This is a genomic window from Nocardia yamanashiensis NBRC 100130 (assembly GCF_001613325.1).
Taxonomy (GTDB): Bacteria; Actinomycetota; Actinomycetes; order Mycobacteriales; family Mycobacteriaceae; genus Nocardia; species Nocardia yamanashiensis.
Window position 1 is genome coordinate 172,668 of record NZ_BDCD01000017.1, and the last position, 55,244, is coordinate 227,911.

A 55,244-nucleotide genomic window follows, 5' to 3' on the forward strand; every position below is an offset into this window, starting at 1 on the left:
GCGGAATCCGGTCTGCAGCAGCGAATCCACTGGGCTCACAATGGCATTGGTGATGGCGCTGAGGAACGGCGTGTTCTGCAGGGCGACCGGATCGGAGGAGACCATGGAATCCTGTGCGGCGAAGGCGGCGCACTGATCCGCGCCGGGTCGCCCGTCGAACTCCCAATCGGAGAAGAACCCGGTCACCAAGCCGCCCAGGGAGATTCCGGTGCACACGAACTTGCGCTGCCGCACCGCCTGCTCCGGAATCTCGTGCAGCATCACCTCGTACTGGTCGCGCACCACACGCTCGAGGCCCATGTAATCCAGCACGCCCAGCTCGTTCGAGGCTTTGAACCCGGCGAAGCGCACCCCGTCGATGGGCATGCCGTTGAAGTAGTAGTCGACGGCGTCGAGGTAGTTGCCGGTCCGCAGTGCGTAATCGAAGCCGAGCGTCTCGTCCAGGCAGGTGCTGCGCCGGGCCAGCGCCCAGTACTCGATGTGCTGCCCCATGGCCAGCGCCGAGTGCACGGTATTGAAGGCCACGCTGTCGGAGTTGACCGAGCCGCCGTGCAGGCCCTGTTGCTGGATCACGACCCGGTCGGCGTCGGCGGACGCGGCCGGCCCGTCGACGGCCCGGTAGCGCAGGAACCCGACCCGGTCGCAGCTCGCAGGATGCGCGGGCGCACCGGCGGGCAACGGCAGCGCCAGGCTCACATACGATACGGCGATGCCGTCCCGGGCCGAGAGCTGCTCCTCCTGCCGATCGCTCGCCGCGCTCACCGGTTCGGGCTCGGCGGCCGCCGGCGCGGCCTGCGCGATGGTCGCGGCGGCCACGGCGGCGACCAGCCACGCGGCCGAATTCCGCGTGCGCGCAATATTTTTCGTCCCACCCGTGCGAGCGGCACGCCGCCCCGCCCGAACCACCCTGTTCATGCCCTGCACGCTGCCAGCGCAACCCGATCCCGAACAGGTGACATGGCACGAAAATCACCGGGCCCGCCGCAGCACACTGCCCAAAACGCGACCCGGCGGCGACCGGGCAGCGGGTCCGCTCGCCGTAAGCTGGAGGCGTGGGTCGACTGTTGTTCCTCGTGCTCGTGCTGGCCGCGCTGGCCGTGGCCGCGTGGTGGATCTCCCGGGAATGGACCGGCGACGTGGAACGGGTCGCCGACGCCAAGACCGAGGTCCGCGGCTATCTGGACCGGATGGGCAGTGAACTGGTGCTGCTCGATCCGGAGGACGCCGAGGCCCTGGACGCGCTCGGCGAAGCCGCCGATCGCATGAATGTCGCCCGGACCCAGCTGGCCGCCGCGACCACCCTCGGTCAGGTCCGGGTGGCGCGCGAAACCGCGCGCGGCGGGCTGTATTTCATTCGCAAGGCCCGCGAGGCCATGGGCCTGGACCCGGGCCCGCCGATCCCCAAGTAGACCAGCCGCCCTGGTTACGACACCCAGGTCAGCAATTCCGCGACCGGCTTACGACCCCGCGGAATAGCGTTCGGCGCAGTCGGTTTCGCCGGGTCGGGATAGCCGATCGCAATGGCGTGGCGCGGTAACCAGTCCGATGCCAGCCCGACCGTCTCGCTCGCCCGGGTGACATTCCCGGCCGGATGGAAGGTCGTCAGGCAGCTGCCCAGCCCGAACCCGGCGGCGGCCAGGCACACCGACTGCGCGATCCGGCCCATATCGAATTCGGTATCGCTGAAACCATTGTCGTGCGCCGCCAGCACCAGCACCAGCGGCGCGTCGGCGAGATGCACGGCGTACCCGCCCAGCCCCGCCAGCTCCCGCCGGATCTCCGGCCGGGTCACCGCCACGAACCGCCACGGCTGCCGATTGCGCGCCGACCCGGTCCACCGCGCCGCCTCGATGATTTGCTCGACGGTCGCCCTCGGCACCGGATCGGGCCGGAAGTGCCGCACCGAGCGCAGTCCCCGGATCGCCTCGTTCACCGCGCCGACCCTACCGGGCGGGGGCGCGGCGCTGCCGGGCCCCAGCCCGTACGGCCGTATGGTTGGACCTGGACGCACGCTCTATGTCACTCGCCGAAGGAGATGTAGATGACGGACCACGACCAGAGCGCTTCGGAACAGATCGACCAGCGGATCCGGGATCTCGACGATTGGCGCGGGCGCACCCTGGCCCAGGTGCGCAAGGTCATCCACGCGGCCGATCCCGAGGTGGTCGAGGAGTGGAAATGGGCGAAGGCCAGCAATCCCGGCACGCCCGTCTGGTCGCACGACGGCATCATCTGCACCGGCGAGGTCTACAAGAGCGCGGTCAAACTGACCTTCATGAAGGGTGCGGCGCTGGATGATCCGGGGCGGCTGTTCAATGCCAGTCTGGACGGGAACGCCCGGCGCGCCATCGATATCACCGAGCAGGACGTCATCGACGAGCGGGCGCTGGGCGAACTCATCCGGGAAGCCGTGGACCTCAATGTGCACGGTAAGCGGCATTGAGGTCCCGGCGGCCACCGCGTCAGTTGATGGTGAACACCCAGGAGCCGGTGCAGCCCCAGCGCGAATTGTTGAGCTCCGGCTCGTAGCGCCAGGAGCCGGACGGGCCGTTCAGGTTCCAGTCGCCGTCGGAGGTCGCGATGGCCCGGTCGCCACTGGTCAGAATGGTGTTGTCCCACGGCTTCACATCCCAGCGCGAGCCCTGGAACGAGCGATTGTGCAGGGTGATGGTGGCGACCCGCGGCGTATTGTTCTCGATCACCAGGCAGGCGTTCGGATGCGGTTCGGCCTGCGCGGGCGCGGCCAGCAGCACCGGCGTGACGACGGCAGCGCAGACGAGACCGATCCGGGCGGCGACTGACGACTTCATGATGTGTTCCCCCTCTGCATCACAGGCTGCGTGATGCGGATACCTTTGGGCGGCTGTGCGTTCCAGGCCTTACGCCCATATGTTTACGGGCCTGGACTTTCAAGATTCTGACAGAAACCTTGTGCCGCTTAAAGTCCGAGACCGCGCGCCAGCACCGGCCAGGATTCGGCGAGCTCGTCCTCCCAGTAGCCCCACGAATGCGTGCCGTAGGAACGCAGCACCACGGTTGCGGGAATTCCCAAGTCCGCCAAGCGATCCGCCATGCTGCGCGTGCACTGTTCGGTGGCGGCCTCGATGATGCCGCCGACCAGCACCTGATTGGCGAGCGCGACCGCACCGCCGCCGGCCAGCCGGTGATCGCCGGTGCGATCGTAGGGGCCGGGAATGCCATTGCCGCTGGAGAGGAACAGTTCCACCCCGCGCAGTCCGGCCGCGTTCAGGTAGGGATCATTGGCGGCCCACAGGGGATCGCCCGGCGGCCCGTACATATTGCCCGCGTCGCCGGCGCTGTAGGCCACGGTGAGCCGCACATACGCCTGCCCGATCGGATCGGCGATCCGCGCGCACCCGCTGTAGGCCGCCACCGCCCGGTACAGCCCAGGTTTGGCGATCGCCAGTTGCAGCACCGAGGTGCCCGACATCGACACTCCCGCAATGGCGTTCACGCCGCTGGTGTGCAGCGCCGCGTCGATGAGCGGCGGCAGTTCTTCGGTCAGATAGGTCTTCCACTTCACGATGCCCAGCCGCGGGTCCGGCGATCGCCAATCGGTGTAGTACGAGGCCGCCCCGCCGATCGGCTGCACCACGTGCACGTTCTTCCCGGCCAGGAACTCCCCGGCGCGGGTCTGCTGATCCCACGACCCCGGGCCCTTGCCGCCGCTGCCGCCGCTGAGCAGGTACAGCACCGGCCGCGGTACGGAGGTGTCGGCCGCGCGCTGTACGTGCACGGTGAATTCGCTTTTCATCGCGGCGGAGAACACGGTCAGCGTCAGGTACCGGCCGTCACCGTGCATATCCACGATGCGCGAACCGTCCGCCGAAACCGCCGCGGCCCCCGGCCCGGTCGCGTTCGTCCCCGGTTCGCCCGCGGCCACCGGCAGCGCCGCGAGGGCGGCGGCGAGCATGCCCGCGACGGTCAGTACTGCCGCGCCGCGTCCGGCCGAGCGAACCCGCACGTTCGAAACCCACTTCTCTCGCATCGCCCAGCGGCGATGCCGACCTGCGACCGAATCCGGCCGCGGCGAGCGTGCCACCCGGTGGCGAACAGGAGGTTTCGAGTTCCTGTCGCGCAGCGGGCGCTCATGCGGCGGGATTTCGCCACCGCCTCCCGATCCCCGGCGGCTCAGTCGTCACCGCTGTCGAGATCGACCGGATCACGGTCGGCCCAGTCCAGCAGGGGGTCGATATCGAAGACCGCCGCGTCGATGCCGGCGTGCAGATCGCCGAGTTCGGCGTAGCGGGCGGGCACGGTGGTCATGGTGAAGTCGCGCGGATCCACCTCGGGGATCTCGTCCCAGCGCACCGGCGTGGACACGGTCGCCGCGGGTACCCCGCGCACCGAATACGCGGCGGCGATGGTGTGATCGCGCGCGTTCTGGTTGTAGTCCACGAACACCAGCCGCGGATCGCGGTCCTTGCGCCACCAGGTGGTGGTGACGTCCGCCGGCGCGCGCCGCTCCACCTCGCGCGCGAACGCCAGCGCGGCCCGGCGCACCTCCTGGAATCCGAAGTTGGGCGCGATGCGCACGTAGATGTGCAAACCCTTGCCGCCGGAGGTTTTCGGCCAGCCCACCGCGCCCAGTTCGTCGAGCACCTCGTGCACCACCCCGGCCACCCGCTGCACCCGCGACCACGGGCAGTCCAGCATCGGGTCCAGATCGATGCGCCATTCGTCGGGCAGTTCGGTGTCGGAGCGCCGGGAGTTCCAGGGATGGAACTCGACCGTCGACATCTGCACCGCCCAGATCACGTCGGCGAGTTTCTCCACGCACAGTTCGTCGGCGGTGCGGCCGTAGCGCGGGAAGTAGAGCTGCACGGTCGGAATCCAGTCCGGGGCGCCGCCGGGTAGCCGCTTCTGGTGAACCTTGCCGCCGGGCAAGCCTTTCGGGAAGCGGTGCAGCATGCAGGGCCGGTCGCGCAGGGCGTTGACGATGCCGTCGCCGACGCTCAGGTAGTACCGCGCCAGGTCGAGTTTGGTCGCTCCGGTGTCGGGGAAGTACACCCGATCCGGATTCGACACCCGTACCGTGTGCGCGCCGACCGTCAATTCCACGGCGGGCGGCACCGACTTACTGGCCACCCGTCCGACCATAACGGGCATTCGGTCCGTACGCGCGGCGCAACACCCGGGCCGGATCGAGATCAGCGCACGCGATCGCGCCAGCCCGGCAGCGCGTCCGGATTCGCCCGCAGGTACTTGAGGCCCTGTTTCATGTACACCCGCGGATTGGTGTCCAGATGCCCGGCCCACACCGGTTTCGAATCCCCGCGCATGAAGCTCCAGCAGGCCAGCGCATAGCCGAACATGGGCTGCGGCAGATAGCCCAGCCGCTGCGACTGCCACCCGCGCTGATTCTGGGAGAACTGAAATGCCGCATTGGCATTGAAGACCCCCAGCCCCAGGAAAACCGTCAGCAGATCGGTGAGCTGTTCCCCGTCGTGCCGATCGGGCTCGATGCGCCCCTCCCCCAGCAGCCGCTCGTGCGCCAGCTCGTGCGCGACGGTCGCCACCAGCGTCACCGGCGCCCGCAGCTGCGACATCTCCAGTGAGACCACCGCCCGCCCGTGCTCGAGCCGGTAATGCCCGGCCTCCCCGCGCGCCGACCCCTCCGGATAACCGAGCGCCTCCGGCAGCGAAAGACCATCCGGATGCACCTCGACCACAATGCGATCGCGTTCCACCCCCATGTATCCCGCCACCCGCTCGACCAGCGATCGCACCTGCGATTCGGTCCCCGAATAGTCCCCCGGAAAGAAGTCGCCGGTCGGCAGGATGACCGGGGTGCGCAGCGTCCGGTCACCGAATTGCGCCGCGCACCAGCTCATCATCTCCTCGATCCAGAGCCGCTCCAATTCCCCGACCGGGCAGCGCGGACTGAAAACTCCCATGCCGCATTATGTCCGGGGTTTCGCGCGCGGTCGCGCCGGAATTTCCCGTGGGTCAGAGGTCGGCGACGAGGACCGAGATGGGGCTGTGCATCGGCTTGCCGTGGCCGGGGACGAGAATTTCGGCGTCGTAGTCGGCCAGGGCGCGTGCCGAGGCCAGGGCGGCGGGTTCGTCGTGCTGGAAGACCGAGGGGATGAGCTGGGGGCCTTCGGTGCGGGCGATGCGGTGGCCGGTGACCAGGGCGTCGCCGGTGAACAGGACTTTCTCCGCGGGCATCAGATATGCGGTGTGGCCGGTGGTGTGGCCGGGCGTCGCGATGGCCACCAGGCCGCCGGGGAGTTCGCGCAGGACTTCCGGCTCGGCGGCGACGGCGGACGGAATCTTGGTGCCCAGGCCGCCTTTCAGCGGATCGATGGCGCGGGCGGTCTGCAATACCCAGCGCAGGCCGCCGGGTACGAAGAGTTGCGCGGCGACTTCGAGCGGAGTGATCTGCTGCAGGTATTCGCGTTTCAGGTGCGGGACCTCGTCCGCGCCGGTGTACACCGGCACGCCGAGTTTCGCGACCAGCGGCGGAATTCCGCCGATGTGATCGAGATGCGCGTGGGTGACCAGCACCGCGGCGAGATCGGCGATGTCGTGGCCGATTTCGCGAATCGAGGCCTGCACGTCCGCGGCATCGGCGGGATATCCGGCATCGACGAGGGTGACCCCGGAATCGTCACTGATCAGCGCCCAGTTGACGTTCGTTCCGGTGACCACGTGCACCGAGTCGGATACCTGTTCGATCTGCATTGACACTCTCCGTTTCGAAATCGCCCGGCGATCGGCGACATTCATCATCCGGGTGCCGCGACGGCTCCGCAGCGCGAGGGCGGGCAATCGGATAACTCGTTCGAAAGGTGGTTCAGGTGCTGGTTGCAGTGGGAAGATAGCCACCATGGAGCAAGCCGTTACGGGCTCTGTCGAGGTGTCCTCGTCCTCGACGGTTTCGCCACGTCAGGCTTTCGAGCAGTGGGAAGCCCTGATGGCGGACGCGATAATCCCGACCGCGATCGAACCACTGTCCCACGGGCATTGGCAGGGCCGGGTGGTCAGCACCCAGTTCGACGGTTTCGCGGTATCGCAGATGCACTCCGACGGGCAGCGGGCGCTGCGCAACAAGCGCATGATCGCCCAGTCCACCGGTGAGTTCCTGCTGGTGAACATCGTGGTGGAGGGCACCAACTGGTCCGAACAGGGCGGGCGCACCGCGGTGTCCAAGCCCGGCACCATCGCCTTCTTCGATTCCGGCCAGCCGTTCGAGAGCCGCTGCACCGATCACGCGGTGTCCACGCTGGTCCGCGCGCCGCTGCAACTGGTGCTCGACCACGCCGGCCTGACCCGGGACCAGCTCCCGGTGGCCACCGCCATGCCGGCCGACGGCGCACTGGGCCTGGTCGCCGGATTCTTCCGGGGCCTGGGCGAATTGCCGCCGGCCGAGGTGAATCGCGCGGTCACCGCCTTCCGCGGCGACGCCGCCATGATGCTGTCCTCGGCGGTGCTGCTGGCCACCGGGAACAGCTCGCCCGCCCCGCCGGATTCGCTCTACACCCGCCGGCAGGTGCTGAGCTATATCCGCAGCCATTTCACCGAACCGAATCTGACGGTCGACGAGATCGCGCGCGCCTGCCTCATCTCCCGCCGCACGCTGTACCGGGTGTGCGAGGGCTTCGGGGAACCGGGAACGATCATGCGGCGCATGCGGATCGAGCACGCCCGCCGCCTGATCCGGGCCGATTCCACGCGCTCCATGACCTCCATCGCCTCGGCCTCCGGGTTCGCCACCGACCGGCACTTCTTCCGGGCCTTCCGGGACGAGACCGGTCTGACTCCCGGGCAGTTCCGGGACAAGGTGCGCAACGGCGGGCAGTGACCGCCGTTCAGGACTCGAGCAGAAAGTCCCTGTCGTAGTCCAGATCTCGATGCTGCGCGGCCGACGCGGCGAACCGGACCGTATCGGTCCGGTCCCAGAGTTCCATCCCGGCAATTGCCGATCGGCCGTCGCGCAGGCAGCGCCGGACACCATTGCGCAAATTCGCCGGCAGCCCGAGCGCATCCATCTCCGCGACGATGCCGTCGGTCGCGGCCTGATGCTCGGCGATCCGCTCGTCGATCATCCGGCGCACCTCGGCCACCGCCTGCGGCAGATCCAGTCCCGCGGTGCGGCGCAGCACGATCACCAGATTCATCGGGTCGCCGGCCTCGACCTCGGCCGCGAGCGAATGCAGATCGTTGATCCAGCACATGATGTCGGTGGTGGCGGCGACGATCAGCTGATAGCTCGGCCCGTAGTAGAGCGGGTCGGGAATCTCGGTGTGCTCCACCAGTTCCATCAGATCCAGGATGGGCTGCATGGTGCTGGCGTCCCGGCGCACCCGCACGAACTCCGCCGCGGTCGGGGTGGCGCCGGAGTGCCGGAAGGCGTTCTCGCGCGCGTGGCCGGTGAGCCAGATGTGCAGGTTCAGCTCGAAACGCCGGGCCCAATCCTGGGAATTGCGATCGAAAGTGCGCTTGCACAGGTTCGACAGCGCCGCCAGCACCGGTTCGGCGGGTTCGGCCAGGCCGCGCTGATGCACCACGCCGAGCGCCGCGTGCCGCAGGTCGTCGTATTCGTCCAGCCGCCCGGCGGTGACGGCCTTGCCTTGCAGATCGTCGAAAACGAAGAACAGCGCGATCCATTCGGTCAGCAGCACCAGATCGGTGAAATTGGCCGTCGGGGAGCAGTAGGCGGCGAAGCGGCCGTAACCGAGGTCGTCGAACTTGCGGGCGGCGGATGCGTCGCGGAGCAGTTCGAAACGGCTCGCCCAGGTGCGGGCGGCCTGCTGGGCCTGGTGTGCCTGCGGATGCTGTTCGAACTGGAAGGGAAGCGGGATCTCCAGTTGCCGTAGATCGTTCTCGTTCATGAGTATCCGTTCAGCTGTGTGCGAACCAGAATAAGCGACATTTCGGGCGGCAGACCGCTGTACGACCACCAACTCGCAACGGCCACAGCGGTATTGACGCCCGGCAACGAACCCGTGCCGTTGCACCCGGCGCGCCCGGCATTGCAAACGAGAACACGTTATAGTTTTGCCGGATTCGGCAAAGTGGGCCGGTGGCAATCGGGAAGGTGTGTCGCAATGGTGCGGACCTGGGACTCTTCGGCCGACGTCGTGGTCGTCGGCTACGGCGGCGCGGGCGTCGCGGCGGCACTCGCCGCCCGTGAAGCCGGGGCCGACGTACTGGCCCTCGATCGATTCCTGGGCGGCGGCGCGACCGCGCTCTCCGGCGGCATCGTGTACGCGGGCGGCGGCACCTGGGTGCAGCGGGCCGCGGGCGTCGAGGACGATGTCGAGAACATGCTGGCATATCTGCGCGCCGAGGTCGGCGACGCGGTCAGCGAGCAGACGCTGCGGCGGTTCTGCGAGGGGTCGGCCGAGCTGATCGAGTGGCTGAGCCGGCACGGGGTGCCGTTCCAGCCGTCGCTGTGCCCGTACAAGACCTCCTACCCGACCGATGACCACTACCTGTACTACTCGGGCAGCGAAAACTCCGGCGGCTTCCGGGAATTGGCGAAACCGGCGCAGCGCGGGCATCGCGCGCACGGGCGCGGGGTGTCGGGCAAGAAGGTGTTCGGGCCGCTGGCCGAATCGGCGGCGCACCGCGGGGTGCGGGTGCAAACCGGCACGCGCGCAACGCGACTGGTGGTCGAGGACGGCCGGGTCGTCGGGGTGGAGGCGACGACGCTGAGCGGCGCGCCCGCCGGGGTGCGGCGGCGGTTCGCGGCGCTGGCCAAGATCTCGGCCAAACCCGGTGTGTACCACCAGGGTCTGCGGCAGGCGGTGCAGGTGCTGATGGACCGCATCGAGCGCAAGCACGGGCGGCCGGTGCGGATCCGGGCCAAGTCCGGGGTGGTGCTGACCACCGGCGGGTTCATCGCCGATGGCGCCATGGTGGCGCGGCACGCGCCGGATTACCCCTGGGCCGAAGGACTTCCGCTGGGCACGGCCGGCGACGACGGCAGCGGCATCCGGATGGCCGAGGCGCTGGGCGCGGCCACCGGCAAGATGGACGCCATCTCCACCTGGCGGTTCATCGCGCCGCCGAGCGCGCTGTTCGCGTCGCTGGCGGTGGACGCCGACGGCCGCCGCATGGTCGACGAATCCCGGTACGGCGCGGCGCTGGGCGCGGCCATCGCCGCCAGTCCGGGCAATCGGGCCTGGCTGCTGATCGACGCGCCGCTGGCCGCCGAGGCGCAACGGCAGCTCGGGCCGCAGTCGGTGTGGTTCCAGCGCATGCAGGGCGAGCGGCTGCTACGGCTCGGCATCACCGGCGCGACCGTCGAGGACGTGGCGGCGCGCGCCGGGATCGAACCGGCGGCGCTGCGCAAGACCGTGGACGCGCACAATGCCGCCATCGACGCGGGCCGCCCCGACCCGATGGGCAAACCGGACGACATCCGCAAGCCCATCCGCACCGGACCCTTCGCGCTGCTGGACATTTCGTTCAAGGAGCGCCTCACCTACCCGACGCCGATGCTCACCCTGGGCGGCCTGCTGGTGGACGAGGACACCGGCGCGGTGCGCACCACCGACGGCGGCACCATCCCCGGCCTGTTCGCCGCGGGCCGGGCGGCGGTCGGCGTCTGCTCGAACTCGTACGTGAGCGGACTTTCCCTGGCGGACTGCGTATTCAGCGGCCGCCGCGCGGGAGCCCACAGCGTGCAACTGAGCAGCGCGGTCTGAGCAGGACCCCGCCCCCAGTCATTCCGGCATGCTTTCAGCCGGAATCCACACGCCGACGATGGATCCCGGCTGAAAGCATGCCGGGATGACGAGGGGGCGCGACCCGAAACCGGGAGCGGGCTCAATCCCCCAGGCGCGCTGCGCCTCCCGCGCGGAACAGAGACGGGGTGACGCCTCTCTCCTCGCGGAAGGCACGGTAGAACTGCCGTTCGCCGAGGAACCCGGAAGAGTAGGCGACCATCGAAATGGGCTGGTTCGGGTAGCGAGCGAGCAGATCACAGGCGTGGTCGACGCGCATCCGGCGCAGCACCGTGGCCGGGCCGTCCTCGAATTCGTCGAAGACGCGGTAGAGGGAGCGGCGCGACATGCGGCAGCCGTCGGCGATGCGGTCGACGGTCAGGCCCGGATCGGCGCAGTGGCGGCGCATGTAGTCGAGCACCCGCTGCCGTTCCAGCGCGTCGCGGGCCAGCTCGGCGGGGCGGCCGTCGGTGGTCTGCCGCAGCACCGCGGCGAGCAGGTCGACGGCCGGGGTCGCCAGCAGCGCCGCGCCCTCGGGGTTCTCGGCCTGCACCTCGGCCAGATCGCGGAAGAAGCGCGACACCACGCCGGTCGGGCCGAGCTGCGGCAACGGGACCGCGGTGCGGATGTCGTCGTCGCTGAAGTCCGGCCGCGCCCGCAGCACGCTCAGCGGGATCTGCACCACCAGCATCTCCCAGTCCGCCGTGCCCTCCCAGCGGTATTCGCGGGTGCTGTCGTAGCAGACCATCGAGCCCGGCACCACGTCCGCGACCCGCCCGTCCTGATGCAGCCGGGCCTGGCCGCGGGTCTGAATCGTGGTGAGCAGGTATTCGTCGGTGGCGGCGGACAGCAGCCCGGAGGTGCGGGTCACGATCTGCGGGGTCGAGCCGATGGTGGACAGGCTCAGCTCCCCGTAGCGCCCCGAGACCACCCGCCCGTGGAAGGCCGGGGCGGGCAGCGGATCGAAGGCCAGCGGCACATAGGTCTCGCTGAGCAGCGCCTCCCATTGTTCGAGGCATTCCCGCTCGGAGCGTTCGTCACCACCGCCCCGCAGCTCGATCCGATCGACCAGTGTTGTGCCGTTCACCCCTGCAAACTCCTGCTCCGTACCGATCGAGAGGGCTCAGCTTACGGAATACCACAAACTTCGTTGGCAGAATGGTCGCTGACAGTTCGCTATTCCCGGCCGCGCAGCTCGGCCCGGACCGGGCAGGCGGCGATACCTGGAGGTGGCAGCATATGCCGATCGGCCGGTCACAACTCGCGGCGCGCTCGGACGACGGTCGGTCGTTCCTGGTTCCGGACGCCGCCGACAGCGCGTTCGTCGCCGGTTCCCTGGTGGTGATCAGCACCGACGGGCATCGGCAGCTCGGCCTGATCGAGGAGCGCTCGGAGTCCGCGCCGGTGCGCCTGCGCGGCCGCTTGATCGGCGTGCTCAATGGCGAGGGCATCGACACCCGCGCCAGCCACGCCTTCGGGCGCGGGTTGCTGGAACCTGTCGACGAGGAGACCGTGCAGACCCTGCACGAGACCACGGGCGCACTGCTGGAGGTCGGCGCGACGCTCACCCCGCCCGGCGGCCCGGCGCGGTTGCTGCCCAAGCGATTCAACCGGCACACCTTCTGGTGCGGGCAGAGCGGTTCGGGCAAGACCTACGCGCTGGGTGTGGTGCTGGAGCAGCTGATCGCGCACACCGCGCTGCCGGTGGTGATCCTGGACCCGAATTCCGATTTCATCCGGCTCGGCGAGGTGCGCCCCGAGGCCACCGGCGCGACCGCGAATGCCTTGCGGGAGCGCGATATCCGGGTGCTGCGCCCGGGCGGCGAGGGCGGCACGCCGCTGCGCGCCCGGTTCACCGATCTGCCGCTCGCCTCGAAAGCCGCTGTGCTGCGCCTGGATCCGATCGCCGATCGGGAGGAGTTCAACGAACTGCTGCGCCTGGCGCCGCTGCTGGCGAACGGCGAGCTGGCCGACATCCTGCCGGTGCTGACCGGCGCGGGGGTGGCCGCGCAGCAGCGGCTGGCGCTGCGGATCGAGAATCTGGGCCTGCTGAACTGGGAGGTCTGGGCCCGCGACGGCGCGGCGGTCACCGATATCGTCGCCGAACGCCCCGATGCCACCGTGCTCGACCTCGGCGGATTCGCCACGCCCGGACAGCAATTGGTGGTGGCGCTGGCGCTGCTGGACGAGCTGTGGGCGCGCCGCGAGGAACGCCGCCCGGTGCTGCTGGTCATCGACGAGGCACATAATCTGGCCTCCCCGCAATTGGATTCGCCGATCGCGGTGGCGGTCCGGGAGCGGCTCATCCAGATTGCCGCCGAGGGCCGCAAATTCGGCCTGTGGCTGCTGCTTTCGACGCAACGGCCCTCGAAGGTGCACCCCGGCATCATCTCCCAGTGCGACAACCTCGCCCTGATGAAGATGACCTCGCCGCTGGATCTGGACGAGCTCGGCACCTACTTCGGCTACGCTCCCGCGGCCCTGCTGGCGCAGTCGCCGTGGTTCCGCCAGGGCGAAGCGCTCTTCGCGGGCGGCTTCGTGCCCGCGCCCGCGCTGGTGAAGGTCCGCACCCGGCTGACCGCCGAGGGCGGCAGCGATGTGGGCGTGCCGTTGCGCTGAAATCGGGCGGTCGCCGGGCCGGAAAACGCGGTATCCGAGGGTGAACGACGGCGGGTCGGGCCGGTTATGCCCCGATTCCATACCGGACAGGTTCACAATTAGGAGCCAGGTAAGGCACAGAGAGGTCGGATCTCCATGAGTGACAACCGTTTTCTCCGCTCGGCAACCCATTCCCTGGCATTCGCCGCGATCACCGTGGCCGGACTGGCGCTCGCGACGCCCGCGCACGCCGATCCACTCTGGCCCGGCGGCCCCGATATTCCGGGCGTCGCGCCCTTGATTCCCAGCCCGCCCGCCGCACCGGTGGTGGCCCCGTGCACCGCGGCCAACGCCCGCGGCTGTATGCGCCTGTCCACCAATGAGGCGTGGCTGATGGACAACGGCAAGGTGACCTACGGCCCGACCGTCATCTCGCACGGGCGGCCGGGGTACGAGACCAATGTCGGCGTGTTCGACGTCGACTTCAAACGCGAGGACCACTGGAGCACGCTGCACAACGTGCCGATGAAGTGGGCGGTGTTCTTCGACGGCGATATCGCGACCCACATCGGCCCGACCGAGGAACAGTCGCACGGCTGCATCCGCATGACGCCCGAGGGCGCGGAGACCTTCTACAACTACCTGTGGCCCGGCGACATCATCGAAGTGGTGCGCTGAGGACGCCGAAAAGGATGACCCATGGCCGATTCCGATACACCGCTCGAGCAGTTGATCGACACCTACTGCCGGGCGTGGAGTGATCCCGATCCGGCGCGCCGGCGGACCTTCCTCGGCCAGGTGTGGGCGCCGGACGCCACCTACACCGATCCGCGGATCCAGACCGTGGGCCCGGAGGAGCTGCTCGCGCACATCGAGACCATGATCGCGCGGCGGCCGGGCGCCCGGGTGGTGCGCACCAGCCGGGTCGATCAGCACCACGAGGTGGCGCGTTTCGCCTGGCGGGTGGTGCAGGCCGACGGGTCGGCGCTGCCGGAGGGCCTGGATCTGGCCGAGCTCACCGACGACGGTCGGATCGGCAGGATTGTCGGGTTCTTCGGGCCGACAGTGCCATTGGACTGAGCGCGCCACGCCGGGTCGCTGGCACCGGCGGCGTGCGCACGACAGACTGGAGGGCGTGCGAGAGCTGTCGAGTCGGGTGGGTGCGCGGTGACGGGGCTGGCGCGCGGTGAGAATCGGCCCGCGCCCGGGGACCGGATGACGGTGACCGTGCGATCCAGCGCCGGGGTCGACGTGTCCGCGCTGCTGCTCGCGGCGAACGGGCGGGTGCGCTCGGACGCTGACTTCGTGTTCTTCAACCAGCCGGTCGGTCCCGGCGTGGTGTACCGGCACGGCCGCGGCGCCGGCGACATGGTCGACGTGCAGACCTCCGCGCTGCCCGCCGATGTGGACAAGGTCGCCATCACCGCCAGCCTGGACGGCAGCGGCCCGCGCACCTTCGCCGCCGCCGGCCCGCTGCTGGCCACCATCGGATCCGACTCGGGCACATTGACTTTCCAGATGACCGGCCTGACCACCGAGTCCGGCGTGGTGTGCGTGGAGATCTACCGGCGCGGCGACGGCTGGAAGGTGCGCGCCGTCGGGCAGGGCTACGACGACGGTCTGGCGGGTATCGCGGCCGCGTTCGGCGTGAATATCGACGACGAGCCGGAGCCGCCGAAGTCCGTGCCGCCGCAACAATCCCCACCCCGGCAATCCCCGCCGCAACAATCCGCACCGCAGCAATCCGCGCCGCCGCGACCGGCCGCACCGCCGCCGCCCCCGCCGGGTTACGCACCGCCGCAGCAGTATCCGTCCCCGCAGCCGTCCGCGCCCGCGCCACAGTACGCACCGGTTCCCTCGACCCCGTCCCAGCAAGGAATGCCGCCGATGCAGAGCGATCTGTTCAATCCCAGCCACGCCGAGGTCAACGGTCCCGGCATTCAGAAGCAGGGCGGCAAGATGATTCGCGTCGCCGTCAACGGCGAGACCCTGGCCCGCGCCGGTTCCATGGTCGCCTACCAGGGCAATCTGGAATTCAAGGCGCTCGGGTCCGGCGGTATCGGCCGCGCCATCCAGCAGCGGCTGACCGGCGAGGGCGTACCCCTCATGCGCGTGTCCGGTCACGGCGATCTGTTCCTCGCCAATGCCGCGGCCGACGTCCACACGGTGGATCTGGACGGTTCCGACGGCCTGACCATCAACGGCGCGAACGTCCTCGCCTTCGACACCAGCCTGAGCTACAACATCCAAAGGGTGCAGGGCGCAGCCGGTTACGCCAGCAATGCGGGCCTGTTCAACTGCGTCTTCACCGGGCGCGGCCGGATCGCCATCACCACCCACGGCTCCCCCGTCGTGCTGAATGTCGATCAGCCCACCTACGCCGACCCGCAGGCCGCGGTGGCCTGGTCCTCCAGCCTGCAGACCGGTATCAAGCGCAATGACTCGTTCGGCTTCAGCCGCCTCATGGGCCGCTCCACCGGCGAGGGCGTGACGCTGTCGTTCTCCGGTCGCGGGTTCGTCATCGTGCAGCCCTCCGAACTGCCGCCGGGCGGTTTCATCGGCGGCACGGGCGGCGGTCAGGAGGCCGGGCAGAGCGGCGGCATGCTGGGCGGGCTGCTCGGCTAGTTCAGCGCCGCGGCGGACGGGACCACGATGCCGTAGAGGTCGCCGATGGTGGCCAGCGCGGCCTGGTGCAACTGTTCGGCCGGGACCTCGGCGACCGCGGTGCGCAGCGGGCGGGTGGCGGAGGCGTCGGCGACGACGGTGGGCAGATTGCCGCGCAGGAACGCGCCCTCGGTCGTGAAGGTCACGCACATGTGGGTCATGAAACCGGCGATGACCACGGATTTATTGCCCGCGGCATCGACCTGCGCGCCCAGCTCGGTATCGACGAAACCATTGGGCACGGTCTTCACCACGACGGGTTCGCCCGCGATCGGCGCGACGGCCGGATGGATCTGCCCGATCTCGGCGGTGATGTCGTACGGCGTGCCCGCGCCGCCGTCGTTGACCACGTGAATGACCTTCGCCCCGGCCCGGCGGGCCCGGTCCAGCAGCGCCGCGGCGGCTTCGAGCGCGGGCTCCCAGCCGGCGAGTTCCATGACGCCGCGGGTGTAGGTGTTCTGGTAGTCGACCAGGATGAGCGTCGAATCGGCGAGCGCGGCCGGGGTCTGGTCGAAGCCGTTGAGGTCGCGCAGGGTGGTAGCCATGAAATGCCCTTCTCGATAGTCCGGAACCACCGTGTGGTGGCCGCCTTCGACGCTATGGGCGGTTCGCATATGTCGGCAATGTCATGCAACATGCAGATACCGACATCGCCGACCGACGGGAGATCAGTGTGGGCGCCCTGGAACGGCTCATCGTCGTGGTCCTCTTCGATCGCGTCGATCTGCTGGACGTGACCGGACCGCCGGAGGTCTTCGCGCTGCTGCAGCGGGAAATGGACGAGCCGACCGGGTATCGGGTGGTGCTGGCCGCTGAAACTTTGGACCCGGTGACCACGGCGGCCGGGGTGCGGGTGCTGCCCGACGTGACGTTCGAGGAGATCTCCGGGCGCGCCATCGACACCCTGCTGGTGCCGGGCGCGGTCGAGGTGGACGCTGCGCGCCGGGTCCGCGCGCTCTGCGATCCGATGGTGGTGGAGTGGGTGAAACGCCTGGCCGCGCAGACCCGCCGCGTGGCGTCGGTGTGCGTGGGCGCGCACATTCTGGCCGGCGCCGGGCTGCTGGACGGCAAGCGCGCCACCACGCACTGGTCCACCGCACAGCAGCTCGCCGCCGACCATCCGGCCGTGCGGGTCGACGCCGATCCCATCTTCATCGTCGATCAGGGCGTCTGGACCGGCGCGGGACTCACCGCCTGCCTCGATCTTTCGCTGGCGCTGGTCGCCGACGACTTCGGCGAGCAGGCGGCTTTGCGCGTCGCCCGGCAGCTGGTCATGTACCTCAAGCGCCCGAGCGGCCAGAACCAGTTCAGCGTCAATCTCGAACCGGTCTCCACCACGCGCCGGGTAGAAGTGCTGCGCCAGTACATAACCCGGCATCTGTCCGGACCGATCACCGTGGCCGATCTGGCCGCGCACGCGCATGTCAGCGATCGTCAGCTGACCCGGATCTTCAAGACCGAGCTGGGCATGACGCCCGCCGCGTATCTCGAATCCGCGCGCGTCGAAGTGGCGCGCAATCAGCTCGAGACCACCGACCACACCCTCGAGCGCATTGCCGCCGCCTGCGGGTTCAATACCACCGACACCTTGACCCGCGCATTCCGCCGCACCCTCGATACCACTCCGACCGAGTACCGCAACCGCTTCCGAATCAATTGACGGTCAGGCGCTTTCGAGAATCTTCAGGGTTTCGATGGCGTCGCGCGGGTCCACCGGCACCGGGCCGCCGTCGTCGACGGCAGCGGCCATGGCACGGTAGAAGGCCGGGTAATCGCCCGGTTCGGAGGGAATCGGATGCGTGTCGTCCGGGGTTCCGAACAGGCCCCAATGCTCGGGTTCCACTACGCCCCAGGGCTTTCCGTCGTCCGGCCGCCGGCCCGCGCGCAGGTCGGCTTCCTGCGGATCGAGACCGTAACTGACATAGGCGTTCTCGGAGCCGAGCACCCGGAAGCGCGGACCCAGTTGCGGGGCAACGGCACTCATCCACAGATGCGAGCGAACACCGGACGCGTGGGTGAGGGCCAGGAACGCGTCATCGTCGGTCCGGATGCCGTCGCGACGCCGATCCCGTTCGCCGTACACCTCGGTGACCGGGCCGAACAGCGTCAGCGCCTGATCGACCAGATGGCTGCCGAGGTCGAACAGAATGCCCGCTCCGTCCTCGGCGCCGCCGGTCTCCCGCCAGCCGCCCTTGGTGACCGGCCGCCAGCGTTCGAAGCGGGATTCGAAACGCCGGACGGTACCCAGTCGGCCGGCGTCGATCAGCGCCCGCACGGTCCGGAAGTCATTGTCCCAGCGCCGATTCTGGAAGACCGACAACGCCAGCCCCGCTCGGTCGGCGGCCGCGACCACCTGTTCGGCCGCCGCGACGGTGACCGCGAACGGTTTGTCCACCACCACCGGCAGCCCGTGCTCCAGGGCCCGCACGGCGAGATCGCCATGCGTGCGATTGGGCGTCGCGATCACGGCGAGATCGAAATCGCCCGCCGCCGCGAACAGTTCGTCGGCCGTCGCGAACACCCGTACGCCCGGATGCTCCCGCCGCGCCTGCGCACCCCGCTCGGCCGATCCGGTCACCACGCCCGCGACCCGCAGCCGCGGTTCGGCGGCGATCAACGGCGCGTGGAACACCGCCCCGGCCAGCCCGAATCCGATTACCGCGACCCGAAGTTCCCGCATCAGCAGCCCCTTTCTCGACGGTTCGCCTCCACGGTAGCCCGCCGGGTCGCCGGATCAGACCAGGTGCACCTCGACCCCGGCCTCGCGGATCGCGGCAATGGCGGCCGGGTCCGCCGCCTCGTCCATCACCAGGGTGTGAATGGCCTCGATCGGGCAGATCCGCGCCAGCGCGGTGCGGTCGAGCTTGTCGGCGGTCGCCACCGCGATCACCCGTTCGGCGCGCCGCACCATTTCCGCGTTCACGCCCGCCTCGTCGAGGTGCCGGCATTGCGCCCCGGCGGTCGCGGAGATCGCGCCGACCCCGAGAATCACGGTGTCCAAGCGTAATTCGGCCAGCGCCAGTTCGGCCAGCGGCCCGTGCAGTTCATAGGATTCCCGCCGCGCCATCCCGCCCAGGCAGATGGTGCGCAGATGCGGCCGCAACACCATCTCCCCCGCGATATTGAGCGCGTTGGTGACGATGGTCAGCTCGTCCGGCCCGGTCAGGTCGGGCCGCCCGGCCAGCGCCCGCGCCACCGCCGTCGTGGTGGTGCCGCCGTTGAGCCCGACCACTTCGGCCCGCCGCACCAGTCCCGCCGCGTGTTCCGCGACCCGCTGCTTGGCCTCGCCGCCGCCCCCGCGATACCGCGCGGGCAGGTCGTAGGCGACGGCGGTGGCCACGATCCCGCCGTGCGTCCGCGTCGCCAATTGCTGATCGGCCAGCGCGGTGAAGTCCCGGCGAATGGTGGCCGGGGAGACGGCGAGCCGTTCGGCGGCCTCCTCCACCGACAGCCGTCCCCCTTGGGCGAGCAGTTCCAGCAGGCGATTCCAGCGCTGGGACCGATCGGCGGGTGCGGTCATTTGACACTGCCGGCGGTGAGGCCGGCGACCAGGCGCTTCTCGATGAGCGCGAACAGAATGACAACGGGCACGATGCCGACCGTAGAGATGGCGAAGACATATTGCCAAGCCGTGTCGTACTGACCGATGAACTTGGTCAGCGCCACCGACAGCGGCTGGTTCTCCGGCGTGGTGAGGATGACCAGGCTGGCGGCGAATTCGTTCCAGCAGGACACGAAGGCGAACACGGTCGCGGTGACGATGCCGGGCCACACCAGCGGCAGGCTCACCCGGGTCAGGATCTGCCAGCGGTTGAGGCCGTCGAGCTGCGCGGCCTCCTCCACCTCCACCGGCACCCCGGCGAAGAAGCTGTGCAGGATCCAGACCGCGAAGGACAGATTGAATGCGGCGTTCACCAGGATCATGGCCACCCAGGTGTCGTTGATGCCGAGCGCGAAGAACTCGCGGATCAGGCCGGTGACCAGCACCACGGGTTGCAGCATCTGGGTGATCAGCACCAGGCCCAGGAACACGGCTTTGCCCGGAAACCGCCGCCGCGCCGTGTAATACGCGGCGGGAACGGCCACCGCCAGCACCAGCAGGGTGGCCGCGATCGAGATCACCAGGGTGCTGATCAGGTTGAACGGCAGCGGCGTTTCGGTTGCGCTCCACACGCTTCCGTAATTGCCCGGCCGCCATTCCTCGGGCAGATAGGTCGGCGGAATGCGCAGGATCTCCGCGCGCGGTTTCAGCGAACCGAGCACCATCACCAGGTACGGCAGCAGGAACACCGCCGCCAGCAGCGCCCCGATCGCGGTCAGTCCCCAGCGCCGCCGGGTCATCGCGCCTCCTCCCCCGCCGGGCGGATCAGCTTCACGTAGATCGCGATAATGGTCATGATCAGCACGAAGTTCAGCACGCTCATCGCCGCGGCGGTATCGACCTGCTGGTTCTGCCGGATCAGCTTGAATGTCAACGTGGTCGTGGTGTCCGCCGAGAAGCCCGCGATGCTGCCGGTGAGCACCTGCAGGATGGGCAGCGAATTGAAGGCGTTGATGATGTTGATGACCGTGGCCACCGCCATGGCCGGGCGTAGCTGCGGCAGGGTCAGATGCCGGTAGCGCTGCCAGGCTCCCGCGCCGTCCACCCGCCCGGCCTCGTCGATATCACCCGGAATCGATTGCAGCCCAGCCAGAATCGTGTAGGTGGTGAACGGAATCGAGACGAACACCGCCACCCCGATCGCCACCACGAACGCCGGACCGGGCTGCTTGGTGAAGCCGAAACCCTTGTCCAGCACGCCGATATCGACCAGGAAACGATTGGCGATGCCGACGTCCGGATCCAGCATGTAATAGAAGATGCTGGTGGTCATCACCACCGAGGCCGCCCACGGCACCAGGATGGCCAGCCGCACCGCCGTGCGGCCCGGGAAGTCCTTGTTCAGGAACTGCGCCAGCCCCGCCGACAGCACCAGCGTGATCATCACGACCGCGACCACCCAGACGACCGTGTGCGCGAGCACACCGCCCAGCTCTTCCAGATCGAAAAGCCTGCGGAAGTTGCCGAATCCGGCCGATCCGCGATCCTGGCCGTACGCGTTCAGGTCCCGGGTGGAGGTCCACGCCATGTACCCGGCGGGGAACGCCACCACCCCCGCGATGAGCACCAGCACCGGGCCGATCCACGGCAACGCCCGCAGCGTCGGCGCGAATCGGCCCCGGCCACTGCTCAATTCGCCGCCTGCTGGATCTTCGCCAGCACCGCGGCCGGATCACTGCCCTGCGCGATGGTGCCCATCTGCTGCTTGATCGCGCCCTGCGCGGCGCCCCACTTGGGGTTGTTGCTCGGGTAGAACTTGGCCACCGGCAGGGTCGCCGCGAACGCCTTGGTCACCGGATCGTCGGCGAGCGCCTTGGCCGCACTCTCGGTGATCGGGATGAAGTGCTCGCCGGACACGAATTTCGCGTACACCGCCGCGGAATAGAAGTAGCTGAGGAACTTCTTCACCGCCGCGGCCTTCGCGCCGTCCTTCTTGAACGCCATCAGGTGATCGGCCACGCCGAGGGTCACCGGATCGCCGGTCTTGGTGGGCGAGGGCGCGGTGGCGTACTTCAGGCCCGGGTTCTTGGCCGCGATCTGGCTGATGGTCGGTGGCAGGCCCTCGATCATGCCGATTTTGCCCTGATAGAAGGCATTCAGCACGTCGGCGCGATTGGTGGCGCCCGGATTGGCCTGCGTCACACCGGCTTCCGCGATGGCCTTCATGGCCTGCACGCCCTCCAGATTGGCCGGGCTGTCGACGGTGATCTTGCCGCCGTCGGACCAGTTGCCGCCCGCGCCGAAGGTCCAGATGGAGGTCTCGCCCTGGGCTTCCTCACTGCCGAGCGGCAGGCCGTAGCCGGACACCCCGCCGCCGAGCGCCTGGATCTTCTTGGCGTCGTCGGTCAGCTCGGACCAGGTCTTGGGCGGGCTCGCGATGCCGGCCTTGGCGAACAGTTCGGTGTTGTAGAACAGGGTGCGGGTGGAGGCGAAAAGCGGCAGCGCCCACTGGGTTCCGTCGATCGAGGCATTGCGCGCGAAACCCGGCTGGATATCGGCGATGACCGCGGCGTCCACGATCTCGGTGGCCGGGTAGAGCTGGCCGTCGGTGGCGAAAGTGGAGTAGGCGTCGATGTTCAGGATGTCGGGGGTGGTGGACTTCGACTGCAGCTTGGTCCGGACCACGTCGTTGATGGAATCCCAGGACTCCATCTGCAATTCGACGTGGATATCGGGATTGGCCTTCTGGAAGTCGGCGATGATCGCGTCCCACGCGCCCTTGGTGCCGTCGCTGTAGACCGGCGCCAGGAAAGTGAGGTGATTCGGGTCCGAGTCGTCCGTTTTGTTCCCCCCGAACCCGCAGGACGATACCGTCAGGACCAGGCCGGTGAGCAACGCCATCGAGGAAAGCGCGCCGCGCAGTGGACGTTTCACGATCGGGACCTTTCAAGTTCACACCCGACGTGACGAACCACGGATGCGGACCGAACCAGTCGAGTGGCCTGAATCTACTGCCGTTCTTGATCGAATGTGCTCGTTTGGACTGTAAAATTGACATGAACGATCACTGGGTTGATGCTGGGTGAGTGCCGAGCTCGATCGATCGGATTCCCGAAACCCATTTGGCCGCAGAGGTGGCCACCCAGCCCGACGATTGGGTGCGAGCCGCCGCGGTTGCCGCCGAGTATCGGGAGTTGCTGCCCGCCGCCGGGGAACGCGTGGCGGTGATCGGCTGCGGGACCTCATTGTTCATGGCGCGCGCCGTTTCCGCAGTGCGAGAAGCCGCCGGTCAAGGGCTCACCGATGCCTGGCCCGCCAGCGCGGTGCGGACCCGGGAGTACGACCGGTACCTGGTGATCTGCCGGTCCGGGACCACCACCGAGGTGATCGACGCCCTGCGCGCGCTGCCCGCCGGGGTGCCGCGCACCGTCATCTGCTCCAGTCCCGGTACCCCCGTGCTGGATTCGGCCGATCCGATCCTGATCGACTGGGCGGACGAGCGCTCGGTGGTGCAGACGCGGTTCGCGACGACGGCCCTCGCGGTGCTGCGCTGGCATCTCGGCGAAGACCTGAATCCGGTGATCGCACAGGCGCGCGCGGTACTCGGCGAAGATCCGGCTATCTCGCTCGCCGGGGTGCGCGGGGCCGCGCAGATCTCCTTCGTGGGTATGGGTTTCGCGGCGGCGCTGGCCGACGAAGCCGCCTTGAAACTGCGGGAATCCTGCCAGTCCTGGGCCGAGTCGTACCAGGCCGCCGAATACCGGCACGGACCGATCAGCATTGCCGCGCCGGGCCGGGCGGTGTGGGGGCTGGGTGCGCTGCCCGCCGGGCTCGCCGACGAGATCGTCCGCACCGGAGCGAATTTCGAGCATCGTGGCATCGACCCCATGGCCGAGCTGGTGCGGGTGCATCGGCTGTGCCTGCTGCGGTCGGCCGAACTCGGACTGGATCCCGATCATCCGCGCGGTCTGAGCCGTTCGGTTGTGCTGCAATGATTCCGGTCGGGTAAGGGGAACATGGTGAACGAAGTCGCTGCCGGGGATCTGGTGCTCGGCATCGATGTGGGCGGTACCACCATCAAGGGTGAGATCACCGATGGCGCGGGCGCGGTCGTCAGCACCGCCACCGTCGACACCCCGCGCGGTGTGGCCGCTTTCGACGCCATGGAGGATCTCGGGGCGCGGCTGCTCGGCGAACTGCCCGCCGCCCGCCGCGATCGCGTGGCCCGGGCCGCCGTCATCCTGCCCGGCATCGTGGATCCGGCGCGCTCGCTGGCGGTGTTCAGCAGCAATATCGGCTGGCGGGATGTGAAGGTGGGCGACCGTTTCGGCGAGCGCTGGGGCATACCGGTCCTCATCGACCACGATGTCACCGTGGCGGGCTGGGCCGAATGGCGTTACGGCGCGGGCCGCGGCAGCGACGACGTGTGCGTGCTCATCGTCGGCACGGGCATCAGCGGCATGCTCTCGGTGGGCGGCCGGCTGGTGCGCGGCGCGGCCGGGCAGGCGGGCGAGTTCGGCCACATTCCGGTCCGGCACCGTGACGGCCTGCCCTGTCCCTGCGGCAATATCGGCTGCGTCGAGACCGTCGCGTCCGGACCCAATATCGCCCGCGCGTACACCCGCCGCACCGGACGCGGAATCTCCGGAGCCGAAGCGGTTTTCGCGGCGCTGGGCAGCGACCGGGATGCCGGGGCGGTGGTGCACGATGCCATCGACGCCATAGCCGAGGCGTTGCTGGGCACCATCCACGCCACCTGCCCGGAACTGATCGTGCTGGGCGGCGGCCTGGCCGGGGCGGGGCCGGTCCTCACCGACACCTTGCACTCGCGGCTGTCCGCGCTGCTGCGCGTCGCGCCCGTGCCGCGAGTCGCCCTGGGCGAGTTCGGTATCCGCTCCGGACTGGTCGGCGCCGCGAAGCTGGCCCGCGCCGGTGCGCTCGCCTGAGGATCGGGTCCGTATGGAATTGCGCGGCCGACTGATCACCGCCGCCGGCGTCCGTGACGACGCGGTGATCACCGTGCGCGGCGAACGCATCACCGCCATTCACGAAGTCCCGCAACGCTCCGCCACGCCCCGCGAATCGCCCCCAGCGTTCCTCGGCACCATCGTGCCCGGCCTGGTGGACATTCACAATCACGGCGGCTTCGGCCATCGCTTCGACACCGTCGACCCCGCCGAAGCCGCCGCGGCCGCCGCCTTCCACCACCGCGCCGGCTCCACCTCCGTGCTGGCCAGCATCGTCACCGCCACGCCCGAGAACCTGATCGCCCAGGTGACCACCCTGCGCGGCCTGGTCGCCGACGGCACCCTGGCCGGTATCCATATCGAAGGCCCCTTCCTGTCCGAAACCCGGTGCGGCGCACACGACCCCGCTCTCCTCCGGCACCCCGACCCGCGCCTGATCGAACGCCTGCTGGAAGCGGCCGCAGGCACGCTGCGCGTCATGACCCTCGCCCCCGAACTCCCGGGCTTCGCCGCCGCCGCGAAACTGCTCACCGAGAACGGCGTGACCGTCGCCCTCGGCCACAGCGACGCCGCGTTCCCCGATTTCCGCGCCGCCCTCCCACCCGAAGGCCCCGCCACCCTGGTCACCCACCTGGCCAACGGCATGCGCCCCCTGCAACACCGCGACCCCGGCCCCATCGCCGCCGCCCTGGTAGCAGCCGCCGCCCACCAGGCCACCCTCGAACTCATCGGCGACGGCGTCCACCTCGACCCCGGCTTCGCCGCCCTCGCCTTCGCCACCGCCCCACGCCGCATCGCCCTGATCACCGACGCCATGCAAGCCGCCGGAATGCCCGACGGCACCTACCAACTCGGCCCGCAAACCGTCCACGTCACCGACGGCACCGCCCGAGTCCCCAACGGCTCCATCGCCGGCGGCACCGCCACCCTCCTGCAATGCCTCCACTGGGCCGTCCACCACTGCACGATCCCCCTCATCGACGCGATAGCCGCCGCCACCGCCACCCCCGCCGCCGCCACCGCCCTCCCCGAACTCGGCGACCTCCGCCCCGGCATGTACGCCGACGCCTTGATCCTCGACGACAACCTGCGACTACTCCGGGTACTCCGCCGCGGCCGGTGGCTGTCATGACCACCGACCGGTATTCGGCTCGAGGATGGGCGGCCGCACACCCACACGGTCGCGAGCCGGCGGCGGGTCGGGACCGTGGTGGGCCGAGTTCGGACCGGAGGTCGTCGTGATCCTCACCGTCACAATGAATCCCGCGTACGACGTCACCTATCGCGTCGAGCGGTTGGCGCGGGGGCGGGCGCAGCGGGTGTTGACCGTCGAGCAGCGGCTCGGGGGTAAGGGGATCAATGTGGCGCGGGTGCTGGCGCAGTTGGGGAAGCCGGTGCGCGCCACGGGATTCGCGGATCTGGAGTTCGGGGCGGCCGTGGCGGCGGAATTGGCGGCGGACTTCGTGCCGGCGCTGCCTTGGGTGCGGCGGACGCTGGTGGTCAGTGAGTCCGGGGACGGGACCGCTACCGGGTTGTGGGAGCCGGGGGCCCGGGTGAACGATCCGCGGGAGTCGGTGGACCGGTTGCTGGATCGGGTACGGGCGCTGCTGCCCGAGCTGCGCGGGCTGGTGGTGTCGGGCTCTTTGCCCGCGGGTGTGGCGGATTCGGTGCCCGCCGATCTGGCGCGGACCGCGCTCGCCGCGGGAGTGCCGGTCATCTGCGATGTGGACGGACCGGCGCTGCTGCTCGCCGCGGCCGTTCCCGGCGTCGTACTGATGCCGAACAGCGAGGAACTCGTCCGGCTGATCGGGCCCGCCGCCCCGGACGAGAGCGTATCAGCCTTGGCCGCCCGGCTGCGGCCGCTGGTGGACGGCGGCGTGAAAGCCGTGATCGCCACGCGCGGTGCGGCGGGGATGGTGGCGGTGACCACGTCCGGCGCGTGGGCCGCTTGGCTGGGAGAACCGTTGTCGGGCAATCCGACCGGCGCGGGTGATGCCGCCGCGGCTGCGGTGGCGGCGGGGCTGGCGGCCGGGGGCGCACCGGACTGGCCCGAGATCCTGCGGGATGCCATCGCCACTTCGGCCGCGGCCGTGGTGGTTCCGATCGCCGGGGCGATCGACACCTGTTTGCGGGCGCGATTGCTGCCCGCGGTGGTGGTCAGCGAACTGGGGGCGAGTGCGCGGGAGAGGCGTACGTGAGAACTGCTAGCTGCTGGAGACGCGGATGCCGTTGCTACCCATATTCGATCTGATCGTGGCGGCCCGGCCGGGCGGTCTGGGCGCGTTCAATGTGATCGCGCTGGAGCACGCCGAAGCGATCGCGGCGGCCGCCGAAGCCACGAAGAAGGCCGCGGTGCTGCAGATTTCGGAGAACACGGTGCGGTATCACGGGGGTCTGCGGCCGCTGGCACGCGCCTGCCTGGAGGTCGCGGGCGGCAGCGGGGCGGCGCTGGCGGTGCATCTCGATCACGCGACCTCCTTCGAATTGATCCGGGAGGCCGTCGGATTGGGGATGACCTCGGTCATGTTCGACGGGTCGGCCCTGGACTACGCGGAGAATCTGGCACAGACCGCGCGCATCGCCGAATGGTGCCACGAGCGCGGCGTGCACGTGGAGGCCGAGCTCGGCGAGGTCGGCGGCAAGGACGGGGCGCACGCGCCGGGGGTGCGGACCGATCCGGACGAGGCGGTGGCGTTCGTGGCGGCCACGGGCGTGGACGCGCTGGCGGTGGCGGTGGGGTCCTCGCACGCCATGCACCGCCGGGACGCCCGCCTGGACGACAAGCTGATCGCGCGGCTCGCCACCAAGTTGCCGGTGCCATTGGTACTGCACGGGTCGTCGGGGGTGCCGGATGCCGGGTTGCGGTCGGCGGTGCGGCACGGGATGGCGAAGGTGAACATCGCGACCCGGTTGAACGTGGCGCTGGCCGAGGCGGTGCGCGGCGTGCTGGACGGGGATGCGGAGCTCAGCGATCCGCGCAAGTATCTCGGCCCCGGCCGGGACGCCATTCAGGCCGAGGTCGAGCACTTCCTGCGTTTGCTCGCCCGGCCCGGCACGGGGTAGCCCCGCACGACCCCCAGCGCCCGCTTGGTATGAATGCCGGGTGGCTCGACACCTCTTCCTCTGCCCCCTGCGGTGGTCCGATATGGACGCCGACGGGCACGTGCACAATGCCGAACATCTGCGCTACCTGGAGGAAACCCGGATCGACCTGTTCCGGTCGCGCGAGTTCTCCGGTTCCAGCGTGGTAGCCCAGATGGACATCGACTACCTGGTCCCGCTGCGCTACCGCGCGCACCCGGTCCGGGTGGAGTCCTGGGTGACCCGGGTGGGCGGCTCCTCGTTCACCTTGGAACAGGAGATCCGCGACGACGACGTGGTGTATTCGAAGGCGGTGTGCGTCATGGTCGCCTTCGATCAGGCCACCCAGAAATCGCGTCCGATCCCGGATGCCGAGCGCCGCATGCTCGAGGAGCTGACCGCCTGATGCACACCTACCAGATCCAATTGCGGCGCACCGATATGGACGCGCTGCAGCACCTCAACAACGTGGTGTTCGCCCAGTACCTGGACGAGGCCCGCGCCGACCTGCTGGCCGCGCACGAATCCCCGGACGCCGCATGGCGTGTCGTGGTCGCCAAACAAAGCCTCAGCTACCGCACCCCGCTGGTGTTCCGCCGCGACCCGGTGACCGTGACGACGGTGGTGCAGCACATCGGCACCTCGTCTTTCACACTGGCGCACCAGATCCGCGACGCGGCCACCGTCTACCTCACCGCCACCTCGGTCCTGGTCGCCATCGCCGACGGCGCGTCCCGCCCGCTCACCCCCGCCGAACGCGACTATCTGACCGCGCTGTCGGCCGACGCCCTGAGCCCGTCCGCGACCTGACGCCATCGCTCGTAACAATCCGGTGAGGTGATGGACACGACCGGCTGATTCCATGAAAAAGGGGAACTCCACCGCTGCGAGGCTTTCAACGCGGAGAACCCCGAGGAGGACATCATGGACGAGCCGGTTTGCATGGATTGCTGGCGTCGCGACAACCTCACCTTCGCCCAACGCCTGGATCCCGCATTCGTCAAGCCCGGACCGGTGCATCGGTGCGCCATGCACCGGAAGCTGCGGGACGAGCACCTCGAGCGCGGCGACAAGGCCGCGTAATCGCCCACGCGAACGGGGGTTACGGTTCGTCGATCACGACTCCCGTTCGCGCACACCGCTTCTCGCCCCATTCGTAGAGGGCGGTCAGCACCGGGACCAGGCTCCAGCCTTCCTCGGTCAGGTCGTACTCCACCTGGGGCGGCACGGTCGGATACACGGTGCGGCGCACCAGGCCGTCGGCCTCCAGCTCCCGCAATTGCTGCACCAGCATCTTCTCACTGGTGCCCGGCATGAGCCGGCGCAGTTCGCCGTAGCGCCGCACGCCTTCCTTGAGATGCGCGAGGATGACCGGTTTCCATTTGCCGCCGATCAGGTCGACGGTCACCTCGACCGGGCAGTAGTAGCGCTTCGCGGGCATCCTCGCCTCCGGTACTTACCCAAAAGTGCGTTCTTGTAACACTGTAATCATCGCGCTTCCATGGGTTCTCATGAAGGTGATTACATTCGATCGATTCAAGCCCGGCGTCACCCTGGAGACCATCACCCCGTACCTGCCCGAGGAAGTCGCCAATGTGTGGCGGCTGTGGAAGGCCGGGATCGTGCGGGAGAACTACGCCCGCGCCGACGAACCCGGCGTGGTGATCGTGTTCGAGGTGGACAGCGTCGAGGAAGCCCGACGCTACATCGAGGATTTCCCGCTCACCAAGAAGGGTTTCCTGGAGTGGACCTACGTACCCGTCACCGCGCCATTGCCTTTGGAGGCGCTGATGGCCGCCGATGTGGACGTGTCCGAACCCTACGACCGGACCGCGTGAGGCCGCGATGCGGAGCGCATACGGCCTGAGCATTCCGCAGACCGTCGAGGACGCGTGCGATCCGGCACGGCTGGCGGTGATCATCTACGACATGCAGGTCGGCATCGTGAGCCAGATCCCCGACGGTGAGCGCATCGCCGCGGCCTGCGTGGAATTGCGGGATACGGCCCGGGCCAACGGTTTTCGCGTCTTCTACACCCGGCACATGTCGATTCCGCCCGCCGCCGCCGGCGTCGCGCAATTGCGCACCGCCATGGAGTGGCAGCACGTGGACGACCCAGCGGAACTCGGCACGGCCTTCCCACAGGGCTCGCCCCACTACCAGCTGATCCCCGAACTGACCCCCGGCCCGGACGAGGTGGTCTTCGACAAGATCACCATGTCGGCCTTCGCAGGCACCCCCCTCGATATCGCCCTGCGCGACTTGGGCATCGACAGCTTCGCCATCGCCGGCATCGCACTGGAAGTAGGCATAGAACCGACCGTCCGCCACGCCACCGACCTGGGCTACCTCCCGATCATGGTCACCGACGCCTGCGGCGCCGGCCACCCCGAAGCAGCCGAACGAGCCTACGCCACCCTCGATTTCGCCGGCGGCTCCCGCACCACCGACCTGTCCACCCTCACCACCCTGCTGAGCAAGGCCGGAAGCCAGACCGAAATGTGAACTATCAGCAAATATCTTCGGCGGCGGTGACCTGCGTTGACCTATCATGGGAGGCACCGCCCGGTCGGCGTTCGAGGGAAAAAGATTATGGCCAAGATGACCACCGAAGCGTTGCTCGACGTTTTCAAATCCATGACGCTGCTGGAGCTTTCGGAGTTTCTGAAGGCGTTCGAGCAGGAGTTCGGGGTGACCGCTGCCGCGCCCGTGGTGGCGCCCGGCGTCCAGGACGCCCCGGCGGTGGAGGCCCCGGACGAGCAGAGCGAATTCGATCTGGTGCTGGAGTCGTTCGGGGACAAGAAGATTCAGGTCATCAAGGCCATGCGCGAGATCATTCCCGGGCTGGGTTTGAAGGAGGCCAAGGATCTGGTCGAGGCCGCCCCCAAGGCGGTGCTGGAGAAGGTCGACAAGGATGTGGCCGAGGCCGCCCGGATCCAACTGGAAGCCGCCGGGGCGCGCGCCGCACTGCGCTGAGCAGCCGGCGGTGTGACTCCAGGCGGGCCGCGCGATCGTAAGTGCTGGTGTGGACGAGGATTTCGTCCGCACCGGTGCGCGCGACCAGGTCCTCCAGTTCCGGGATCACCGTCTCCTCGGTGCCGTGAATGTGCCCGCGCAGCGACTCGGAGAAGATCTTGCGCTGCCGTTCGGTCATGGGCTCGCGTTCGATCTGCTCGGGTGCGATCAGCGCCGGGAATTCCCCGCGCGTGCGCGAATACGCGGCCGACCACGCCTCCGGCAGCAACAGCCGGTGCGCGGCCTCGACACTGTCGGCGATGACGGTCGCCGCGGACACCATCACATAGGGTTCCGCGCGCTGTGAACTCGGCCGGAAGTCGTTGCGGTAGCGCGCGATAGCTTCCACCATGGGCTCCACCCCGGAGACCGCCGCGATCACCAGCGGCAGCCCGAACCGCGCCGCGCGATCCGCCCCGGACGCGGTGGCCAGCAGGTACGCCGGAATGTGCAGCCCTTCGGCGGGCCAGGCGTGCACCCCGTTCCGGCCCGCCTCGAGGTAGCCGAGCAATTCGGTCAGGCGCGCGTCGAAATCCTCGGCATCGTCCTTGCCGTGCCCGAGCGCCCGCCGCACCCCGTCGGTGAACCCGACCGACCGTCCCAGCCCCATATCGATGCGTCCCGGATACACCGACTCCAGCACCCCGAACTGCTCGGCCACCACCAGCGGCTGATGATTCGGCAGCATCACCCCGCCGGTCCCGATCCGAATCCGCGAGGTCGCCCCCGCCACCGCCGCGGCCAGCACCGTCGGCGCGGATCCCGCCACCCCGGGCACGCTGTGATGCTCCGACACCCAGAACCGGTGATACCCCCACTCCTCGGCCAGCCGCGCGAACTCGACCGTCTCCCGCAGCGCGTCCGGATAACTCTGCCCGGCCCGCACCCGGGACCGGTCGAGGATCGAGAAGCGCACGTCCTGAAGTGCCGAGTTCATATCCGGACCCAACGCGTGCGGCCGGAATCGATTCCCGTGCGAACGACCGATTAGTTTCCGGCGGGCCCGCCGTCAACACCTCCGACAGCGCCGCGACGGCCGCTCCGCAGCTCGAAACGAAAGGCTCCGATATGGAGAAGATCACCACCCCCGCCGGTATCGACATCGCCTACGACCGCTACGCCGGCGGCGACGCGGGCACGGTGATCCTGGTGGGCGGCGCGTTCAGCCACCGCGGCTTCGCCAAGATGGTGCAGCTGGCGCAGCGCCTGGCCGCCGACTACGGCCTCACCGTGATCAATTACGACCGGCGCGGGCGCGGCGACAGCGGCGATACCCCCGGCGTCTACGACGTGGAGAACGAGATCGACGATCTGGCCGCCCTGGTCGACGCGGCCGGCGGCGCAGCGGCCCTGTTCGGCTGGTCGTCCGGCGCGGGCCTGGCGCTGCGGGCCGCCGCGTCCGGCCGCATCCCCGGCCTCACCCGGGTGATCGCGTTCGAGCCGCCGTTCGTGGTGAACCACGACGATTTCGTCCCCGCCGCCGACCTCGCCGACACCCTGCATCCGATGATCGCGGCGGGTCGCGACAAGGAGGTCGTGAAGTTCTACATGATCAATGGCATGGGCATGCCGAAGTTCTTCACCGCGCTCATGCCACTGACGCCGATGTGGAAAGACCTGCGGCGCACCGCGAAAGCGACCGCGCACGACTGGGCGATCATGAACCCGTTCATGCGCGGCGAAGCCCTGCGCCCCGCGGACTGGTCCGGCGTCAAGGTGCCCGTGCTGGTGCTGTCGGGCGGCAAGAGCGGCAAGCTGCTGCGCACCGGCGCGGCCGCCATCACCGCCGTGCTGCCCGATGCCGAGCACGTGGAAATCGCCAAGCTCAGCCACAACCCGAATATCGACCTGCTGACCCCGCCCGCGGGTGAATTCCTCACCGCGGCCAACTGACCCTCACCTCGAAACAAGGAGCACGATCATGCGCAAACTCACCGCCGGACTGTTCATTTCCGCCGACGGCGTCATCGCCGACCCGCAGGACTGGCACTTCCCCTACTTCGACGACGCCATGGGCGAGGCGGTCAACGCCCAGCTCGGTTCGGCCGACACGCTGCTGCTGGGCCGCAATACCTACGACAGTTTCGCGGGCGCGTGGCCGGGCCGCGAGGCGGCCGGCGGCCCGGACGCCGGCATGGCGAAGGCCCTCGGCGATGCCCGCAAAGTCGTGGTGTCACACCGGGAACTGGATTCCGATTGGCGCAATTCCGAACTCCTGCAAGGTGACCTGGCCAAGGCCGTCGAGGAATTGAAGCGGGAGCCGGGCGCCACCGATATCGCCATGAGCGGTTCGCCCTCGGTGGTGCGGCAGCTGCTGGAAGCGGGCCTGCTCGACGAACTGCACCTGCTGGTGCATCCGATCGCGGTGCGCAAGGGTGAGCGGCTGTTCGACGACGGCGTGACCGTTCCGCTGCGGCTGATCTCGGCCACGCCGTTCCCGTCCGGGGTCATCCACGTGATCTACGGTCCGGCCGAAGCGCCCGCGGCGGCCGGGTACGACGAGGCCAAAACCCATCTGTCGCAAGGCGAGTGAGCGGTCAGCGCACCGGGCGCAGCACGCAGCGGGTGCCGGTGTAGATGGTAGGCATGCACTCGTTGCAGTGCACGCACGCCGATTGCGTGGTGAGATCGGATTGGATGCGCCGCAACAGATTCGGCTCCCGCAGCAGGGCGCGGCCCATGGCGACGAAGTCGAAGCCTTCGTCCATGGCGGTGCGCATGGTGTCGTGGTTGGTGATGCCGCCCAGCAGGATGAGCGGCATCGACAACTCACGCCGGAACTGGCGGGCGCGCTCCAGTAGATAGGCCTCCTGGTACGGGTACTCCTTCAGGAAGGCGCGTCCCATCAGGCGGAAGCCCCAGCGCGCCGGGCCCGGCAGGGTTTTGGCGAAGGCTTTGCGGGGCGCGTCGCCGTGGAAGAGCAGCATGGGATTGAGCAGGGAACTGCCCGCGGTCAATTCCAGGGCGTCCAGCGCGCCGTCGGCCTCCAGCCAGGCGGCGATCTGCAGGGAATCGGGCAGCGTCAGGCCGCCGGGCCGCCCGTCCTCCATATTCAGCTTGGCGGTGACGGCGAGCCGCCCGCCGACGGCTTCCTTTACCGCACAGGCGATTTCCCGCGCCAGCCGCGCCCGGTTGGCGATCGATCCGCCGTAGTCGTCCTTGCGGCGATTGAGCAGCGGGCTCATGAACGCGCTCACCAGATAGTTGTGCCCGAAATGGATTTCGACGGCATCGAAACCCGATTCCTCCGCCAGCCGGGCCGCGCGCACGTGCGCGTCGATCAGCTCCCGGATCTCGAATGCGTTGGGCACCTTCATGAACCGCATACCCAACGGGCTGAACATGGGGCTCGGCGAGAGCGCGGGCAGCCGATTGGACGCCGCATTGGCGACCGGCCCGGCATGCCCGATCTGCGCGCTCGCCGCCGCGCCCTCGGCGTGCACGGCATCGGTCAGCTTCCGCAGTCCCGCAACGGCTTCCGGCCGCATCCAGATCTGATGGCGGTCGGTGCGCCCGCCCGGCGCGACCGCGCAGTAGGCGACGGTGGTCAGGCCGACCCCGCCCGCCGCCACCTCGCGATGGAATTCGATCAGCTCGTCGGTGACGAGGGCATCGGGGGTGCGGCCTTCGAAGGTCGCGGCCTTGATCACCCGATTGCGCAGGGTGAGCGGCCCCAGCCGGGCGGGGGCGAAGACGTCGGTCACTGTTGTTCTCCTGTCGGCGCGGTCAGTCCGGCCACCACGAAGGTCCGCAGGGTGGCCACCGCTCGTTCGGACAGCTCCCGGTCCCCGGTGCTGCCGAACTGCGTGATGATCAGGTCGAAGGCCAGCATCCAGCGGCGGCGCGCCTCCAGCTCGGCCAGCTCCGGCAGCAGGCCGACCCAGGAGTCCATGCGGAACCAGGGCAACCGCCACGCGGTGAGCTGCCGCCGCATGACGAAGCGGGCCAGCAGCCGCAGATGCAGCCGGCCGACCGGGTCGGCGGCCAGCTCCACGAAAGGCGCGAGCACCGCGTCCACCACCGCCGGCACCGCGGCGGGCGAATCGGCGTGCGCGGTGGTCACATCGGTGAGCCGGTCGGCCCACAGCGGGCCCAGCCGATCCTCGATGAGCGCGCCGACCAAAGCCTCCTTGGACCCGAAGTGATAGTGCACCGCAGCCGGATTCGCCCCGGCCGCGGTGCAGATGCCCCGCACCGAGACCTCGTCGTACGGCTCGGTGAGCAATAACCGCTCAGCGGCGGCCAGCAACCGTTCGCGGGTGCCCGCGGCGACCTTCTCGACCATGCCGAGTAGTGAAACAGGTTTCAAACAATATTTCAATCATTGATTGAACGTGCTGCTCAACCGCTCGCAAATGACCTTTCGCGCGGCTTTGCCCTCCGGTGTGGGGGTCAGCGGGTACACGTGCACCAGCCCGACGCCGTCGTGGAATTCGACGTCCACGCCCGCCCCGCGCGCCTTGTCCACCAGCAGTTTGGTGTCCGGATAGACGATGTCGCGCGATCCGCAGAACACGGTGAGCGGCCCGAGCCCGTCGAACTCCGCGCACAGCGGGCTCACGATCGGATCGTCCAGGGGCAGTTCGCCCCGCCAGTGCTCGATGAACACCTGAATCCCGTGCCGCCCCAGCCACGGATCGGTCGGCAGCACGATATCGATCTCGGGATTGTTCATGGACAGATCCAGCGCCGGCGCGATCAGCACGGTCCGCGGCAATCGCACCCCGTGCGCGTCCCGCAACAGCACCGTGGCCGACAAGGCGATCTGCCCGCCCGCCGAATCCCCTGCCAGACACACATTTCCGTACTGTTCCCGCTGTTCGAGAGCGATCTCCGCGATCACCGGCACCACCTCGGCGGCGGTCGCGAACGGCACCAGCGGATAGATCGGCACCGTCACCGCGAGCCCCGCCTCGGCCGCGATATCCGCGCACAGCCCCCAGTGCTGCGGCGAGATCTCGTTCACCCAGCCCCCGCCGTGCGTGTACACCACCGCACCGCGCGCCCGCCCGCGCTTCGGCGTGAGCGTGTAGATCGGCCACCCGTCCCGCCGCCCGACCGCGATCTCCACATCCGATCGCAACCGCCGCGGCGGTCCGTACGGGCGCGGGCGCACGCTCCGCTCCCGCAGATGTTTCCGCGCCCGATCGGCGTCCAGGAAAGTCCGGTTGACCCGCATCAACCGCAGCAGCCCCGGAATGGCGCGCGCACTGGCGAAACTCGGCCGCCCGGCCTTTGGAGAATCCATTCACCCACCGTAAGCGGGCGATCGTCCGGCCACCCGCATCCCGGCCGGAGTCCACCCGGCCCCGGCAAACACGGCAACCGATCGAATGACCGATCCCGCCCGATCACACGGCTGCGCGAAAACGGACACCCGACCGTATGCTGTCCGCGAGGTAGACCGGAGCGTCCGATCCGCCTGCGCGTCATAGGGATTGGAGGGCGCCGATGCCTCCGGGATACGAGCCGCACGAGTCGCCGGGCTATCGCCCCCGGCCGACTCCCGGATACGAGCCGCACGAGACGCCCGGATACGGGCAGCGGCCGCAGCCGGGTTACGGGTCGCACGAGCCCACCACCGCTTTAGATGCGCCCGGGTCCTCCGGAACCGAGGCCCAGCAAACCTCCGTGTTCGGCGCGCACGAAGCACCCGGCTACAGCGCGCAGGAAACCTCGGTATTCGGCGCGCACGAAACATCCGGGTACGGCACGCAGGAAACCTCCGTCTTCGGCGCACGCGAAACACCCGGGTACGGCGAGCAGCAGACCTCCGTATTCGGCGCGCACGAAGGATCTGGATACGGCGCGCAGGAAACCTCGGTGTTCGGTGCGCGCGAAGGATCCGGGTACGGCGCGCGGGATTCGTCCGGGCCCGGGCGGCAGGAGTTTCCGGAGTACGGGGACGAGAACTATCTGTGGGATCAGCCCACGCAGGTGTTCGAGCCGATCCGCGATGCCCCGGCGGCGGCGCCGGGCGACGGCAGCGGCGGGAAGCGTTCCGGCGCGGTGCGATACGCGCTGATGGGGCTGGCCGTGGTGCTGGTCGGGGTGCTGGCCGTGGGCGGTTTCTTCGCGGCGCGGCATTTCGGCAGTTCGGCGGTCGACGCCGAGGCCGTGGTGACCACCACGCCGCGCGCCGCCGTCACCACCTCGGCTGCGCCCGCCGGGCCCAGCGCTCCGGTCGCCGGAGCGCCACTGGCCTCGGTGGCCGCCTGGGTGAAGGCGGGCAAGCAGATCGACAGTTCCAAATTCCACAGCGCCACCAGCGAATCGGACGGCAAGACCAACAATCTCGGTTCGGGGGTGGCCTTCGTCAGCCCGTCCGGGAAGATCCAGTGCATGACGCCCAAGGGCGGTCCCCGCGGCAAGGAAGGCCTGGCGTGCCTGGTGAACTGGGACAACCCGCCGCAGCGTCCGGCCGCGCTGGCCAAGGGCAATTGGGTCGCCAGCTGGGTCGACTTCCCCGGCGAAACTCTCGGCATCGGCAAGAACGCCGGTGATCCCGGTCAGTTCCTGCTCGGCAAGGGCGACACCCTGACCTACGGCAGCCGGGTGACCTTCGACGACTACGACTGCCGCATGGAGGAATCCGGGCTGGTGTGCGTGAACGAGAAGGCCAGCACCGCGATCCAGCTCAACTCCGCGGGCGCGATGGTGTTCGGCTGCCTCGGCGAGACCACGTCGAAGGAATACGGCAAGGCCTACTCCTGTGGCGGCGTCACGACCACCACATCCGCCGCGCCCACCGTCATCAAGGCCGGCGACAAGTGCACGAAAGCGGGCGAGACGGGCTACAGCGCCAATCTCACGCCCTTGACCTGCGATACGGCCGGGGATTCCGGATTGCGCTGGCAGGACCTGAACCCGATCAGCGCCGGCGCGCCGTGCTCCGCGGAACAGGTGGGGTATTTCGGCTACACCGCCGACGGCACCCGGGTGCTGTGCACCCGCACCCAGCGCACGGACGCGTCCGCGTGGAGCGTGCCGAACCAGCGCGTCGCCAGCGGGCAGCACGAGGTCGGCGAATCCTGCAATCCGAAGGAGGACAAGCTGGGCGCGACCGCCGACGGGAAGGCCGTGTACTGCAAGGCCGCGAACGGTTCGCCCACCGCCACCTCCGGCGAGTGGAAAGCCAGCGCTTGAAAATTCGCGGCGGCCGCTCGCGCCGCCGCGAATGCTGCCAGAATCCAGACGTATGGGAGTGAACGAGATCGCCGCCGCCGGGATCGCACGGCAGCGCGAGGCCCTCGACGGCGCGGCCGTATCGGCGACGGAACTGGTGGCGGCCACGCTGGACCGCATCGAGGCCGCGGCGGATCTCGGCGCGTTCACCCGGGTGCTGCGCGAGGCGGCGCTGGCCGAGGCCGCCGAACGGGACAAGGAACGCGCGGCGGGCGCGGAACTCGGCCCGCTGCACGGCATTCCGATCGCGATCAAGGACGAGATCGACGTGGCGGGCGTGGTGACCAGCTTCGGCACCCGCGCCAACCGCACCCCGGCGCGCGCGGATGCCGAGGTGGTGCGCCGACTACGCGCGGCCGGCGCGGTGATCGTCGGCAAGACGGCCATGCCGGAGTTCGGGCAGTGGCCGTTCACGGAATCGAGCACCTATGGGGTGACCCGCAATCCGTGGAATCGGGAGTTCAGCACGGGCGGGTCCAGCGGCGGCTCGGCCGCGGCGGTGGCGGCGGGGCTGGTACCGGCGGCGCTGGGTGGCGACGGCGGCGGATCGATCCGGATTCCCGCGGCCTGCTGCGGATTGTTCGGTTTGAAACCGCAGCGCGGGCGGGTGCCGGTCGCACCCAACGAACACCTCTGGTGGGCCTTGGGCGTCGCCGGCCCACTGACCCGGAGCGTGTCGGACTCGGCGCTGGTCTACGACGTGATTCGCGGTGGCGCACCGCAGGATCGCTTCCAGGCCGCGGAGCCGATCATGTCCTTCACGGCCGCCGCCCGGCGTGATCCGGGCGTGCTCCGCATCGGCTATACAACGAAAGCTCCTGCGGCGCTGACGAAACCGCACCCGGAGAACGTGCGTGCGGTCCGCGAGACCGCGGAACTCCTGGCCCGCCTGGGACATTCGGTCTTCGAAGTGGACCCCGCCTTCCCCGACGCCACCGCCGCCTTCCTCCCCCAATTCTTCGGCGGCGTCCGCGCCGAGGCCGCCGCGGTCGACGATCCGGCGCTGCTGGAGCGCCGCACCCGCGAAACCGTGCGCCTCGGCGCCTGGGCCCGGCAGCCGGTGATCGAATGGGCCATCCGGCACGGAGAAGCGTTGGCGCGCAAGGCCGAAGCCCTCTTCGGCGACTACGACCTGCTGCTCACCCCGACCATTACCGGCCGCCCGCCCCGGCTGGGCGTCCTGGACGGCGGCGGCACCGCCCGCGCCATGCTGGCCGCGCTGCCGATGATCGCCTACACCAGCTTCTGGAACGTGACGGGCCATCCCGCCGCCGCCCTCCCCGCCGGCCTGGGCACGGACGGCCTGCCGCTGTCGGTCCAGCTCATCGCCCCGGCGAACGGTGAAACCACCATCCTCCCGGTCGCCGCCCAACTCGAACAGGCCCGCCCGCACCCGACCCTCTAGCCCCGGGGCGTCAGGACTCGATCGGCAGTCCCGCTTCGCTCCAATCCTGAATCCCCTCGCGGTATTTGCGCACGTTGGTGTAGCCGAGCCCCTCCAGGCGGGTCGCCACCTGCTGGCTGTTCGCGCACGCGGGATTCGAGCAGTAGGTGACGATGGCGGCGTCGAGATCGGGCAGCAGGATCGGCGCCTGTGCCTCCACATCGTCGTCGACCAGCGCCACCGCGCCCGGCAGGTGCGCCTTGGCGTAGTACTCGCCGCCGAGGGTGTCGAGCACGATCACGCTCCCGGCCTCGATTTCCTTGACGAGCTCGTCACGAGTGATCAACGCGGTCATGGGTTTTCCTTCCGAACCGAAATTTATGTGCGTGTGCACGCTACTACTTATGTGCGCGCGCACGCAATAGGCTAGGCTGGGCCCGTGCCGAAACCTCCCGCTCGCCACCATCCCGCCGTCGGCGCCTGGGCCGCCCTGCTCCAGGTGCACGCCAAGCTCGTCCCCGAACTCGACGCCGAATTGCGCCGCGCCACCGGCCTGCCGCTGAGCTGGTACGACGTCCTGCTCGAACTCGACGGCCCGACTCGATTGCGGATGAGCGACCTCGGCGAACGCGTCGTGCTCAGCCGCACCCGGGTCAGCCGCCTGGTGACCGAACTGGAATCACACGGCCTGGTGCAGCGCGAAGCCAATCCCGAGGACGGCCGTTCGGCGTTCGTCGCCATCACAGCCGAAGGGCGGCAACGCTTTCGCGAAGCCGCCCCGCACTATCTGGCCGGTATCCAACGCCGGTTCGCCGGCAATCTCGACGACGCCGAACTCGACGCGATGGGTTCGGCACTCCGGAAAGTGCTGTCCCCCACCGCGTTACCGCTCACAACGCGCGACTGAGCGGCACATTGATCCAGCTCGGCGCGCTCGGATCGAGTTCCACGTGCTGCGGCAGCAGCCCGCTCTCGTTGAGCAGCGGCCGCAACGGCAGCCCGCGCGGGAAGTTGAACGCGAACACGTCCACCCGCAGCCGATGCCCCGGTTGCAGCACCGCGTCGGTGGCGGTCAATCCCAGATCCAGCTCGGTCCGCTCACCCGGCACCAGCGGTTCCCGGTCGGCGAGCGTCAGGAACGGGTACGGATCGATGTAGTCGCCGTTGGCCGACCGGGTCGCCCGGGACTCGTCCACCTTACGCAGCGAAGCCGTCAGCTGACCGGAGGTGAGCACGGTCGACTTACCGTCCGGCGCAACGTCATTGAGCGTGGCGCTCCAGTATCCGTCGGTGGCGTCCAGCACCGTGTTCAGGTGCAGGTTCACCGCCCCGGAGATCAAGGTCGCCTCGCTCACCGGCGCACTGGTGAAGGTGAGCCCGTTGAGCTCCATGGGCCGCGCGTCCTTGGCGCAGGCATCCAGGATCGCGGTGACGCCGGCGGTGATCTGCGCGCTGTCTCGCGAGCACAGGCTCATGATGCCCGGCCCCACCGTAAGCCGTGCCGCCGCACCGGGTTCCGCGCTCAGGCTGCCGTCGTGCAGGCTGGTGGCGGTGGTGCCGCTGGGCTCGGCGGAGAGGTACATGCGCCGGTAATCCACCTCGGCACGCGGGAATTGGCCGGTGCTGGTCCAGCCGCCGCCCTGCTGGAACAGCGTGACCGGGCCGTAGGAGTCGATGTCGTTGTCGATGCCCTTGAGCCATTTGTCGAACCACGCGCGCTGCAAGACGTCCAGCCGCGGCGGCGCGCCCGGATTGCCGAACCCGCTGCCCGGATTGGCGTGGTAGGTATCGCCCATGATCAGCTGCTTCTGCCCGGCGGGCAGCGGAATCGCGTCATAGATGCGCGGTTCGGAGTAGGTGAAGATGTCGTGCCAGCCGCCGTAGACGAAGGTCGGGACCCGCACGTTCTCCGGATGCCCGAGCCAGGCGGTGCGCAGCGGACTGTCGGTCTCCAGCAACGACTTCAGGGTGTCGGGGATCTCCGGCACCGAATTGATGGTCAGCGCCTGGATCACGTAGTCGAAGAACGTCAGCGGACTCGTCAGGCGATCGCCCAGCCACTTCCAGTCGAAGTTGCCGCCGAAGATCGACACCAGATCCGGCATCCACTTCAGCCCGTTCACGCCGAGCAACCACGGTGGGATGAAACCGAATCCGAGCGCGCCGCCGGTGGCCAGCACATCGCGCACCAGGTCGCTGCCCGGCTCGACCGGGAAGATCGCCTTCAGCGCCGCGGGCTGCCGTTCGGCGGCGTGCACCTGATTGATGGCCGAGTACGAGATCCCGCTCATCCCGATCTTGCCGTCCGACCAGGACTGCTTGCTCGCCCAGTCGATCACCTCGACGCTGTCGAGCTGTTCGCGCTCCTGGAAGACCTGCCAAACCCCTTCGGAGAAACCGGTTCCGCGCACATCGGCCACCACCTGGGTGTAGCCGCTCTGCACCAGTTTGCGATCGGCGGCGAACAGCCGCGCGGCCCCGCCCGGTACCACCTTGGTGAGTTCGGAGAGCCCGCCCAGCCCGACGCCGGAGAGATCGAATCCGTTCAGGAATCCGGTGAGCACATCCGACAGGCCCGGGATGGAGAGCGCCGACTCCGCGACCATGGACACGAGTTTCGTGTACGGCGTGAGGTTGACGATGGTCGGCAGCGGCGTATCGACGATATTGCCGGCGGCGTCCATCGGCCGATAGACGTTGGCCTTCAAGACGGTTCCGTCACTCATGGTGATCGGCACGTCCCAGTCGATGTGCACGCCCGGATACTGCGGTGCGCCGTCGTGGGTGGCGGTCCACGCCGCGCCGAGCGATCCGGCGTCCGGTTCGGTGGCCGCGGTGACCGGGCTGAGCAATCCGCCCACCACCACCGCGGCCGAGACGGCGGCCAGTGCCCCGGCCGCGCGACGGCCGGCCTTCTTCAATCGCATTCGATGCCCCGAGTCGAATCATGGGAACCCCAACGTTCCCAAACTGACTGGACAGTAACTTGTGCCACAACACATAGCAAGACGTGGTCTGCGCCACCCTGTGCACAAGCTGGCACAGATGCGACGGATCAGTCCTCGACGAGCCGGGCGAGCAAGTCCCGCAAGGTTTCTCGCTGCGCAGCCGAGAGCGGGGCGAAGATCTCCGCGGCGGCCGCGCGCCGCGCCGCCGACATCGCCTGCACCGCTTGCCTTCCCGCCTCCGTCGGCGTGACCAGCGTGGACCGCCGGTTGGCCGGATCGGGCGCCCGGGACACCAGACCCGCGGCGGCCAGCCCGTCGACCACGGTGGTGGCCGAGCGCGGCACGATGCCGAGGTAGCCCGCCAGCGCGGACATGGACAGCGGCGCGTCGGCATGGCCGAGGATGCGCAGCGCCCGCGCCTGCGACGGGGTCAGGCCGAGCGGTGCGAGCCGGGCCGTCTGATTGCGCCGGATGCGTTTGGAGGTGCGCAGGAACAGCTCGGGCAGGTCGGGTTCCGGGGCATTCGCCATGATTCTGAGCATAGATCATTGTTTCGGGAAGAATTATGAGCCAAGCTCAGTTATAGCGCGTAGTTCCTTCGAAAGGAGGCGCCTATGGCTTCCCAACCACAGCTCCGCCGGATCGTCCGGCTGTTCCACCCGTATCGCGGCCGCCTCGCCCTGGTGGCCGCACTCGTCGGCCTCTCCTCGCTGGCCGGCCTGGCCTCCCCGTTCCTGTTGCGCGGCATCATCGACGACGCCCTGCCGCACGGGCGCACCGGCCTGCTCACCGTCCTCGCCGCCGGCATGATCGTGGTCGCCATCGCGACCAGCGTGTTCGGCGTGCTCCAGACCTATATCTCGACCGCGGTCGGCCAGGACGTCATGCACGATCTGCGCTCGGCGGTGTACGCCCGGCTGCAATCGATGCCGCTGTCGTTCTTCACCGCCACCCGCACCGGCGAGGTGCAGTCGCGCATCGCCAACGACATCGGCGGCATGCAGTCCACCGTCACCTCCACGGCCACCTCGCTGGTCTCCAATGCCACCTCGGTGATCGCGGCCGTCATCGCCATGTTCGCCCTGGAATGGCGGCTCACCCTGGTCTCCCTCGCCATGCTGCCGGTCTTCGTGTGGATCAGCCGCCGGGTCGGCTCCGAACGCCGGCGCATCACCTCGCAGCGGCAGAAGCAGCTGGCGGCCATGTCGGCCATCGTCGAGGAGTCGCTGTCGGTGAGCGGCATTCTGCTGGCCCGCACCATGGGGCGCTCCCCCGCGCTGATCGACGATTTCACCCGGGAATCGCGCGGCCTGGTCGATCTGGAGATCCGGTCCTCGATGGCCGGGCGCTGGCGGCAGTCCACCATCGGCATCGTGATGGCGGCCATGCCCGCGATCATCTACTGGGCGGCCGGGCTGACCTCGGCGTCCGGGCATCCGCTGGTGTCCATCGGCACGCTGGTCGCCTTCACCACGCTACAGGCCGGGCTGTTGCGGCCCGCGGTGATGCTGCTGTCCACCGGCGTCGAAATCCAAAGCTCCATGGCGCTTTTCGGGCGCATCTTCGAATACCTGGATCTGCGGCCGGATATCGCGGAACCGGTGAATCCGGTGCCGCTGCCCGCGCAGGTGCGCGGCGAGGTGCGGTTCGACGGCATCGGGTTCGCCTACGATCCGGCGGACCGGCAGACGCTGCGCGATATCGACCTGACCGTGCCGGCGGGCACCAGCTTGGCCATCGTCGGCGAAACCGGTTCCGGGAAAACGACTCTCGGCTACCTGACGGCGCGGTTGTACGACCCCACCGCCGGACGGGTCACCCTGGACGGCATCGATATCCGTGAGCTGTCCTTCGCGGATCTGGCCGCGGCGGTCGGCGTGGTGTCGCAGGAGACCTACCTGTTCCACGCCTCGGTGGCCGACAATCTGCGCTTCGCCAAACCCGACGCGACCGACGCGGAATTGCACGCGGCCGCGCGCGCCGCGCAGATCCACGACCACATCGAGTCGCTGCCCGAGGGCTACGACACCATGGTCGGCGAACGCGGCTACCGCTTCTCCGGCGGCGAGAAGCAGCGCCTGGCGGTGGCGCGCGCCATCCTGCGCAATCCGCCGGTCATGGTGCTGGACGAGGCCACCAGCGCCCTGGACACCCGCACCGAACGCGAGGTGCAGGCCGCCATCGACGCCCTGGCCGCCGGGCGCACCACCATCACCATCGCCCATCGGCTGTCCACCATTCGCGAGGCCGATCAGATCGTGGTGCTGGATCGGGGACGGATCGTGGAGCGCGGCACCCATCGGGAACTGCTGGCCCGCAACGGTTTCTACGCCGACCTGCTGGCCCGCGACGAGGTGCTCGCGGCGGCCTGACCACCGGGGTTGCGCGAACGGTTGCTCTGAGTATGCTCAGAAATGAGCCCACTCAGAAAACTGTTCGATTTCGGAGGTGGCAGGTGACGATTTCCAGCGAAAACAGCGTCGTCGGCAGGCGCGTGCAGAAGGTGGAGGACAAGCGGTCCCGGATCTTCGAGGCCGCCTCCACCCTGTTTGCTGAAAACGGCTACGGGCAGGTCACCACCCAGCAGGTCTCCGATCGCGCCGGTATCGCGGCGGGCACCCTGTTCCGCTACGCGGCCTCCAAAGGCGAACTGCTGCTGATGGTTTACAACGAGCGCTTCCGGCACGCGCTGGAACTGGCCGGGCGGCGCTCGGGGGCCGAACGCGACGCGGGCGCGGCGGCGCTGACGATCATGCGGACGATTCTCGACGTCGCCACCGACAATGCCGAGAACACCGTCGTCTACCAGCGGGAACTGCTGTTCGGGTCGCCCACCGACACCTACCGGGCGCAGGGGCTGGCCATGATCGCGCAGCTGGAAACCATGATCGCCGACCGGCTGGCCGCGGAGGCGCGAGCGCACGGCGCGGCGCCGCCGGACCTGGAGCGACGGGCTCAGCTGGCGGGCCGCAGCGCATTCGCGGTGCTGAACCTGATCCTCGCCCAACCCGCCACCGGCGCGCACGCCGGCGCGGACGCGGTGAAAGACGTTTGCGCGCAAGTACTTCAGATTGTCGCCGGGTTCCGCGCGGAGCTCGGATACCACCTCACATCAGGAGAGGAACGACAGGCATGAGCATCGAGATCCGGAAGGTGACCGTACTGGGCACCGGCGTACTGGGTTCCCAGATCGCCTATCAGACAGCGTTTCACGGCTTCGACGTCACCGCGTACGACATCAGTGACGAGGCATTGAGCGCGGCGCGCAAGCGGTTCGAAGGGCTGGCCGCGGCCTACAAGAACGACCATATGCCGGGCGCGGACGACAAGGCCGACGCGGTGGCGGCGGGCATCGCGCTCACCACCGATCTGGGGGCGGCGGTCAAGGACGCCGATCTGGTGATCGAGGCGGTGCCCGAGGTGCTCTCGCTCAAGCAGGAGACCTATCGCAAACTCGGCGAACTCGCCCCGGAGCGCACCATTTTCGCCACCAACTCCTCCACCCTGCTGCCCAGCGCCATGAAGGATTTCACCGGTCGGCCGGACAGGTTCCTGGCGCTGCATTTCGCCAACCAGGTGTGGAAGATGAACACCGCCGAGGTGATGGGCACCCCGGACACCGATCCGGCGGTATTCCAGGCGGTGGTGGATTTCGCGCAGGCCATCGGCATGGTGCCCATCGAATTGCACAAGGAGAAGGCGGGTTACGTCCTCAACTCGCTGCTGGTGCCGCTGCTGAACGCCGGAATGGCGCTGGCCGCAGGCGGATACGCCGAACCCGACGCGGTGGACAAGACCTGGCGGATCGGCACCGGCGCACCGATGGGGCCGTTCCAGATTCTCGACGTCATCGGGCTCACCACCCCGTACAACATTCTCGCCAACAGCCCGGATCCGGCCGCCGCGCCGCTCGCAGCATGGCTCAAGGCCAACTACATCGATCAGGGCAAGCTCGGCATCGCCACCGGCGAGGGGTTCTACAAGTACTGAAAACGGCTGTGTGACAGGCGCTTCGAACCAATCATCGGATAGGAGTCTCATGTACTACAGCAACGGCAATTACGAAGCCTTCGCCCGGCCCCGCAAGCCGGCCGGAGTGGACCGGAAGACGGCGTGGTTCGTGGGCTCGGGGCTGGCCTCGCTGTCCGGTGCGGCGTTCCTCATCCGGGACGGCCAGCTGCCGGGCAGCAAAATCACCATTCTGGAGGAGTTGAAGCTGCCCGGCGGCGCGCTCGACGGGATCAAGGAACCCAAGAAGGGGTTCGTGATTCGCGGCGGGCGCGAGATGGAGAACCATTTCGAGTGCCTGTGGGACCTGTACCGCAGCATCCCGTCCATGGAGATCGACGGGGCCAGCGTGCTGGACGAGTTCTACTGGATGAACAAGGACGACCCGAACTTCTCGCTCGAGCGCGCCACCGTGAATCGCGGTGAAAGCGCGCACACCAAGGACCTTTTCACGCTCAGCGAGAAGGCCCAGAAGGAGATCACCAAGATCTTCCTGGCCACCCGTGAGGAGATGGAGGGCAAGCGGATCGACGAGGTCTTCACCGACGAGTTCTTCAAGTCGAACTTCTGGATGTACTGGCGGACCATGTTCGCCTTCGAGGAATGGCATTCGGCGCTCGAGATGAAGCTGTACCTACATCGCTTCGTGCACCACATCGGCGGGCTACCGGATTTCTCGGCGCTCAAGTTCACCAAGTACAACCAGTACGAGTCGCTGGTGCTGCCGCTGTACCGGTGGCTGCTGGACCAGGGCGTGACGTTCAAGTTCGACACCACGGTCACCGACGTGGATTTCGAGCTGAGCGGAAAGCGCAAGCAGGCCACCAGGATTCACTGGGTGTCCGAGGGCGTCGAGGGCGGCGTCGACCTGGGTCCGGACGATCTGCTGCTGATGACCATCGGTTCGCTGACCGAGAACTCCGACGAGGGCGACCATCACACCGCGGCCGTGCTGAACGAGGGTCCGGCTCCGGCCTGGGATCTGTGGCGCCGCATCGCCGCCAAGGATCCGGCGTTCGGCCGCCCGGAGGTGTTCGGATCGCATATCCCCGAGACGAAATGGGAATCGGCCACCGTCACCACGCTGGATCAGCGTATCCCCGAATACATTCAGAAGATCTGTAAGCGAGATCCGTTCAGCGGCAAGGTGGTCACCGGCGGCATCGTCACCGTCAAGGACTCCAGCTGGCTGATGAGCTGGACGGTCAACCGCCAGCCGCACTTCAAGCAGCAGCCCAAGGATCAGATCGTGGTCTGGGTGTACTCGCTGTTCGTCGACAAGCCCGGCGACTACGTCAAGAAGACCATGCAGGAATGCACCGGCGAGGAGATCACCCAGGAGTGGCTGTACCACCTGGGCGTCCCCGTCGAGGACATCCCGGAGATGGCCGCCAACGCCGCCAAGACGGTGCCGGTCATGATGCCCTACGTCACCGCCTTCTTCATGCCCCGCAAGGCCGGCGACCGGCCCCAGGTGGTCCCCGAGGGCTCGGTCAATTTCGCCTTTATCGGCCAGTTCGCCGAAACCACCCGCGACTGCATCTTCACCACCGAATACTCCGTCCGCACCGGGATGGAGGCCGCCTACCAGCTCCTGGACATCGAACGCGGCGTCCCCGAGGTCTTCGCCTCCACCTACGACGTCCGCAGTCTGCTCACCGCCGCCACCCGCCTGCGCGACGGCGAACCGGTCCACATTCCCGGCCCGGAGTTCCTGCGCCGCAAACTGCTGGACAAGCTGGACACCACCGAGATCGGCGAACTCCTCACCGAGTACGGCGTCATCGGCGGCAAGAAATAGCACCCGTGCGGCCCGGTCCACAGCGGACCGGGCCGCACCCGCCCCGGCACGCCTGGCGATCTTGTGTTACCCGATTCTGTCGCCGCCCCCGGCTAATCTGCCGACATGGTCAGACCCGAATCCGCCCTGCGCCGCCTGATGCGCGACACCGGAAAGCTGCTGGAGCCGTACGGATTTGAAGGCGACGGTCCGACCTGGGTCTGCATCCAGCCCGAAGGCGTGGCCACCGTGGGCCGCACCCGCACCCTGCGCACCTGGACCGGCGGCCAGCAACTCCTCCGCTTCGGCTTGGAGCTGAACGCCACCCCCACTCCGTGGTGGGAGTACTGCAACTGGCGCAACGAGCAGCTCGCCCTCTCCCCCACCCCCGTGGAGTCCGCCACCGGACCCGGCTTGCTCCCCGACGCCCTGCCCCCGGAAACCACCGAATGGTGGTCCATCCGCCTGGACGCGGTCCAGCAGGGCCATGTCCGCCCGAGCGATATCGAATCCATCCGGGCCGAACTCCCGCGCCGGGTGCACGCCTACGCGCGCCGTGCCCTGCGCCTCCTGGAACCCGGCCGGTACCTCGAAGAGCTACAAGCCCTACCCGATCCGCAGACCGGCACCTGGGAAGCGATCGTCGTCCTGCTCGCCGACGAAGGCCCCGGGCCGGACCTCGAGCACGCCGTGGACCAACTCCTCCGCAGCTGCGCCGAAACCCCCGAATTCGCTTCCGACGTCATCGAATACGCCCAGGCGCGGGCGGCCGCTCGCGCTTGAAGCCCGCGAGCGGCGCCGATCTCCGGTACCCGTTGACACGACATCGAAGTACGGTGGTTGCGGAGATCGGCGGGCGAGCAGGAGGAGCACCGATGACGGAGACGGCTGCCGGGGATGTCGCGGTGGCGGCGTTCTCGGCGCATCGGAATCTGTTGTTCACGGTGGCTTACGAGATGCTCGGTTCGGCCGCCGATGCCGAGGACGTCTTGCAGGAGACCTGGTTGCGGTGGGCGACCGTCGATCTCACCGCCGTGCGGGATCACCGGGCGTACCTGGTGCAGATCACCAGCCGGCAGGCGCTCGATCGATTGCGGAGCCTCGGCCGCCGCAAGGAGACCTACGTCGGGCCGTGGCTGCCCGAACCGCTGCTGACCGCGCCCGACGTGGCGGACGACGTCGAGCTGGCCGACAGTCTCTCCACCGCAATGCTGTTGGTGCTCGAGACCCTCGCCCCGACCGAACGGGCGGTGTTCGTGCTGCGCGAGGTCTTCGATGTGCCGTACGAGGAGATCGCCGCCGCCGTGGACAAGACGCCCGCGACCGTACGGCAGATCGCGCGCCGCGCCCGCCTGCACGTCGATGCCCGGCGGCCGCGGGCGACGGTGTCGGCGGCGCAGACCCGGACGGTGCTGGAGTCGTTCCAGCGGGCCCTGGAAACCGGGGACCTGCAAGGCATGTTCGATGTGCTCGCGCCCGACGTGGTGTCGATGAGCGACGGCGGCGGGATCAGACAGGCCGCGCTGCGGCCGATCACGGGCGCGGACAATGTGGTTCGGTTCCTGCTGGGCGGGATCGCCAAGACCGCGGCGGCGATCACCATCGACCACATCGTCCTCAATGGCGGTCCGGCGCTGCGCTTCCGCGTGAACGGCGAACTGGACGGCGTGCTGGCCGCCCGGGTCGAAGGCGACCGCATCGTCAACCTCTACTTCGTGCGCAATCCGGAGAAGCTCACTCGCCTCGAAGCCGAAATCCCCCTCGCCATCCACTGAATTGTGACGCCGGACACATCCTGTCACGCCCGGCGGCGGCCGTACGTCTGGTGGGCATGACGAACACGAACCCCACCACCGCACTTGTCACCGGCGCCAACAAGGGCCTCGGCCTCGAATCGGTCCGCCGGCTCGCCGCCCAGGGCTGGACGGTCTTCCTCGGCTCCCGCGATGTCGCGCGCGGACAGGCGGCCGTCGACAAGCTGGCAGCCGAGGGCCTCACCGCCATCCTGGTCCCGCTCGACGTCGCCTCGGACGAATCCGTGGCCGCCGCTGTGGAATTGGTGCGACAGCACACCGACCGCCTGGACGTCCTGATCAACAATGCGGGCTCCCCCGGCAAGGGCACCAACCCCGCCGAGGTGACCATCGAGGAGATCCACGCCGTCTACAACACCAACGTCTACGGCCCGATCCGGGTCACCAACGCCTTCCTGCCCCTGCTCCAGGCCTCGGACAACCCCCGTGTCGTGATGGTCTCCAGCGGCGGCGGTTCGTTCGCCGTGGTCACCGACCCGAGCCAGGCCTTCTCCAAGATCCACGAACTCGGCTACAGCTCGTCGAAGGCGGCGCTCAATATGGTCACCGTCCGCTACGCCCAAGCCCTGCCCGGCATCAAGTTCAATATCGCCACCCCCGGCGAGGTGGCGAACCGCAAGTTCGCCGCCACCGATATGAACAACAACACCGGCGCCCTCACCGTCACCGAAGGCACCGACTCGTTCCTCCGCCTGGCCACCCTGGAACCCGACGGCCCATCGGGCATCTTCATCGACCGCCTGGGCCCGGTGGCGTGGTAGCCGCTCGCTTCCGGTCCCGATCACGAAGGGCGACAACGGTCACCACGATCGCCAAGCCGAGAATCAGCCCGCCGGCGACGAACGCGAAGGGCATCAGCACGCTCCACGCGAGCGAGGAGCCGATGCCCGAGCCGACCGCCACGGTCACGCGGTCGCTGCCGATCGTGGTGAGCCGGTAGGTGCCGTCCTTGTCGGCGTGGAAGGTGAACGTGGCGCGCCCTTCGTGCGAGTTCACCTGGTAGCTCAAATTGGTTTCGTAGGTGTGCAATTCGACGGGTTTGCCGATCGGATCGGTCAGCGTGACCACCGCCTGCTGCAACGGATTCGACTCGCTCGCACCGGTGTACTCGTAGTACCCCGTGTAGTCCCGGCCCGCCGCCAGATGCAGATCTCCGACACCGGGCACGGGGACCCGCTGGAAGCTGACGACCCGGTCGTCCATTCCGGTGAGCCCGGTGAAGGCGACCACCATCGCCCCGATGATCCCGGCCAGGATCACCGCCACCCCCGCGCCGACCCACCAGAGTGACGGGCGCACCTGCTGCGGAAGCCGCTGCGCTGGAACCGGATAGCGAGTCGGGTAATAGCCCGGTTGTGACATCTACGAACGCTCCGTGGGGGCCGGAGTGGATTTTTGCTCCACTTTGCGAGCCATCCTGTCAGGAAACCGACGGTGGAGGGGTGCTAGTGGAGCAAAACTCCATGTTCCAGATGGTCAGTGCTGCCAGATGCCGCTCCGCAGGAAGACGTCCCACTGCTCGCCGGTGAACCACAGTTCGGGGCCGTGGCCCACCTGCGTCGAGTCGCGGACGCCGACCGCTTCCGCGTCGAGGTAGACCTCCACACACTCGCTCTGTGTCGCCGATCTGGACGACTTGAACCAGGTCCGGATGGGTGGATGGATGCTCACGCCGCGTACTCCTTCGCCATGGCGGACACCAGTTCCCGGGTGTCTTCCTCACTCAGTGCCACCTGCTGAATACCCGCGATCGCCGCGCGGCAACGCTGGATCACGTCGTCGCGCTCGAGGTACAGCGCTCCGTCGGCGCCCTCTCGGTAGACGACGGGTGGATCGACCAGGTTCCTGGGCAGCCGGGGGAATTCGAGCAGGGAGAACGATTGAATCACGAGCCCGGGATGCATGCCTACGGTAAACGGGACGACCCGTATCGAAATCCGCTCGTGCGCACTGGCTTCGGCCAGATAGCCGAGCTGTTCGGACATGACACGCGGCCCGCCGGGCTGATGATGCAGCACGGCCTCGGACAGCAGGGCTTCGAGACGGAACCCGGGATCGTCCAGCCTGGCCTTGCGGCGCATGGCAAGTTCCAGCAGTCGCTCCACACCGACCGGTGACAACGACGGATCGTTCGCCCGAATGATCGCGCGCCGGTATTCCGGAGCCTGGAGTAGGCCCGGCACCATCACGAGTTGATGCGTGGTCATATGGTCGGCCCCATCCTCCAGCCGCAGATAGTGCTGAAGATGCGGTGCGAACAGATCGCTGTACTGCTGCCACCAGCCCTTGTGCGTACCTTCCTTTTTCGCCACCGCGGCCTGCCGCCGTATCTCGTCCCACAGCTCGAGTGCTTCCGCGCGCTCGCCGTCGGTCACCTGATACAGATCCAGCAGCACCGAGATCTGCGGAGTGGTGATCTTGGTTTGTTGTCCGTTTTCCAAACGATCCAAAGTCTGCGGAGAAATCTCGATACGCGTTCCGGCCGCCAGCAATGGCCGTTTTGCACGTTCTCGAAATGTCCGCAAAAGCCGACCGAATGCCCTTCTCGGGATAGTAGATCCGGCCATATCGTTAGCCTCGCTATCCGGGATGCTCCCTGGTGAATGCTCCGCATTGGGCCTCCATCATATTTCGTTGAGATCGCGTTGTGAACGTTCCAATTCCTCGAAGCTGGGTGTCTACTAGGAGATGTCAATGAACCTTCACCAGCAAGGAGTGGTCGTAATGCATTGGGAGACATGGGCACTCGTCGCACTCAGCGCGTTCTGCGCCGCAATTTCGATTTGGATATTCATCGGCGACTATTTAAACAACCGGTCGGACGGTGATGCCCGATTTCTCCGACTCTCCCTCACCGGAGGCGGACACATCGACATTCCGGCCAATTCCCGCCGAGCCGGACACCGCCAGCACGCCCAACACCGAGCCGGGTGAAAAGCGATGGTTTACACGGTTTCCCGCATTCGGCACGAACGCCTTCCGCAGGATTCGCAAGCGTTGACATACTCCAGATCCGTCCAGGCATTGATGTTCCCCCACCGGAATTGCGTTGCGGGGCAGGGCACCACGCCCGCCGCCTGCGGCGCCCGGGCGCAGCTCATGGAGATCGCGGCAGCCGCCGGCTGGCCTTGGATCCACGAGATTCCCGATACCTCACCCGCCGGTTAGCATGCGGGCTGTGAAGAATTCCCTCCGCCGCACCGTCGCGCTCGGCATCCTCACCGGGATCGCCACTCTCACAGCATGTCTCACGTCCGGACCGGCGGCCGGCGAAACCCCGGGACTGGACCTGGGTTCCTTCCAGCCCACCGAATACTTCAACCAGGCGAGCGTCGCCGACGGGATCACCCGGGTGCTCAGGGACAGCTACGGCATTACCGAGGTCGCCGATGTCCGGTGTCCCGAACGGATGCAGGTGGTCGTCGGGGCCAGGTACGAGTGCACGCTCACCCGGGACGGCGTGCCCAAGACCGTCACGATCGAGGTCACCAAGTCGGACGGGACATACGAGGTGAGTCGTCCGCGTTAGCACGGACCGGCATGGGCGGGCGTTTATCCGGTGTTGATCGAATAGGCGGTGTGGCAACCGGGACGGCGGTATGTTTCGCGCATGTCCGGGTTGCAAGGTGAGAGACCGGATTCGGCGGTGCCCGCTGAGCTGGTGGTCGATGACGAGGAGCGGCCGGCTCGGCAGTTGCCGGGGTGGGCGGGGCGGCTGGTTGCCCTGTGCGCGTTCGCGATCGCGGTGCTGGTGTTGTGGCAGGTGTTCCGGCCGTTGCCGCAAGGGAGTCAGTATTTTCTGGTTGTTTTTCTGGGGTGTGCGCTGCCGCTGGTGTTTCTGAGCTACAGCTCGGGCATCGGGGTGCGGTGGCTGGACCGGATGGACGGACCCGCCGCGGTGGACTGGGTGCTGGCGGCGATCGCGTTGGCGGTGTGCCTGTACCCGGTATGGCCGTGGCAGGTCGGGTCCGGCGGGGGTGGATACAACGCCTTCCTGGATCGGCAGGGGTTGCTGGATCCGGTGGATGTGGCGATGGGGGCGGTGACGCTCTTGCTGGTGCTGGAGGCTTGCCGGCGGACCACCGGGTGGGTGTTGCCGGTGGTGTGCTTGGCATTTCTCGGGTACGGGTATTACGGGGGATTTCTGCCGCAGCATTGGTCCATCGCGCATGCGGGGCTGGATTTCGATCAGATCGTGGACGCGTTGTACAACTCCGGGAGCGGGTTCTATGGCACACCGTTGGATGTCGCGGCCAGCTACATCGTGCTGTTCACCATCTATGGGGCGGTGCTCGACTTCTCCGGTGCGGCAAAGTTTTTCGTAGATCTGTCGGTGTCGCTGTTCCGGCGGTCACGGAGCGCGGCGGGACGCACCGCCGTCACTTCCGGGTTCCTCCTCGGAACGGTCTCGGGGTCCGGCACCGCTACCGCGGTGAGCACGGGAGTTGTCACCTGGCCGATTCTGCGTCGGGCCGGGTATCGGCCGGAGCAGGCCGGTGGGATGCTGGCGGCGGCGGGCGTGGGAGCGATCCTGTCGCCGCCGACATTGGGGGCGGCAGCGTTCATTGTCGCCGAGTACCTTGATGTTTCGTACCTGCGAGTGCTGGTGTGGGCGACAACTCCGACATTGCTCTACTACCTCGGGATCCTGCTGGCGGTCGAGATCGATGCCCGGCGGTTCCCGCATCGCACGGTCGACCCCGGCGCGGAGAGTGAGCAGCCCGCGTCTGCCTGGAAATTGCTGGGGCGCTTCGGGTATCACTTCCTGTCATTGATCGCCATTGTGGTATTGCTGATCATCGGGGTCAGCGCCACGCGCGCAGTGGTCTACGCGACCGTCCTCGCATTCCTGCTCGCCATTGCCGATCGGCTTGCCCGCCAGCGGAACTCGCCGGAGCGGGGAACGCTCGGCGAATTCGCACTGGGCACTTTCACGGCACTCTCCATGGGAATTCGCGCCGCCTTGCCGGTGGTGGCCGTGTGCACAGCCGCCGGAATCATCACCGCGATGACCACCAAGACGGGGCTGGGGTCGCAACTGGCAGCCCTGCTGGTGCGGGCCGCTTCGGCGATCTCGGACAACGCGACCGTAGTTCTGGCGTTCACCGTCGTATTCGCCGCCGTCGCACTGGCTTTGCTGGGCCTGGCCATTCCGGTGACCGCGTCGTTCGTCATCGGCTGGGCCATCATCGGCCCGGCCCTGCTCACGCTCGGCGTCTCCGCGCCCGCCACCGCCATGTTCGTCTTCTACTTCTCGGTCCTGTCCGAGGTGACGCCGCCCACCGCATTGGCCGCCGTCGGCGCCGCGGCGGTGACCGGGGCGCGCCCGATGGCCACCATGTGGCAGACGCTGCGCTACGCCCTGCCCGCCTTCCTGGTGCCGATCGTGTTCGTCCTCACGGGCTCCGGCGAACGGCTGCTGGGCCGCGGATCAGCCATCGACATCATCGCGGTCACCGCCCTCGTCTCCCTCGGCGTCGCCGCCCTCGCCATGGCCACCGGCGGCTGGATTCTCGGTGCGGGACAGGCGAATACGACAGCCCGGCTGGCGGCGGGCGCGGC

General features: G+C 68.4%; 60 protein-coding genes and 1 pseudogene (2 of these 61 cut by a window edge). 35 read left to right on the top strand and 26 right to left on the bottom strand.

All coding sequences use genetic code 11. The annotated features are described in order from the left end of the window. On the bottom strand, positions 1–915 hold the 5' portion of the coding sequence (locus tag NY1_RS19230; protein ID WP_233434386.1) for a hypothetical protein. The gene continues 882 nt to the left of window position 1, outside the view; the window shows 915 of its 1,797 coding nt (coding positions 1–915); the start codon lies at positions 913–915; the stop codon falls past the left edge of the window. 137 nt (positions 916–1,052) lie between these two features. On the opposite strand from NY1_RS19230, the gene NY1_RS19235 reads away from it, so the two are divergent. Then, positions 1,053–1,409 carry a hypothetical protein gene (locus tag NY1_RS19235; protein WP_067714989.1) on the top strand — a complete coding sequence of 119 codons (357 nt, stop codon included), beginning with the start codon at positions 1,053–1,055 and terminating at the stop codon, positions 1,407–1,409. A gap of 14 nt (positions 1,410–1,423) precedes the next feature. On the opposite strand, the gene NY1_RS19240 is transcribed toward NY1_RS19235, so the two are convergent. Continuing rightward, positions 1,424–1,933 (bottom strand): nitroreductase family protein, encoded by a 510-nt coding sequence (locus NY1_RS19240; protein WP_067714992.1) that lies wholly within the window; start codon positions 1,931–1,933, stop codon positions 1,424–1,426. A gap of 108 nt (positions 1,934–2,041) precedes the next feature. Between NY1_RS19240 and NY1_RS19245 the strand changes: the two genes are divergently transcribed. Further along, on the top strand, positions 2,042–2,443 hold the full coding sequence (locus tag NY1_RS19245) for a DUF1801 domain-containing protein (RefSeq protein WP_067714995.1): 402 nt from the start codon (positions 2,042–2,044) through the stop codon (positions 2,441–2,443). Positions 2,444–2,462: 19 nt separating this feature from the next. On the opposite strand, the gene NY1_RS19250 is transcribed toward NY1_RS19245, so the two are convergent. From NY1_RS19250 to NY1_RS19270, 5 genes are all read right to left on the bottom strand, one after another. Then, positions 2,463–2,810 (bottom strand): hypothetical protein, encoded by a 348-nt coding sequence (locus NY1_RS19250; RefSeq protein WP_067714998.1) that lies wholly within the window; start codon positions 2,808–2,810, stop codon positions 2,463–2,465. Between the two features lie 128 nt (positions 2,811–2,938). Further along, a complete protein-coding gene (locus NY1_RS19255) occupies positions 2,939–3,934 on the bottom strand; it encodes an alpha/beta hydrolase (RefSeq protein ID WP_157762384.1) in 996 nt (331 codons plus the stop codon). Positions 3,935–4,152: 218 nt separating this feature from the next. Next, positions 4,153–5,121, bottom strand: coding sequence for a non-homologous end-joining DNA ligase (gene ligD, locus NY1_RS19260; RefSeq protein WP_067715003.1), 969 nt, complete (start codon positions 5,119–5,121; stop codon positions 4,153–4,155). Between the two features lie 50 nt (positions 5,122–5,171). Then, entirely contained in the window at positions 5,172–5,918 is a 747-nt protein-coding gene (locus NY1_RS19265) for a hypothetical protein (protein ID WP_067715005.1), read from the bottom strand. 52 nt (positions 5,919–5,970) lie between these two features. Continuing rightward, positions 5,971–6,708 carry an MBL fold metallo-hydrolase gene (locus tag NY1_RS19270; protein WP_067715009.1) on the bottom strand — a complete coding sequence of 246 codons (738 nt, stop codon included), beginning with the start codon at positions 6,706–6,708 and terminating at the stop codon, positions 5,971–5,973. A 145-nt stretch (positions 6,709–6,853) separates the two neighbouring features. Between NY1_RS19270 and NY1_RS19275 the strand changes: the two genes are divergently transcribed. Then, positions 6,854–7,828, top strand: a complete 975-nt coding sequence (locus tag NY1_RS19275; RefSeq protein ID WP_084535114.1) for an AraC family transcriptional regulator — start codon at positions 6,854–6,856, stop codon at positions 7,826–7,828. A gap of 7 nt (positions 7,829–7,835) precedes the next feature. On the opposite strand, the gene NY1_RS19280 is transcribed toward NY1_RS19275, so the two are convergent. After that, entirely contained in the window at positions 7,836–8,858 is a 1,023-nt protein-coding gene (locus NY1_RS19280) for a terpene synthase family protein (protein WP_067715014.1), read from the bottom strand. A 216-nt stretch (positions 8,859–9,074) separates the two neighbouring features. Here NY1_RS19280 and NY1_RS19285 point away from each other — a divergent pair, with 216 nt between their 5' ends. Beyond that, positions 9,075–10,679, top strand: coding sequence for an FAD-binding protein (locus NY1_RS19285; RefSeq protein WP_067715017.1), 1,605 nt, complete (start codon positions 9,075–9,077; stop codon positions 10,677–10,679). A gap of 121 nt (positions 10,680–10,800) precedes the next feature. Here NY1_RS19285 and NY1_RS19290 read toward each other — a convergent pair whose 3' ends face one another. Further along, positions 10,801–11,784 carry an AraC-like ligand-binding domain-containing protein gene (locus NY1_RS19290; RefSeq protein WP_067715020.1) on the bottom strand — a complete coding sequence of 328 codons (984 nt, stop codon included), beginning with the start codon at positions 11,782–11,784 and terminating at the stop codon, positions 10,801–10,803. Between the two features lie 152 nt (positions 11,785–11,936). On the opposite strand from NY1_RS19290, the gene NY1_RS19295 reads away from it, so the two are divergent. The 4 genes from NY1_RS19295 to NY1_RS19310 all read left to right on the top strand — a co-directional run bounded on the left by NY1_RS19295 (position 11,937) and on the right by NY1_RS19310 (position 15,920). Continuing rightward, on the top strand, positions 11,937–13,316 hold the full coding sequence (locus tag NY1_RS19295) for an ATP-binding protein (RefSeq protein WP_084535115.1): 1,380 nt from the start codon (positions 11,937–11,939) through the stop codon (positions 13,314–13,316). A gap of 135 nt (positions 13,317–13,451) precedes the next feature. Beyond that, on the top strand, positions 13,452–13,973 hold the full coding sequence (locus NY1_RS19300) for a L,D-transpeptidase (protein WP_084535116.1): 522 nt from the start codon (positions 13,452–13,454) through the stop codon (positions 13,971–13,973). 21 nt (positions 13,974–13,994) lie between these two features. Next, positions 13,995–14,375 carry a nuclear transport factor 2 family protein gene (locus NY1_RS19305; protein WP_067715023.1) on the top strand — a complete coding sequence of 127 codons (381 nt, stop codon included), beginning with the start codon at positions 13,995–13,997 and terminating at the stop codon, positions 14,373–14,375. 87 nt (positions 14,376–14,462) lie between these two features. Further along, the gene (locus NY1_RS19310; RefSeq protein WP_233434389.1) at positions 14,463–15,920 is read left to right on the top strand and encodes an AIM24 family protein; all 1,458 of its coding nucleotides are present in this window, start codon (positions 14,463–14,465) and stop codon (positions 15,918–15,920) included. Here the strand turns inward: NY1_RS19310 and NY1_RS19315 are convergent. After that, positions 15,917–16,504 carry an isochorismatase family protein gene (locus NY1_RS19315; protein ID WP_067715592.1) on the bottom strand — a complete coding sequence of 196 codons (588 nt, stop codon included), beginning with the start codon at positions 16,502–16,504 and terminating at the stop codon, positions 15,917–15,919. The genes NY1_RS19310 and NY1_RS19315 overlap by 4 nt on opposite strands. A gap of 83 nt (positions 16,505–16,587) precedes the next feature. On the opposite strand from NY1_RS19315, the gene NY1_RS19320 reads away from it, so the two are divergent. After that, entirely contained in the window at positions 16,588–17,619 is a 1,032-nt protein-coding gene (locus NY1_RS19320; protein ID WP_218028391.1) for a GlxA family transcriptional regulator, read from the top strand. Positions 17,620–17,622: 3 nt separating this feature from the next. Here NY1_RS19320 and NY1_RS19325 read toward each other — a convergent pair whose 3' ends face one another. The 5 genes from NY1_RS19325 to NY1_RS19345 are packed head-to-tail and all read right to left on the bottom strand — an operon-like array spanning position 17,623 to position 22,434. Continuing rightward, the gene (locus tag NY1_RS19325) at positions 17,623–18,639 is read right to left on the bottom strand and encodes a Gfo/Idh/MocA family protein (protein WP_067715029.1); all 1,017 of its coding nucleotides are present in this window, start codon (positions 18,637–18,639) and stop codon (positions 17,623–17,625) included. Positions 18,640–18,693: 54 nt separating this feature from the next. Continuing rightward, positions 18,694–19,479: a DeoR/GlpR family DNA-binding transcription regulator gene (locus tag NY1_RS19330; protein ID WP_067715032.1), complete on the bottom strand. Its 786-nt coding sequence runs from the start codon at positions 19,477–19,479 to the stop codon at positions 18,694–18,696. Beyond that, a complete protein-coding gene (locus NY1_RS19335) occupies positions 19,476–20,300 on the bottom strand; it encodes a carbohydrate ABC transporter permease (RefSeq protein WP_067715035.1) in 825 nt (274 codons plus the stop codon). The genes NY1_RS19330 and NY1_RS19335 overlap by 4 nt, the downstream gene beginning before the upstream one ends. Then, on the bottom strand, positions 20,297–21,193 hold the full coding sequence (locus NY1_RS19340; RefSeq protein ID WP_067715038.1) for a carbohydrate ABC transporter permease: 897 nt from the start codon (positions 21,191–21,193) through the stop codon (positions 20,297–20,299). The genes NY1_RS19335 and NY1_RS19340 overlap by 4 nt, the downstream gene beginning before the upstream one ends. Continuing rightward, positions 21,190–22,434, bottom strand: a complete 1,245-nt coding sequence (locus tag NY1_RS19345; protein ID WP_067715041.1) for an extracellular solute-binding protein — start codon at positions 22,432–22,434, stop codon at positions 21,190–21,192. The genes NY1_RS19340 and NY1_RS19345 overlap by 4 nt, the downstream gene beginning before the upstream one ends. A gap of 152 nt (positions 22,435–22,586) precedes the next feature. Between NY1_RS19345 and NY1_RS19350 the strand changes: the two genes are divergently transcribed. The 8 genes from NY1_RS19350 (at position 22,587) to NY1_RS43050 (ending at position 28,631) form a co-directional block, all read left to right on the top strand. After that, positions 22,587–23,495: an SIS domain-containing protein gene (locus NY1_RS19350; protein WP_067715044.1), complete on the top strand. Its 909-nt coding sequence runs from the start codon at positions 22,587–22,589 to the stop codon at positions 23,493–23,495. A 24-nt stretch (positions 23,496–23,519) separates the two neighbouring features. Beyond that, a complete protein-coding gene (locus NY1_RS19355; protein WP_233434390.1) occupies positions 23,520–24,446 on the top strand; it encodes an ROK family protein in 927 nt (308 codons plus the stop codon). A gap of 13 nt (positions 24,447–24,459) precedes the next feature. Next, entirely contained in the window at positions 24,460–25,599 is a 1,140-nt protein-coding gene (locus tag NY1_RS19360) for an N-acetylglucosamine-6-phosphate deacetylase (protein ID WP_067715050.1), read from the top strand. A 106-nt stretch (positions 25,600–25,705) separates the two neighbouring features. Next, positions 25,706–26,665 carry a hexose kinase gene (locus tag NY1_RS19365; protein ID WP_267888426.1) on the top strand — a complete coding sequence of 320 codons (960 nt, stop codon included), beginning with the start codon at positions 25,706–25,708 and terminating at the stop codon, positions 26,663–26,665. A gap of 25 nt (positions 26,666–26,690) precedes the next feature. Further along, entirely contained in the window at positions 26,691–27,530 is an 840-nt protein-coding gene (locus NY1_RS19370; protein WP_067715053.1) for a class II fructose-bisphosphate aldolase, read from the top strand. Positions 27,531–27,570: 40 nt separating this feature from the next. After that, complete coding sequence (locus NY1_RS19375) at positions 27,571–27,954, top strand: acyl-CoA thioesterase (RefSeq protein ID WP_218028392.1); 384 nt, start codon at positions 27,571–27,573, stop codon at positions 27,952–27,954. Then, positions 27,954–28,358 carry an acyl-CoA thioesterase gene (locus tag NY1_RS19380; protein WP_084535117.1) on the top strand — a complete coding sequence of 135 codons (405 nt, stop codon included), beginning with the start codon at positions 27,954–27,956 and terminating at the stop codon, positions 28,356–28,358. The genes NY1_RS19375 and NY1_RS19380 overlap by 1 nt, the downstream gene beginning before the upstream one ends. Before the next feature lie 114 nt (positions 28,359–28,472). Then, positions 28,473–28,631, top strand: coding sequence for a hypothetical protein (locus tag NY1_RS43050; RefSeq protein ID WP_157762345.1), 159 nt, complete (start codon positions 28,473–28,475; stop codon positions 28,629–28,631). Between the two features lie 19 nt (positions 28,632–28,650). Here the strand turns inward: NY1_RS43050 and NY1_RS19385 are convergent, their stop codons facing one another. After that, positions 28,651–28,989 (bottom strand): winged helix-turn-helix transcriptional regulator, encoded by a 339-nt coding sequence (locus NY1_RS19385; protein WP_067715060.1) that lies wholly within the window; start codon positions 28,987–28,989, stop codon positions 28,651–28,653. Between the two features lie 70 nt (positions 28,990–29,059). Here NY1_RS19385 and NY1_RS19390 point away from each other — a divergent pair, with 70 nt between their 5' ends. The 3 genes from NY1_RS19390 to rplL all read left to right on the top strand — a co-directional run bounded on the left by NY1_RS19390 (position 29,060) and on the right by rplL (position 30,524). Beyond that, a complete protein-coding gene (locus tag NY1_RS19390) occupies positions 29,060–29,386 on the top strand; it encodes a YciI family protein (protein ID WP_067715062.1) in 327 nt (108 codons plus the stop codon). A 7-nt stretch (positions 29,387–29,393) separates the two neighbouring features. After that, a complete protein-coding gene (locus NY1_RS19395) occupies positions 29,394–30,053 on the top strand; it encodes a cysteine hydrolase family protein (RefSeq protein WP_067715066.1) in 660 nt (219 codons plus the stop codon). 87 nt (positions 30,054–30,140) lie between these two features. Continuing rightward, positions 30,141–30,524: a 50S ribosomal protein L7/L12 gene (gene rplL / locus NY1_RS19400; protein ID WP_067715070.1), complete on the top strand. Its 384-nt coding sequence runs from the start codon at positions 30,141–30,143 to the stop codon at positions 30,522–30,524. A 1-nt stretch (position 30,525) separates the two neighbouring features. Here rplL and NY1_RS19405 read toward each other — a convergent pair. After that, positions 30,526–31,500: pseudogene (locus NY1_RS19405) on the bottom strand (LLM class flavin-dependent oxidoreductase); the annotation flags it as partial. 131 nt (positions 31,501–31,631) lie between these two features. On the opposite strand from NY1_RS19405, the gene NY1_RS19410 reads away from it, so the two are divergent. Beyond that, the gene (locus NY1_RS19410) at positions 31,632–32,456 is read left to right on the top strand and encodes an alpha/beta fold hydrolase (protein WP_067715073.1); all 825 of its coding nucleotides are present in this window, start codon (positions 31,632–31,634) and stop codon (positions 32,454–32,456) included. A gap of 28 nt (positions 32,457–32,484) precedes the next feature. Next, a complete protein-coding gene (locus NY1_RS19415) occupies positions 32,485–33,096 on the top strand; it encodes a dihydrofolate reductase family protein (protein ID WP_067715076.1) in 612 nt (203 codons plus the stop codon). Between the two features lie 4 nt (positions 33,097–33,100). On the opposite strand, the gene NY1_RS19420 is transcribed toward NY1_RS19415, so the two are convergent. From NY1_RS19420 to NY1_RS19430, 3 genes are read right to left on the bottom strand one after another with little or no spacing between them, the layout of a single operon-like run. After that, positions 33,101–34,267 carry an NADH:flavin oxidoreductase gene (locus NY1_RS19420; protein WP_067715079.1) on the bottom strand — a complete coding sequence of 389 codons (1,167 nt, stop codon included), beginning with the start codon at positions 34,265–34,267 and terminating at the stop codon, positions 33,101–33,103. Next, positions 34,264–34,848 carry a TetR/AcrR family transcriptional regulator gene (locus NY1_RS19425; RefSeq protein ID WP_067715081.1) on the bottom strand — a complete coding sequence of 195 codons (585 nt, stop codon included), beginning with the start codon at positions 34,846–34,848 and terminating at the stop codon, positions 34,264–34,266. The genes NY1_RS19420 and NY1_RS19425 overlap by 4 nt, the downstream gene beginning before the upstream one ends. A 36-nt stretch (positions 34,849–34,884) precedes the next feature. Beyond that, positions 34,885–35,811, bottom strand: coding sequence for an alpha/beta hydrolase fold domain-containing protein (locus tag NY1_RS19430; RefSeq protein ID WP_067715084.1), 927 nt, complete (start codon positions 35,809–35,811; stop codon positions 34,885–34,887). A gap of 203 nt (positions 35,812–36,014) precedes the next feature. Here NY1_RS19430 and NY1_RS19435 point away from each other — a divergent pair, with 203 nt between their 5' ends. Together NY1_RS19435 and NY1_RS19440 are read left to right on the top strand one after the other, a co-directional pair. Then, positions 36,015–37,709: a hypothetical protein gene (locus NY1_RS19435; protein WP_157762348.1), complete on the top strand. Its 1,695-nt coding sequence runs from the start codon at positions 36,015–36,017 to the stop codon at positions 37,707–37,709. A 52-nt stretch (positions 37,710–37,761) separates the two neighbouring features. Continuing rightward, positions 37,762–39,153, top strand: coding sequence for an amidase (locus tag NY1_RS19440; RefSeq protein WP_067715090.1), 1,392 nt, complete (start codon positions 37,762–37,764; stop codon positions 39,151–39,153). A 10-nt stretch (positions 39,154–39,163) separates the two neighbouring features. Here the strand turns inward: NY1_RS19440 and NY1_RS19445 are convergent, their stop codons facing one another. Then, positions 39,164–39,487, bottom strand: coding sequence for a rhodanese-like domain-containing protein (locus NY1_RS19445; RefSeq protein ID WP_067715093.1), 324 nt, complete (start codon positions 39,485–39,487; stop codon positions 39,164–39,166). Positions 39,488–39,571: 84 nt separating this feature from the next. Between NY1_RS19445 and NY1_RS19450 the strand changes: the two genes are divergently transcribed. Then, entirely contained in the window at positions 39,572–40,039 is a 468-nt protein-coding gene (locus tag NY1_RS19450; protein WP_067715096.1) for a MarR family winged helix-turn-helix transcriptional regulator, read from the top strand. Here the strand turns inward: NY1_RS19450 and NY1_RS19455 are convergent. Continuing rightward, positions 40,023–42,059: a CocE/NonD family hydrolase gene (locus NY1_RS19455; RefSeq protein ID WP_067715098.1), complete on the bottom strand. Its 2,037-nt coding sequence runs from the start codon at positions 42,057–42,059 to the stop codon at positions 40,023–40,025. The two genes, NY1_RS19450 and NY1_RS19455, sit on opposite strands and share 17 nt — an antisense overlap. Before the next feature lie 128 nt (positions 42,060–42,187). Next, a complete protein-coding gene (locus tag NY1_RS19460) occupies positions 42,188–42,610 on the bottom strand; it encodes a MarR family winged helix-turn-helix transcriptional regulator (protein ID WP_067715603.1) in 423 nt (140 codons plus the stop codon). An 84-nt stretch (positions 42,611–42,694) separates the two neighbouring features. Between NY1_RS19460 and NY1_RS19465 the strand changes: the two genes are divergently transcribed. From NY1_RS19465 to NY1_RS19495, 7 genes are all read left to right on the top strand, one after another. Continuing rightward, positions 42,695–44,452: an ABC transporter ATP-binding protein gene (locus NY1_RS19465; protein WP_067715101.1), complete on the top strand. Its 1,758-nt coding sequence runs from the start codon at positions 42,695–42,697 to the stop codon at positions 44,450–44,452. 83 nt (positions 44,453–44,535) lie between these two features. Then, entirely contained in the window at positions 44,536–45,216 is a 681-nt protein-coding gene (locus NY1_RS19470; RefSeq protein WP_233434391.1) for a TetR/AcrR family transcriptional regulator, read from the top strand. Further along, entirely contained in the window at positions 45,213–46,070 is an 858-nt protein-coding gene (locus NY1_RS19475; protein WP_067715104.1) for a 3-hydroxyacyl-CoA dehydrogenase, read from the top strand. Before NY1_RS19470 ends, NY1_RS19475 begins: the two co-directional genes overlap by 4 nt. A 49-nt stretch (positions 46,071–46,119) precedes the next feature. Further along, the gene (locus NY1_RS19480; protein WP_067715107.1) at positions 46,120–47,889 is read left to right on the top strand and encodes an oleate hydratase; all 1,770 of its coding nucleotides are present in this window, start codon (positions 46,120–46,122) and stop codon (positions 47,887–47,889) included. A 105-nt stretch (positions 47,890–47,994) separates the two neighbouring features. Continuing rightward, positions 47,995–48,651, top strand: coding sequence for a hypothetical protein (locus NY1_RS19485; protein ID WP_067715109.1), 657 nt, complete (start codon positions 47,995–47,997; stop codon positions 48,649–48,651). 92 nt (positions 48,652–48,743) lie between these two features. After that, the gene (locus NY1_RS19490; RefSeq protein ID WP_067715112.1) at positions 48,744–49,643 is read left to right on the top strand and encodes an RNA polymerase sigma-70 factor; all 900 of its coding nucleotides are present in this window, start codon (positions 48,744–48,746) and stop codon (positions 49,641–49,643) included. A gap of 56 nt (positions 49,644–49,699) precedes the next feature. Then, the gene (locus NY1_RS19495) at positions 49,700–50,443 is read left to right on the top strand and encodes an SDR family oxidoreductase (RefSeq protein WP_067715115.1); all 744 of its coding nucleotides are present in this window, start codon (positions 49,700–49,702) and stop codon (positions 50,441–50,443) included. Here the strand turns inward: NY1_RS19495 and NY1_RS19500 are convergent. The 3 genes from NY1_RS19500 to NY1_RS19510 form a co-directional block, all read right to left on the bottom strand. Then, positions 50,412–51,044: a hypothetical protein gene (locus NY1_RS19500; RefSeq protein WP_157762351.1), complete on the bottom strand. Its 633-nt coding sequence runs from the start codon at positions 51,042–51,044 to the stop codon at positions 50,412–50,414. The genes NY1_RS19495 and NY1_RS19500 overlap by 32 nt on opposite strands. Positions 51,045–51,158: 114 nt before the next feature. Further along, positions 51,159–51,353 (bottom strand): DUF397 domain-containing protein, encoded by a 195-nt coding sequence (locus tag NY1_RS19505; RefSeq protein WP_067715120.1) that lies wholly within the window; start codon positions 51,351–51,353, stop codon positions 51,159–51,161. Then, the gene (locus NY1_RS19510; protein WP_084535120.1) at positions 51,350–52,249 is read right to left on the bottom strand and encodes a helix-turn-helix domain-containing protein; all 900 of its coding nucleotides are present in this window, start codon (positions 52,247–52,249) and stop codon (positions 51,350–51,352) included. The genes NY1_RS19505 and NY1_RS19510 overlap by 4 nt, the downstream gene beginning before the upstream one ends. Before the next feature lie 430 nt (positions 52,250–52,679). Between NY1_RS19510 and NY1_RS19515 the strand changes: the two genes are divergently transcribed. From NY1_RS19515 to NY1_RS19525, 3 genes are all read left to right on the top strand, one after another. Beyond that, positions 52,680–52,850 (top strand): hypothetical protein, encoded by a 171-nt coding sequence (locus tag NY1_RS19515; protein ID WP_157762353.1) that lies wholly within the window; start codon positions 52,680–52,682, stop codon positions 52,848–52,850. A gap of 10 nt (positions 52,851–52,860) precedes the next feature. Further along, on the top strand, positions 52,861–53,211 hold the full coding sequence (locus NY1_RS19520; protein ID WP_169815376.1) for a DUF4333 domain-containing protein: 351 nt from the start codon (positions 52,861–52,863) through the stop codon (positions 53,209–53,211). 81 nt (positions 53,212–53,292) lie between these two features. Then, a protein-coding gene (locus NY1_RS19525) for a TRAP transporter permease (RefSeq protein WP_067715129.1) crosses the window boundary here: on the top strand, positions 53,293–55,244 show its 5' portion. The gene runs 127 nt beyond the window's last position; the window shows 1,952 of its 2,079 coding nt (coding positions 1–1,952); its start codon is at positions 53,293–53,295; its stop codon lies off the right edge, out of view.

Excerpts from the sequence above, each read along its gene's own strand:
- NY1_RS19245 (WP_067714995.1), top strand. The coding sequence starts at position 2,042 with ATGACGGACCACGACCAGAGCGCTTCGGAACAGATCGACCAGCGGATC.
- NY1_RS19250 (WP_067714998.1), bottom strand. The coding sequence starts at position 2,810 with ATGAAGTCGTCAGTCGCCGCCCGGATCGGTCTCGTCTGCGCTGCCGTC.
- NY1_RS19255 (WP_157762384.1), bottom strand. The coding sequence starts at position 3,934 with ATGCTCGCCGCCGCCCTCGCGGCGCTGCCGGTGGCCGCGGGCGAACCG.
- ligD (WP_067715003.1), bottom strand. The coding sequence starts at position 5,121 with ATGGTCGGACGGGTGGCCAGTAAGTCGGTGCCGCCCGCCGTGGAATTG.
- NY1_RS19265 (WP_067715005.1), bottom strand. The coding sequence starts at position 5,918 with ATGGGAGTTTTCAGTCCGCGCTGCCCGGTCGGGGAATTGGAGCGGCTC.
- NY1_RS19270 (WP_067715009.1), bottom strand. The coding sequence starts at position 6,708 with ATGCAGATCGAACAGGTATCCGACTCGGTGCACGTGGTCACCGGAACG.
- NY1_RS19275 (WP_084535114.1), top strand. The coding sequence starts at position 6,854 with ATGGAGCAAGCCGTTACGGGCTCTGTCGAGGTGTCCTCGTCCTCGACG.
- NY1_RS19280 (WP_067715014.1), bottom strand. The coding sequence starts at position 8,858 with ATGAACGAGAACGATCTACGGCAACTGGAGATCCCGCTTCCCTTCCAG.
- NY1_RS19285 (WP_067715017.1), top strand. The coding sequence starts at position 9,075 with ATGGTGCGGACCTGGGACTCTTCGGCCGACGTCGTGGTCGTCGGCTAC.
- NY1_RS19295 (WP_084535115.1), top strand. The coding sequence starts at position 11,937 with ATGCCGATCGGCCGGTCACAACTCGCGGCGCGCTCGGACGACGGTCGG.
- NY1_RS19300 (WP_084535116.1), top strand. The coding sequence starts at position 13,452 with ATGAGTGACAACCGTTTTCTCCGCTCGGCAACCCATTCCCTGGCATTC.
- NY1_RS19305 (WP_067715023.1), top strand. The coding sequence starts at position 13,995 with ATGGCCGATTCCGATACACCGCTCGAGCAGTTGATCGACACCTACTGC.
- NY1_RS19315 (WP_067715592.1), bottom strand. The coding sequence starts at position 16,504 with ATGGCTACCACCCTGCGCGACCTCAACGGCTTCGACCAGACCCCGGCC.
- NY1_RS19320 (WP_218028391.1), top strand. The coding sequence starts at position 16,588 with ATGCAACATGCAGATACCGACATCGCCGACCGACGGGAGATCAGTGTG.
- NY1_RS19325 (WP_067715029.1), bottom strand. The coding sequence starts at position 18,639 with ATGCGGGAACTTCGGGTCGCGGTAATCGGATTCGGGCTGGCCGGGGCG.
- NY1_RS19330 (WP_067715032.1), bottom strand. The coding sequence starts at position 19,479 with ATGACCGCACCCGCCGATCGGTCCCAGCGCTGGAATCGCCTGCTGGAA.
- NY1_RS19335 (WP_067715035.1), bottom strand. The coding sequence starts at position 20,300 with ATGACCCGGCGGCGCTGGGGACTGACCGCGATCGGGGCGCTGCTGGCG.
- NY1_RS19360 (WP_067715050.1), top strand. The coding sequence starts at position 24,460 with ATGGAATTGCGCGGCCGACTGATCACCGCCGCCGGCGTCCGTGACGAC.
- NY1_RS19370 (WP_067715053.1), top strand. The coding sequence starts at position 26,691 with ATGCCGTTGCTACCCATATTCGATCTGATCGTGGCGGCCCGGCCGGGC.
- NY1_RS19380 (WP_084535117.1), top strand. The coding sequence starts at position 27,954 with ATGCACACCTACCAGATCCAATTGCGGCGCACCGATATGGACGCGCTG.
- NY1_RS43050 (WP_157762345.1), top strand. The coding sequence starts at position 28,473 with ATGGACGAGCCGGTTTGCATGGATTGCTGGCGTCGCGACAACCTCACC.
- NY1_RS19385 (WP_067715060.1), bottom strand. The coding sequence starts at position 28,989 with ATGCCCGCGAAGCGCTACTACTGCCCGGTCGAGGTGACCGTCGACCTG.
- NY1_RS19390 (WP_067715062.1), top strand. The coding sequence starts at position 29,060 with ATGAAGGTGATTACATTCGATCGATTCAAGCCCGGCGTCACCCTGGAG.
- NY1_RS19395 (WP_067715066.1), top strand. The coding sequence starts at position 29,394 with ATGCGGAGCGCATACGGCCTGAGCATTCCGCAGACCGTCGAGGACGCG.
- rplL (WP_067715070.1), top strand. The coding sequence starts at position 30,141 with ATGGCCAAGATGACCACCGAAGCGTTGCTCGACGTTTTCAAATCCATG.
- NY1_RS19410 (WP_067715073.1), top strand. The coding sequence starts at position 31,632 with ATGGAGAAGATCACCACCCCCGCCGGTATCGACATCGCCTACGACCGC.
- NY1_RS19415 (WP_067715076.1), top strand. The coding sequence starts at position 32,485 with ATGCGCAAACTCACCGCCGGACTGTTCATTTCCGCCGACGGCGTCATC.
- NY1_RS19425 (WP_067715081.1), bottom strand. The coding sequence starts at position 34,848 with ATGGTCGAGAAGGTCGCCGCGGGCACCCGCGAACGGTTGCTGGCCGCC.
- NY1_RS19430 (WP_067715084.1), bottom strand. The coding sequence starts at position 35,811 with ATGGATTCTCCAAAGGCCGGGCGGCCGAGTTTCGCCAGTGCGCGCGCC.
- NY1_RS19435 (WP_157762348.1), top strand. The coding sequence starts at position 36,015 with ATGCCTCCGGGATACGAGCCGCACGAGTCGCCGGGCTATCGCCCCCGG.
- NY1_RS19440 (WP_067715090.1), top strand. The coding sequence starts at position 37,762 with ATGGGAGTGAACGAGATCGCCGCCGCCGGGATCGCACGGCAGCGCGAG.
- NY1_RS19445 (WP_067715093.1), bottom strand. The coding sequence starts at position 39,487 with ATGACCGCGTTGATCACTCGTGACGAGCTCGTCAAGGAAATCGAGGCC.
- NY1_RS19455 (WP_067715098.1), bottom strand. The coding sequence starts at position 42,059 with ATGCGATTGAAGAAGGCCGGCCGTCGCGCGGCCGGGGCACTGGCCGCC.
- NY1_RS19460 (WP_067715603.1), bottom strand. The coding sequence starts at position 42,610 with ATGGCGAATGCCCCGGAACCCGACCTGCCCGAGCTGTTCCTGCGCACC.
- NY1_RS19465 (WP_067715101.1), top strand. The coding sequence starts at position 42,695 with ATGGCTTCCCAACCACAGCTCCGCCGGATCGTCCGGCTGTTCCACCCG.
- NY1_RS19475 (WP_067715104.1), top strand. The coding sequence starts at position 45,213 with ATGAGCATCGAGATCCGGAAGGTGACCGTACTGGGCACCGGCGTACTG.
- NY1_RS19480 (WP_067715107.1), top strand. The coding sequence starts at position 46,120 with ATGTACTACAGCAACGGCAATTACGAAGCCTTCGCCCGGCCCCGCAAG.
- NY1_RS19485 (WP_067715109.1), top strand. The coding sequence starts at position 47,995 with ATGGTCAGACCCGAATCCGCCCTGCGCCGCCTGATGCGCGACACCGGA.
- NY1_RS19490 (WP_067715112.1), top strand. The coding sequence starts at position 48,744 with ATGACGGAGACGGCTGCCGGGGATGTCGCGGTGGCGGCGTTCTCGGCG.
- NY1_RS19495 (WP_067715115.1), top strand. The coding sequence starts at position 49,700 with ATGACGAACACGAACCCCACCACCGCACTTGTCACCGGCGCCAACAAG.
- NY1_RS19500 (WP_157762351.1), bottom strand. The coding sequence starts at position 51,044 with ATGTCACAACCGGGCTATTACCCGACTCGCTATCCGGTTCCAGCGCAG.
- NY1_RS19510 (WP_084535120.1), bottom strand. The coding sequence starts at position 52,249 with ATGGCCGGATCTACTATCCCGAGAAGGGCATTCGGTCGGCTTTTGCGG.